Below are 57,671 nucleotides of genomic sequence, written 5' to 3'. Positions count from 1 at the left end.
CTCCTGCTGATCGAGCAGGGTTATGAGGTGGAAGGCCTGTTCATGAAGAACTGGGAAGAAGACGATGGAACGGAATACTGCACCGCCATGGACGACCTGGCGGACGCCCAGGCCGTGTGCGACAAGATTGGCATCAAGCTGCACACCGCCAACTTCGCTGCCGAGTACTGGGACAACGTGTTCGAGCATTTCCTGGCCGAATACAAGGCCGGACGCACGCCGAACCCGGACATCCTGTGCAACCGCGAGATCAAGTTCAAGGCGTTCCTCGACTACGCCATGATGCTCGGCGCCGACCTGATTGCCACCGGTCACTACGTGCGTCGCCGCGACATCGATGGCCGCACTGAACTGCTCAAGGGCCTGGACGCCAACAAGGACCAGAGCTATTTCCTGCACGCTGTCGGCGGCGAACAAATTGCCAAGACCCTGTTCCCGGTCGGCGAACTGGAAAAACCTGAAGTCCGCGCAATTGCCGAGAAATACCAGCTGGCGACTGCAAAGAAAAAGGACTCCACCGGTATTTGCTTCATCGGCGAACGCCGCTTCAGCGACTTCCTCAAGCAATACCTGCCAGCGCAACCAGGCGAGATCAAGACCACCGAAGGTGAAATCATCGGCCGCCACCACGGCTTGATGTACCACACCATCGGCCAGCGTCAGGGCCTGGGCATCGGTGGCTTGAAGGATGCCAACGACGAGCCGTGGTACGTGCTGATCAAGGACCTGGAGCACAACGAGCTGATCGTCGGCCAGGGTAACGACCATCCGTGGCTGTTCTCCCGCGCCCTGCTCGCTTCGGACATCTATTGGGTCAACCCGATCGACCTGACCGAGCCGCGCAAGCTGACCGCCAAGGTCCGTTATCGCCAGAGCGACCAGCCTTGCACGCTGGAAAAGACCGCTACCGGCTACCGCGCAACCTTCGATGACCCGCAACGCGCGGTCACCCCGGGTCAATCCGTGGTGTTCTACGACGGTGAAATCTGCCTCGGCGGCGGCGTGATTGAAGTTGCGGAGCCCTGGACCAGCAAAGGCGCTCTTAAAGGCGAGCAGCAATGACCCCCACCCAGGAGCAACTGACGGCGCTGGGCGGCGTATTTCTCGCCGCCGTGCTGGTCGACAAGATCGCCAAGACCGGCCAGACCAGCGAAGCCGGCCTGACCTGCATGCTCGGCAGCCTGTTGATCCGCGACCCCAAGGACACACTGGAAGTCTACGGCGGTGACGACCTCAATCTGCGCGAAGGCTATCGTGCATTGATCGGCGCCCTCGAACGCGACCCGAGCGCCCTTCAGCGCGAGCCGCTGCGCTATGCGCTGGCCATGCTCGGTCTTGAGCGTCAGCTGGCCAAGCGCAGCGACATGCTCGACGTGATCGGCAAGCGCCTGCCGCAGATTCAGTCCCAGGTCGAACACTTCGGCCCGGCCCACGAAAACGTGGTCGCCGCCTGCGGTGCGCTGTATCAGGACACACTGAGCACCCTGCGCCAACGCATCCAGGTGCATGGCGACATGCGCAACCTGCAGCAGCCAAGCAACGCCTCGAAAATCCGCGCCTTGTTGCTGGCCGGCATTCGTTCGGCGCGCCTGTGGCGGCAATTGGGTGGCCATCGCTGGCAGTTGGTGATCAGTCGCCGCAAATTGCTGAAAGAGCTTTACCCCTTGATGCGTAACGAATAACCCGCATCGACAGCACAGAACTTAGCAATACGCGTAATACGCCGGTCAGTTGGCGACGGACCGGCGGATTTTTTCATGTATGATACGCGCCCCATTTCGTTGCCCGACTGTCCGAGAACACCCCATGCAGCTTTCTTCGCTCACTGCGGTTTCCCCTGTTGACGGCCGCTACGCCGGCAAAACCCAGGCCCTGCGCCCAATTTTCAGCGAATACGGCCTGATCCGTGCCCGCGTTCTGGTTGAAGTGCGCTGGCTCCAGCGCCTGGCCGCTCACCCTGCCATCAGCGAAGTGCCGGCGTTCTCCGCCGAAGCCAACGCTGTGCTCAACACCCTGGCGGAAAACTTTTCTCTGGAGCACGCCGAGCGCGTCAAAGAGATCGAGCGCACCACCAACCACGACGTCAAAGCCATCGAATACCTGCTCAAAGAGCAAGCGGCCAAGTTGCCGGAACTGGCCCAGGTCAGCGAGTTCATCCACTTTGCCTGCACCAGCGAGGACATCAATAACCTGTCCCACGCCCTGATGCTGCGCGAAGGCCGTGATGACGTGATGCTGCCGCTGATGCGCCAGACCGCCAACGCCATCCGCGAACTGGCTATCCGTTTCGCCGACGTGCCAATGCTGTCGCGCACCCACGGTCAACCGGCTTCGCCGACCACCTTGGGCAAAGAACTGGCGAACGTGGTTTACCGTCTGGAGCGTCAAATCGCTCAAGTCGCTGCCGTACCGCTGCTGGGCAAGATCAACGGCGCTGTCGGCAACTACAACGCTCACCTGTCGGCCTACCCTGAGATCGACTGGGAAGCCAACGCCCGCGCCTTCATCGAAGACGAGCTGGGCCTGGGCTTCAACCCGTACACCACGCAGATTGAACCGCACGACTACATCGCCGAGCTGTTCGACGCGATCGCCCGCTTCAACACCATCCTGATCGACTTCGACCGTGACATCTGGGGCTACATCTCCCTGGGTTACTTCAAGCAGCGCACCATCGCTGGCGAAATCGGTTCGTCGACCATGCCGCACAAGGTCAACCCGATCGACTTCGAAAACTCCGAAGGCAACCTGGGTATCGCCAACGCATTGTTCCAGCACCTGGCGAGCAAATTGCCGATCTCCCGCTGGCAGCGCGACCTGACCGACTCCACCGTACTGCGCAACCTCGGCGTGGGCTTTGCCCACAGCGTGATCGCGTACGAAGCCAGCCTCAAAGGCATCAGCAAACTGGAGCTCAACGAGCAGAAGATTGCCGCTGACCTGGACGCTTGCTGGGAAGTGTTGGCTGAGCCGATCCAGACTGTGATGCGTCGCTACAACATCGAAAACCCGTACGAAAAGCTGAAAGAACTGACCCGCGGCAAGGGCATCAGCCCAGAAGCGCTGCAGACTTTCATCGACGGCCTGGACATGCCGGCTGCGGCCAAGGCAGAGCTGAAATTGCTCACCCCGGCCAACTACATCGGTAACGCTGTAGAGCAAGCCAAACGCATCTGATCGACCGCTGGACCCCTTTAAGACGCCCGGCCGCGCCGGGCGTTTTTATTCCCGTATGAAAAGTGCTTTTTTTCAATAGGTTACACATGAATCCTGACATCCCTCTTCAACTTCTGGGCGGCATCACGGCACGAGAATTCCTGCGCGACTACTGGCAGAAAAAACCACTGCTGATCCGTCAGGCCATTCCCGATTTCGAAAGCCCGATCGACGCAGATGAATTGGCCGGCCTGGCGCTGGAAGAAGAAGTCGAATCGCGCCTGATCATCGAGAACGGCGAGCGTCCGTGGGAACTGCGTCGCGGCCCCTTTGCCGAAGACGAATTCAGCAAACTGCCGGAGCGCGACTGGACCCTGCTGGTCCAGGCCGTCGACCAGTTCGTCCCGGAAGTCAGCGAACTACTGGAAAATTTCCGCTTCCTGCCGAGCTGGCGCATCGACGACGTGATGATCAGCTTCGCCGCCCCGGGTGGCAGCGTGGGTCCTCACTTCGACAACTACGACGTGTTCCTGCTGCAAGGCCACGGCAAGCGCAACTGGAAGATCGGCCAGATGTGCGACTCCGAGAGCCCGCTGCTGCAACACGCAGACCTGCGCATCCTCGCTGATTTCGAAGCGACCGATGAATGGGTCCTGGAACCGGGTGACATGCTGTACCTGCCGCCACGCCTGGCCCACTGCGGTGTTGCCGTTGATGACTGCCTGACTTACTCGGTTGGTTTCCGCGCCCCGAGCGCCGCTGAAGTGCTGACCCACTTCACCGACTTCCTCAGCCAGTTCCTGCCGGACGAAGAGCGCTACACCGACGCCGACGCCCAGCCTGCTGCCGATCCGCACCAGATCCAGCATGACGCCCTCGATCGCCTGAAAAGCCTGCTGGCCGAGCACATGAGCGACGAGCGCCTGCTGCTGACCTGGTTCGGCCAGTTCATGACCGAGCCGCGCTACCCGGAACTGGTCGTCGGGCCGGAAGACCTCGCAGAAGACGACGTCCTCGGTGCACTGGAGCAAGGGGCCGTGCTGATCCGCAACCCAAGCGCACGCCTGGCCTGGTCGGAAGTCGATGACGACCTGTTGCTGTTCGCCAGCGGTCAGAGCCGTTACTTGCCGGGCAAGTTGCGCGAGTTGCTGAAAATGATCTGCGCCGCCGATGCTCTGCACAGCGACAACCTGGGCGACTGGCTGAGCGACGAAGACGGCCGCGGCCTGCTGTGCGAGCTGGTCAAGCAAGGCAGCCTGGGGTTCGCCGATGAATAAGATTCACGTACGTGTCGCAGACTGGCAAAAGGACAACGCCGAGATCCGGCGCATTCGTGAAACGGTGTTCGTTGCCGAGCAATGCGTCCCGCCTGAACTGGAGTGGGACGCCGACGACGCAACCGCTGTGCATTTCCTTGCGCTCGAAGGCGACTTTCCGATTGGCACCGCCCGCCTGCTGCCCGACGGCCACGTCGGCCGGGTTTCGGTGCTCAAGGACTGGCGCGGCCTGAAAGTCGGTGACGCGCTGATGCAAGCCGTCATCGGTGAAGCCGAAGAACGCGGACTGAAACAGCAGATGCTCAGCGCCCAGGTACAAGCCACGGCGTTCTATGAGCGCCTGGGGTTCAGCATGGTCAGTGAGGAGTTCCTGGAAGCCGGGATTCCGCATGTGGACATGGTGCGGCACAGTTAAGATCAAAAGACCGCAATCCCTGTAGGAGCTGCCGCAGGCTGCGATCTTTTGCGGCACATCACAAAACGCCCCGACATCACGAGATGCCGGGGCGTTTTGCTGTCTACGATTCAACTTGCCCCATCCCGGGCCGACAAAGTGGCAATATCAAGCCTTTGATTGCGGAGATAACGGATATGTCCCTACGCACCCTGCTCACCACACTGTTGGTAACCTGCAGTTTTTCGGTCATGGCCGCCACCGAAATCGTGCCACTGAACTACCACACCAGCGCCGACATGCTGCCCGTCGCACAGGATTTCATTGGCAAGGATGGCCAAGTCAGCGCCTACGGCAATCAGCTCATCGTCAACGCGGATCAACGCAAGATCGACGAACTTAAAGCCCTCCTATCCCAACTCGATACCGCACCCAAACGCCTGCTGATCACCGTCGACACTAATGAAAACAACGTTCAGGGCGACCAGGGTTATTCGGTGAACGGCGCCAAGCCCAGTCAGACACGCATCATCAGCCGCAGCACCGCCAGTCGAGACGGCGGTATTCAACAAGTCCAGGCCACCGACGGCATGCCGGCGCTAATCCAGGTCGGTCAAAGCGTACCGTTGACCAGCACCCAGTCGGACTCCTACGGCGACCTGCGCAGCCAGACCGAATACCGCAATGTCACCCAAGGTTTTTACGTCACCGCCAATGTCACGGGAGAGATCGTTCACCTGTCGATCAGTACCAACCGTGACCGCATGAGCCAGGAACGTCCCGATGTAGTGAACGTGCAAAGCACCGACACAACTGTCACTGGGCGCCTGGGCGAATGGATCCTCCTGGCCGGCGTGAATCGCCAGACCCAGGCCGACAAACAGGGCGTGGCCCGCAGCTACTCGACTCAGGGGCGCGATGACATGACCCTGCGGGTGAAAGTCGATACTTTGGACTAAGGCATCGAAAACTGACTGACAAGTCGTATTAGACCAAAGATGTAGTGCTTGAAAAAAAGCACTACAAAACGTTTGACGAGTCAAAAAAGCAAAGGCATGATGGCCTCGCTCCCGCTAATCAGGGGCCCTGGCAAGGGCCTTCGAGGCGACGTTCGCACCTACCCCGCGAGCCGCTTCGTGTCTGTACCGCCCACAAGGTGTGTTTGACGAGGTTGCCGACTGGAACGAAGTTGTCCCGAGGGACGGAAGCGTAATTAGGTAACCCGGCACCACTCTGATGTTCGCACTAAGGCCCACGACGCCCGAATGCGCCCGCCAGTTCGCCTTTACCTGCTCACTTCCCCTCGAGCCCATCGTTCATCCCGTCGCCATCCCCGCCGAATCCGACTTGACCACCTAAGCTTCTGGTCAGCGAGCGCAGGAATTTTCCACCGCAGAACAACTTTTCATAAAGACGCGACGAGGTTTATCTCCCATGGCACTGACACGCGAACAGCAAATTGCAGCCCTCGAAAAAGACTGGGCTGAAAACCCGCGCTGGAAAGGCGTGACACGCACTTACTCCGCTGCTGACGTCGTCCGCCTGCGTGGCTCGGTTCAACCTGAGCACACCTTTGCAAAAATGGGCGCCGAGAAGCTGTGGAACCTGGTGACCCAGGGTGCCAAGCCAGCCTTCCGTCCTGAGAAAGATTTCGTCAACTGCATGGGCGCCCTGACCGGCGGCCAGGCTGTGCAACAAGTCAAAGCCGGCATCCAAGCAATCTACCTGTCGGGCTGGCAAGTGGCTGCGGACAACAACTCCGCCGAATCGATGTACCCGGACCAGTCGCTGTACCCGGTGGACTCGGTTCCAACCGTGGTCAAGCGCATCAACAACTCGTTCCGTCGTGCCGACCAGATCCAGTGGAAAGCCGGCAAGAACCCGGGCGACGACGGCTACATCGACTACTTCGCGCCGATCGTTGCTGACGCCGAAGCCGGTTTCGGCGGCGTACTGAACGCTTACGAGCTGATGAAGAGCATGATCGAAGCAGGCGCTGCCGGCGTTCACTTCGAAGACCAACTGGCTTCCGTGAAAAAATGCGGCCACATGGGCGGCAAGGTGCTGGTGCCTACCCAGGAAGCCGTACAAAAGCTGACCGCTGCCCGTCTGGCTGCTGACGTTGCCGGTACTCCGACTATCATCCTGGCCCGTACCGACGCCAACGCCGCTGACCTGCTGACTTCGGACTGCGACCCGTACGACCAGCCATTCGTGACTGGCGAACGTACCCAGGAAGGCTTCTACAAAGTGCGCGCCGGCCTGGACCAGGCCATCGCTCGCGGCCTGGCTTACGCTCCGTACGCCGACCTGATCTGGTGCGAAACCGCCAAGCCAGACCTGGACGAGGCTCGTCGCTTCGCTGAAGCGATCAAGAAGGAATACCCGGACCAACTGCTGTCGTACAACTGCTCGCCTTCCTTCAACTGGAAGAAAAACCTGGACGACGCGACCATCGCCAAGTTCCAGCGCGAACTGTCCGCCATGGGTTACAAGCACCAGTTCATCACCCTGGCCGGCATTCACAACATGTGGCACAGCATGTTCAACCTGGCGCACGACTACGCCCGCAACGACATGACTGCCTACGTGAAGCTGCAAGAGCAGGAATTCGCTGACGCTTCGAAAGGCTACACCTTCGTGGCTCACCAGCAGGAAGTGGGCACCGGCTACTTCGACGACATGACCACTGTGATCCAGGGTGGCTCGTCTTCGGTTACCGCACTGACCGGTTCGACTGAAGAAGAACAGTTCCACTGATCTGCTTCGCCTGAGCAAACGGCCGTTGCGGACTGATTAGAAACCGCAACGCCGCCCATCTGACGCCCCGACTGGTTCGGGGCGTTTTTTTTGCGTGCGATTTACCAAACACCACAGAACCCTGTAGGAGCTGACGAGTGAAACGAGGCTGCGATCTTTTGATCTTGCCTTTGAAAGATCGCAGCCTCGTTTCACTCGTCAGCTCCTACAGTAACGCGCATATAAGGCAACTTTCTGCGCACTTGCGGAATAAACAGTTTAAAAACCAACCCAAACAATATTGATTATCATTTAGCTGAAACTATGTTCGTTACATTCCCTACAAAACATAATTGACGAAATGCCGGCTAATGCCCACGGGCCAAGGGCCACAGGGCTTTTGAGGTTCGCTATGTCCTTATTCCTATAATAAATTTCGCTATAGGAATTTTACTTGCCGGGTGTTTAGCCATAAAATCAGTGGGATTGATTGCTGCGACATATCGTCACTGCTTTGTTCTTTTTCAAGCTCAGAGACCTTTGCTCTCTGTTAAGGATTTCCAGCATGCCCGAAGCGACAGGACTCATGGCCCACAACTGGGGCTTTGCCATTTTCCTTCTAGGCGTCGTCGGCCTCTGTGCCTTCATGCTGGGCGTCTCCAGCCTCCTCGGGTCAAAAGCCTGGGGCCGCAGCAAAAACGAACCGTTCGAGTCCGGCATGCTACCTACAGGTGGCGCCCGCTTGCGGCTCTCAGCCAAATTCTATCTGGTCGCGATGCTCTTCGTGATTTTCGATATCGAAGCCCTCTTTCTCTTTGCATGGTCTGTGTCCGTCCGCGAAAGCGGCTGGACCGGATTCGTCGAAGCTCTCGTTTTCATAGCAATTCTGTTGGCAGGTCTTGTCTACCTATTCCGAGTGGGCGCCCTTGACTGGGCTCCGGAAGCTCGGCGCAAGCGGCAAGCGAAGCTGAAACAATGAGGCTTTGGCAATGCAATACAATCTCACCAGGATCGACCCCGATGCTCCTAACGAGCAGTATCCGATTGGCGAACGGGAAACCGTTTCCGATCCGTTAGAAGATCAAGTCCACAAAAACATCTTCATGGGCAAGCTCGAAGACGTGCTTAACGGCACGATCAACTGGGGGCGCAAGAACTCCCTGTGGCCGTATAACTTCGGTCTTTCGTGCTGCTACGTGGAAATGACCACCGCCTTCACGGCGCCCCACGACATCGCGCGCTTTGGCGCCGAGGTTATCCGGGCATCGCCGCGTCAGGCGGATTTCATGGTTATCGCCGGTACCTGCTTCATCAAGATGGCGCCGATCATTCAGCGTCTCTACGAGCAAATGCTCGAACCTAAATGGGTCATCTCCATGGGTTCGTGCGCCAACTCCGGTGGCATGTACGACATCTACTCTGTCGTTCAAGGGGTGGACAAGTTCCTGCCCGTGGACGTCTACGTGCCTGGCTGCCCGCCCCGTCCTGAAGCTTTTCTGCAAGGCTTGATGCTGTTGCAGGAGTCGATTGGACAGGAGCGTCGTCCGCTTTCCTGGGTCGTCGGCGATCAAGGCGTGTATCGCGCCGAGATGCCTTCCGAAAAGGAAAAGCGCCGCGAACAGCGAATCGCAGTCACCAACCTGCGCAGCCCCGACGAAGTCTGATCCAGATCTGCTTCTTTAATAGAACGAGAAACTGGCTTCATTCTTTACGTTGACCGAAAGCGATAAATAACCATGACTACAGGCAGTGCTCTGTACATCCCGCCTTACAAGGCAGACGACCAGGATGTGGTCGTCGAACTGAACAACCGTTTTGGCCCGGAGGCGTTCACCGCCCAGCCTACCCGCACCGGCATGCCGGTGCTTTGGGTTGCCCGCGCCAAACTCGTCGAAGTCCTGAGTTTCCTGCGTAACCTGCCCAAGCCGTACGTCATGCTCTATGACCTGCACGGCGTGGACGAGCGTCTGCGCACCAAGCGTCAAGGGCTGCCGAGCGGCGCCGATTTCTCCGTGTTCTACCACTTGATGTCGATCGAGCGTAACAGCGACGTCATGATCAAAGTCGCCTTGTCCGAGAGCGACCTCAGCCTGCCGACCGTCACCAGCATCTGGCCGAACGCCAACTGGTACGAGCGTGAAGTCTGGGACATGTACGGCATCGACTTCAAAGGCCACCCGCACCTGACGCGCATCATGATGCCGCCAACCTGGGAAGGTCACCCGCTGCGCAAGGACTTTCCGGCGCGCGCCACCGAATTCGATCCGTTCAGCCTGACCCTGGCCAAGCAACAGCTTGAGGAAGAAGCCGCGCGCTTCAAGCCTGAAGACTGGGGCATGAAACGTTCCGGCCCGAACGAGGACTACATGTTCCTCAACCTCGGCCCTAACCACCCTTCGGCGCACGGTGCGTTCCGCATCATCCTGCAGCTGGACGGTGAAGAGATCGTCGATTGCGTTCCGGACATCGGCTACCACCACCGTGGTGCCGAGAAGATGGCCGAGCGTCAGTCTTGGCACAGCTTCATCCCGTACACCGACCGTATCGACTACCTCGGCGGCGTGATGAACAACCTGCCGTACGTGCTCTCGGTCGAGAAGCTGGCCGGCATCAAGGTGCCGGAGAAGGTCGACGTCATCCGTATCATGATGGCCGAGTTCTTCCGGATCACCAGCCACCTGCTGTTCCTGGGTACCTACATCCAGGACGTCGGCGCCATGACCCCGGTGTTCTTCACCTTCACCGACCGCCAGAAAGCGTACACGGTGATCGAAGCCATTACCGGTTTCCGTCTGCACCCGGCCTGGTACCGCATCGGTGGTGTTGCCCACGATTTGCCGCGCGGTTGGGAAAAACTGGTCAAGGATTTCGTCGAGTGGATGCCCAAGCGTCTGGACGAATACCAAAAAGCCGCACTGGACAACAGCATCCTGCGTGGCCGGACCATCGGCGTTGCCGCCTACAACACCAAAGAGGCCCTGGAATGGGGCGTCACCGGTGCCGGTCTGCGTTCGACCGGTTGCGATTTCGACCTGCGTAAAGCGCGTCCGTACTCGGGCTACGAGAACTTCGAGTTCGAAGTGCCGCTGGCCGCCAATGGTGATGCCTATGATCGTTGCATCGTGCGCGTCGAAGAAATGCGCCAGAGCATCAAGATCATCGAGCAGTGCATGCGCAACATGCCGGAAGGCCCGTACAAAGCGGATCACCCGCTGACCACGCCGCCGCCGAAAGAGCGCACGCTGCAGCACATCGAAACCTTGATCACGCACTTCCTGCAAGTTTCGTGGGGCCCGGTCATGCCGGCCAACGAATCCTTCCAGATGATCGAAGCGACCAAGGGCATCAACAGTTATTACCTGACGAGCGATGGCGGCACCATGAGCTACCGCACCCGGATTCGTACCCCAAGCTTCCCGCACTTGCAGCAGATCCCTTCGGTGATCAAAGGCAGCATGGTCGCGGACTTGATTGCGTACCTGGGTAGTATCGATTTCGTTATGGCCGACGTGGACCGCTAAGCATGAACAGCACGCTTATCCAGACAGACCGTTTCACCTTGAGTGAAACCGAGCGCTCGGCCATCGAGCACGAGCTGCATCACTACGAAGACCCGCGCGCGGCGTCGATCGAAGCCCTGAAGATCGTCCAGAAGGAACGTGGCTGGGTGCCGGACGGCGCTCTGTACGCCATCGGCGAGATCCTCGGCATTCCGGCCAGCGACGTTGAAGGCGTGGCGACGTTCTATAGTCAGATCTTCCGTCAGCCGGTTGGCCGTCACATCATTCGCGTCTGCGACAGCATGGTCTGCTACATCGGCGGCCACGAGTCCGTGGTCAGCGAAATCCAGAGCAAGCTCGGCATCGGCCTGGGTCAGACCACCACCGATGGTCGTTTCACCCTGCTGCCGGTCTGCTGCCTCGGCAACTGCGACAAGGCGCCGGCGTTGATGATCGACGACGACACTTTCGGTGATGTGCAGCCAGCAGGCGTTGCCAAATTGCTCGAGGGCTACGTATGACCCTGACTTCTTTTGGTCCAGCCAACCGCATCAAGCGTTCGGCCGAGACACACCCGCTCACCTGGCGTCTGCGTGATGACGGCGAAGCCGTCTGGCTCGACGAGTACCAGGCCAAGAACGGTTACGCGGCTGCGCGCAAAGCCTTCGCCGACATGGCTCAGGACGACATCGTTCAGACCGTGAAAGACGCCGGTCTTAAAGGTCGCGGCGGTGCAGGCTTCCCCACTGGCGTTAAGTGGGGCCTGATGCCCAAGGACGAATCCATCAACATCCGCTACCTGCTGTGCAACGCGGATGAAATGGAGCCGAACACCTGGAAAGACCGCATGCTGATGGAGCAACTGCCCCATCTGCTGATCGAAGGCATGCTGATCAGTGCCCGCGCGCTGAAAACCTACCGTGGCTACATCTTCCTGCGCGGCGAATACACCACCGCCGCCAAGCACCTCAACCGTGCCGTGGAAGAAGCCAAGGCAGCGGGCCTGCTGGGCAAGAACATCCTGGGCAGCGGCTTCGATTTCGAGCTGTTCGTCCACACCGGCGCCGGGCGTTACATCTGCGGTGAAGAAACCGCACTGATCAACTCCCTCGAAGGCCGCCGCGCCAACCCGCGCTCCAAGCCGCCCTTCCCTGCCGCCGTTGGCGTGTGGGGCAAGCCGACTTGCGTGAACAACGTCGAGACCCTGTGCAACGTACCGGCAATCATTGCCGACGGCGTTGACTGGTACAAATCGTTGGCCCGCGAAGGCAGCGAAGACATGGGCACCAAGCTCATGGGCTTCTCCGGCAAGGTCAAGAACCCTGGCCTGTGGGAACTGCCGTTCGGCGTCACCGGTCGCGAGCTGTTCGAAGACTACGCTGGCGGCATGCGCGACGGTTACAAGCTCAAGTGCTGGCAGCCTGGGGGCGCCGGTACCGGCTTCCTGTTGCCGGAACACCTGGACGCACAAATGTACGCCGGCGGCATCGCCAAAGTGGGCACCCGTATGGGTACCGGCCTGGCCATGGCGGTGGACGACAGCGTCAACATGGTGTCGCTGCTGCGCAACATGGAGCAGTTCTTCGCCCGTGAATCCTGCGGTTTCTGCACCCCATGCCGCGATGGTTTGCCATGGAGCGTCAAGCTCTTGATGGCCATCGAGAACGGTCAAGGCCAGCCAGGCGACATCGAGACCCTGCTGGGTCTGGTCGGTTTCCTCGGCCCAGGCAAGACTTTCTGTGCTCACGCACCGGGCGCCGTGGAACCGTTGGGCAGCGCAATCAAATACTTCCGTCCAGAGTTCGAAGCCGGTATCGCGCCTGTCAGCGCCGCCGTCCCGCCTCTGGCAAGGCCGATCGTAGTCGGCGCGTAAACGCTTAAAAAAGGCGAAGGGTCCGTGCCCTTCGCTTTTCGTGTGATGACGCCTTTAACGGCTGTGTTGATTCACGCGGATAACAAGATTCCATTAGCCACGCCCGCTGACACCGGGCCAACGAAGAACTTTGAACCATGGCCACTATCCACGTAGACGGCAAAGAGCTCGAAGTCGATGGGGCAGACAACCTGTTACAGGCATGTCTGTCGCTAGGCCTCGATATCCCTTATTTCTGCTGGCACCCTGCCCTGGGCAGCGTTGGCGCTTGCCGCCAGTGCGCGGTCAAGCAGTACACCGACGAAAACGACACCCGTGGTCGTATCGTGATGTCCTGCATGACGCCTGCCACCGACGGCACCTGGATCTCCATCGAAGATGAAGAATCCAAGGCCTTCCGCGCCAGCGTTGTTGAATGGTTGATGACCAACCACCCTCACGACTGCCCGGTCTGTGAAGAAGGCGGTCACTGCCACCTGCAAGACATGACGGTAATGACCGGCCACAACGAGCGCCGTTACCGCTTCACCAAGCGTACCCACCAGAACCAGCAACTGGGCCCGTTCATTTCCCACGAAATGAACCGCTGCATCGCTTGCTACCGCTGCGTGCGCTTCTATAAAGACTACGCTGGCGGCACCGACCTCGGTGTATTTGGCGCCCACGACAACGTGTATTTCGGTCGCGTTGAAGACGGCGTGCTCGAAAGCGAGTTCTCCGGCAACCTCACCGAGGTCTGCCCGACCGGTGTGTTCACCGACAAGACTCACTCCGAGCGCTACAACCGCAAGTGGGACATGCAATTCTCGCCGAGCATCTGCCATGGCTGCTCCAGCGGTTGCAACATCTCCCCGGGCGAACGTTACGGCGAACTGCGTCGCATCGAAAACCGTTACAACGGCTCGGTGAACCAGTATTTCCTGTGCGACCGTGGCCGTTTCGGCTATGGCTACGTCAACCGCGAAGACCGCCCGCGTCAGCCATTGCTGGCCAACGGCACCAAGCTGAGCCTCGACGAAGCGCTGGATAAAGCCGCCGACCTGCTGCGCGGTCGCAACATCGTCGGTATCGGTTCACCTCGTGCCAGCCTCGAAAGCAACTACGCGTTGCGCGAACTGGTCGGTGCCGAGCACTTCTACTCGGGCATCGAAGCCGATGAGCTGGAACGCATCCGTCTGGTTCTGCAAGTGCTCAAAGACAGCCCGCTGCCAGTGCCAAACATGCGCGACATCGAAGACCACGACGCCGTGTTCGTCCTCGGTGAAGACCTGACCCAGACCGCTGCCCGCATGGCCCTGGCCCTGCGCCAATCGGTCAAGGGCAAGGCTGAAGACATGGCCGACGCGATGCGCGTTCAGCCTTGGCTCGACGCCGCCGTGAAAAACATCGGTCAGCACGCGCTGAACCCGCTGTTCATCGCCAGCCTGGCTGAAACCAAGCTCGACGACGTTGCCGAAGAGTGCGTTCACGCCGCTCCCGACGACCTGGCCCGCATCGGTTTCGCCGTGGCTCACGCCCTCGACGCCAGCGCTCCAGCCGTTGAAGGCCTGGACGCAGAAGCCCTCGAACTGGCCAAGCGCATTGCCGACGCCCTGCTCGCGGCCAAGCGTCCACTGATCATCGCCGGTACTTCGCTGGGCTCCAAAGCCTTGATCGAAGCTGCCGCGAACATCGCCAAGGCTCTGAAGCTGCGCGAGAAGAACGGTTCCATCAGCCTGATCGTGCCTGAGGCCAACAGCCTCGGCCTGGCCATGCTCGGTGGCGAATCGGTCGACGCCGCGCTGCAAGCCGTCATCGACGGCAAAGCCGACGCCATCGTCGTGCTGGAAAACGATCTGTACACCCGTACCGACAAGGCCAAGGTCGATGCTGCCCTGAACGCCGCCAAGGTGCTGATCGTTGCCGACCACCAGAAGACCGCCACCAGCGATCGCGCACAGCTGGTTCTGCCAGCCGCCAGCTTCGCTGAAGGCGACGGTACGCTGGTCAGCCAGGAAGGCCGCGCCCAGCGCTTCTTCCAGGTCTTCGATCCGAAATACATGGACGCGAGCATCCTGGTTCACGAAGGCTGGCGCTGGCTGCATGCTCTGCGCGCCACTCTGCTGAACCAGCCGATTGACTGGACCCAACTGGACCACGTCACCGCCGCTGTCGCTTCCAGCACTTCGATCCTGAACCGCATCGTCGATGCCGCTCCGTCCGCCGCGTTCCGCATCAAGGGCATGAAACTGGCCCGTGAACCGCTGCGTTACTCCGGTCGTACCGCCATGCGCGCTGACATCAGCGTCCATGAACCGCGTACCCCGCAGGACAAGGACACCGCGTTCGCCTTCTCGATGGAAGGTTACTCCGGTTCGGCCGAACCGCGTCAGCAAGTGCCATTCGCCTGGTCTCCGGGCTGGAACTCGCCGCAAGCCTGGAACAAGTTCCAGGACGAAGTCGGTGGTCACATCCGTGCTGGCGACCCGGGCACCCGCCTGATCGAAAGCACCGGTGACTCGCTGAACTGGTTCGCCAGCGCTCCGCGTGCGTTCAACCCTGCTCCGGGTACCTGGCAGGCCGTGCCGTTCTTCCACCTGTTCGGCAGCGAAGAGAACTCTTCGAAAGCCGCTCCGGTTCAGGAACGCATTCCGGCGGCTTATGTGGCCCTGGCCAAGTCCGAAGCCGATCGCCTCGGTGTCAACGACGGCGCCATGCTCAGCCTGAACGTGGCTGGCCAGACCCTGCGTCTGCCGCTGCGCATCAACGAAGAGTTGGGCGCTGGTCTGGTTGCACTGCCTGCGGGTATCGCCGGCATTCCGCCAGCGATCTTTGGCAAATCCGTTGACGGTCTGCAGGAGGCAGCTCAATGACCTTGTTCACTCCTGAAGTGATCGACGTGATCATCGCGGTCCTCAAGGCCGTTGTGATTCTGCTCGCCGTGGTGGTTTGCGGCGCACTGCTGAGCTGGGTCGAGCGTCGTTTGCTCGCCCTCTGGCAGGACCGTTACGGTCCGAACCGCGTCGGCCCGTTCGGCGCGTTCCAGATCGCGGCCGACATGATCAAGATGTTCTTCAAGGAAGACTGGACGCCTCCATTCGCCGACAAGATGATCTTCACTCTGGCACCGGTAGTCGCCATGAGCGCCTTGCTGATTGCCTTCGCGATCATCCCGATCACCCCGACCTGGGGCGTGGCGGACATCAACATCGGCATCCTGTTCTTCTTCGCCATGGCGGGCCTGTCGGTCTACGCGGTGCTGTTCGCCGGTTGGTCGAGTAACAACAAGTTCGCCCTGCTGGGCAGCTTGCGGGCCTCGGCGCAGACCGTGTCGTACGAAGTGTTCATGGGCCTGTCGTTGATGGGCATCGTGATCCAGGTCGGCTCGTTCAACATGCGCGACATCGTTGAATACCAAGCGCAGAACCTGTGGTTCATCATTCCGCAGATCTTCGGTTTCCTGACCTTCTTCATTGCTGGCGTGGCCGTGACTCACCGTCACCCGTTCGACCAGCCGGAAGCGGAACAGGAACTGGCCGACGGTTACCACATTGAATACGCCGGCATGAAATGGGGCATGTTCTTCGTCGGCGAGTACATCGGCATCGTGCTGATCTCGGCGCTGCTGGTGACCTTGTTCTTCGGTGGCTGGCACGGTCCGTTCGGCATCCTGCCGCAGATCCCGTTCATCTGGTTCGCATTGAAAACCGCGTTCTTCATCATGCTGTTCATCCTGCTGCGCGCTTCGATTCCGCGCCCACGGTATGACCAGGTGATGGATTTCAGCTGGAAGTTCTGCTTGCCGCTGACCCTCGTCAACATGCTGGTGACCGCTGCGATCGTGTTGCTCAACACGCCCGCCGTCGCGGCTCAGTGAGGATAGAGAATCATGAAGTACATATTTGACATCGTGCATGGCCTCTACACCCAGCTTCGCAGCCTGGTGATGATTTTCGGCCACGCCTTCCGCAAGCGCGACACGCTGCAGTACCCGGAAGAACCGGTCTACCTGCCGCCGCGCTACCGTGGGCGTATCGTCCTGACCCGCGACCCCGACGGCGAAGAGCGTTGTGTAGCGTGCAACCTGTGCGCCGTGGCGTGCCCGGTTGGTTGCATCTCGCTGCAGAAAGCTGAAACCGAAGACGGTCGCTGGTACCCGGACTTCTTCCGCATCAACTTCTCGCGCTGCATTTTCTGCGGCCTCTGCGAGGAAGCCTGCCCGACCACCGCGATCCAGCTGACACCGGATTTCGAAATGGCCGAGTTCAAACGTCAGGACCTGGTGTACGAGAAAGAAGATCTGCTGATCTCCGGCCCCGGCAAAAACCCTGATTACAACTTCTATCGTGTTGCAGGTATGGCGATTGCCGGTAAGCCGAAAGGCTCCGCGCAGAACGAAGCCGAACCGATCAACGTGAAGAGCTTGCTGCCTTAAGGAAGAAAGATGGAATTCGCTTTCTATTTCGCATCGGGTATCGCTGTGGTGTCCACGCTTCGCGTGATCACCAACACCAACCCTGTGCACGCCCTGCTCTACCTGATCATTTCGCTGATCGCCGTGGCCATGACGTTCTTCGCCCTCGGCGCACCGTTTGCCGGTGTCCTGGAAGTGATCGCCTACGCTGGCGCCATCATGGTGCTGTTCGTGTTCGTGGTGATGATGCTGAACCTGGGCCCGGCCTCGGTTCAGCAAGAGCGCGTCTGGCTCAAGCCCGGTATCTGGCTCGGCCCGGTCATTCTCGGCGCCCTGCTGCTGGCTGAACTGCTGTACGTGCTGTTCGCCCACCAGAGCGGTGAAGCCATCGGCCACACCACCGTAGACGCCAAGGCCGTGGGCATCAGCCTGTTCGGTCCTTACCTGCTGGTGGTCGAACTCGCCTCGATGCTGCTGCTCGCCGCAGCCGTCACGGCGTTCCACTTGGGCCGCAACGAAGCCAAGGAGCAATGACGATGCCTGCTATCCCTATGGAGCATGGTCTGGCGGTCGCCGGCATCCTGTTCTGCCTCGGTCTGGTCGGCCTGATGGTCCGCCGCAACATCCTCTTCGTGTTGATGAGTCTTGAAGTGATGATGAACGCCTCTGCACTGGCCTTCATCGTTGCCGGTAGCCGTTGGGCGCAGCCGGATGGACAGATCATGTTCATCCTGGTGATCAGCCTGGCAGCCGCCGAGGCCAGTATTGGCCTGGCGATCCTGCTGCAACTGTATCGCCGCTTCCACACGCTCGATATCGACGCTGCCAGTGAGATGCGCGGATGAACCTACTCTTTCTGACTTTCGTATTCCCTCTCATTGGTTTCCTGCTGCTGTCGTTCTCCCGTGGACGCATCTCGGAAAACCTGGCCGCACTGATCGGCGTGGGTTCCATCGGTCTGTCGGCGATCGTTACCGCTTACGTGATCTGGCAATTCAACGTCGCCCCACCAGAAGGCGGTCACTACACTCAGGTGTTGTGGCAGTGGATGGCGGTGGAAGGCTTCACCCCGAACTTCGCGCTGTATCTGGACGGCCTGTCCGTGACCATGCTCGGCGTGGTCGTTGGCGTCGGCTTCCTGATCCACCTGTTCGCGTCCTGGTACATGCGCGGTGAGGCCGGTTACTCGCGCTTCTTCGCCTACACCAACCTGTTTATCGCCAGCATGCTGTTCCTGGTGCTGGGCGATAACCTGTTGTTCCTGTACTTCGGTTGGGAAGGCGTGGGCCTGTGCTCGTACCTGTTGATCGGTTTCTACTACAGCAACCGCAACAACGGTAACGCGGCACTCAAAGCGTTCATCGTGACCCGTATCGGTGACGTGTTCATGGCCATCGGCCTGTTCATTCTGTTTGCCCAACTGGGCACGCTGAACGTTCAGGAACTGCTGGTGCTGGCACCGCAGAAATTCCAGGCTGGCGACTTCTGGATGGTCATGGCCACCCTGATGCTGCTGGGCGGCGCTGTCGGTAAATCCGCGCAACTGCCGCTGCAAACCTGGCTGGCGGATGCGATGGCCGGTCCTACTCCGGTTTCGGCACTGATCCACGCTGCAACCATGGTGACCGCAGGCGTTTACCTGATCGCCCGTACCCACGGTCTGTTCACCCTGGCGCCGGAAATCCTGCACCTGGTGGGCATCGTTGGCGGTGTGACGCTGGTACTGGCTGGTTTCGCAGCCCTGGTTCAAACCGACATCAAGCGTATCCTCGCCTACTCGACCATGAGCCAGATCGGCTACATGTTCCTGGCCCTGGGCGTGGGTGCCTGGGACGGCGCGATCTTCCACCTGATGACCCACGCCTTCTTCAAGGCCCTGCTGTTCCTTGCTTCCGGTGCGGTGATCGTTGCCTGCCACCACGAGCAGAACATCTTCAAGATGGGCGGTCTGTGGAAAAAGCTGCCACTGGCCTACGCCAGCTTCATCGTCGGCGGCGCGGCCCTGGCGGCCCTGCCTCTGGTCACCGCGGGCTTCTACTCCAAGGACGAAATTCTCTGGGAAGCGTTCGCCAGCGGCAACAACGGTCTGCTTTACGCAGGTCTGGTCGGCGCGTTCATGACCTCGCTGTACACCTTCCGCCTGATCTTCATCGCGTTCCACGGTGAAGCGAAGACCGAAGCCCACGCCGGCCACGGCATTGCCCACTGGCTGCCACTGTCGGTGCTGATCGTACTGTCGACTTTCATCGGCGCGATGATCGTTCCACCGCTGCACGGCGTGCTGCCGCAGAGCGTCGGCCATGCCGGCGGCGAAGCCAAGCACAGCCTGGAAATCGCCTCGGGCGCCATCGCCCTGGCCGGTATCCTGCTGGCCGCGCTGTTGTTCCTCGGCAAGCGTCGCTTCGTCACCGCCATCGCCAACAGCGGCATCGGCCGTTTCCTCTCGGCCTGGTGGTTCGCTGCCTGGGGCTTCGACTGGATCTACGACAAACTGTTCGTCAAGCCGTACCTGGCGATCAGCCACATCCTGCGCAAAGACCCGCTCGACCAGACCATCGGTCTGATCCCGCGTATGGCCAAAGGCGGTCACACCGCCCTGAGCCGTACCGAGACCGGTCAACTGCGTTGGTATGCCGCCTCGATGGCTGCGGGTGCCGTGCTGGTAATTGGCGCCGTCGTGCTGGTAGCGGTCTGATATGAACCTTGCGAATTTGCGAAAGGAAACGAGCCCGTCATGATTCTGCCTTGGCTAATCCTGATTCCCTTCATCGGCGGCCTTCTGTGCTGGATGGGTGAGCGCTTCGGCTCTACCCTCCCGCGCTGGATTGCGCTGTTGACCATGTCCCTGGAACTCGCGCTCGGCCTCTGGCTGTGGGCCCACGGCGACTATTCATTTGCTCCGGCGCCTGGCGCCGATCCGACCTGGGTGATTGAGTTCAAGCACATCTGGATCCAGCGCTTCGGCATCAGCGTGCACCTGGCCCTCGACGGCCTGTCGCTGCTGATGATCCTGCTGACCGGTTTGCTGGGTGTCCTCTCGGTACTCTGCTCGTGGAAAGAGATTCAACGTCACGTTGGCTTCTTCCACCTGAACCTGATGTGGATCCTGGGCGGTGTCGTCGGCGTGTTCCTCGCCCTCGACCTGTTCATGTTCTTCTTCTTCTGGGAAATGATGCTGGTGCCGATGTACTTCCTCATCGCGCTCTGGGGTCACAGTTCTTCGGACGGCAAGAAAACCCGGATCTACGCGGCGACCAAGTTCTTCATCTTCACTCAGGCTTCCGGCCTGATCATGCTGGTGGCGATCCTGGGCCTGGTACTGGTCAACTTCAACGAAACCGGCGTGATTACCTTCAACTACGCCGACCTGTTGAAGACCAAGATGTCGATGACCACCGAGTACATCCTGATGCTCGGCTTCTTCATCGCCTTCGCGGTCAAGCTGCCGGTCGTACCGTTCCACTCCTGGCTGCCTGACGCTCACGCCCAGGCGCCGACCGCCGGTTCCGTCGACCTCGCCGGTATCTTGCTGAAGACTGCGGCCTACGGCCTGCTGCGTTTCGCCCTGCCGCTGTTCCCGAACGCTTCGGCCGAGTTCGCGCCGATCGCCATGACCCTGGGTCTGATCGGGATCTTCTACGGTGCGTTCCTGGCGTTCGCACAAACCGACATCAAGCGTCTGATTGCCTTCTCGTCCGTTTCCCACATGGGCTTCGTACTGATCGGCATCTACTCCGGCAGCCAACTGGCGCTGCAAGGCGCTGTGATGCAGATGCTGGCGCACGGTCTGTCGGCCGCGGCACTCTTTATCCTGAGTGGCCAACTGTACGAACGCACCCACACCCGCGACATGCGTGAAATGGGTGGCTTGTGGTCGAAGATCGCTTACCTGCCGGCCCTCAGCCTGTTCTTCGCAGCCGCGTCGCTGGGCTTGCCGGGTACCGGTAACTTCGTCGGTGAGTTCCTGATCCTGATCGGCACCTTCCCTGCTGCGCCGTTGGTCACCATCATCGCGACGTCCGGCCTGGTGTTCGGTTCGGTCTACTCGCTGATCATGATCCACCGCGCGTACTTCGGCCCGGCCAAATCGGACGCGGTACTGCATGGCATGGACGGTCGCGAACTGATCATGGTGGTCGGTCTGGCTGCACTGCTGATCTACATCGGCGTGTACCCACAACCGTTCCTCGATACCTCTGCCGCGACGATGCATGGCGTGCAGCAGTGGCTCGGCACCGCCTTCACTCAACTCGCTTCGGCCCGGTAAGAGCGCTATGGAATTCACGACTCAACACTTTATTGCGCTAGCGCCGCTGTTGATTACCAGCCTCACCATTATCGTGGTGATGCTGGCAATCGCCTGGCGCCGCAACCACTCGCAGACCTTCCTGATTTCGGTCGCGGGTCTGAACCTGGCTTTGCTGTCGATCCTGCCAGCCTTGAAAGTCGCGCCCCTGGCCGTGACGCCATTGCTGCAAATCGACACCTTTGCCTGCCTGTACATGGCGCTGATCCTGGTCGCCACCCTCGCCTGTGTCACCCTCGCCCACGCCTACCTCGGCGATGGCGGTTCGGGTTACCCGGGCAACCGTGAAGAACTGTACCTGCTGATCCTGATGGCCGCCGCCGGTGGCCTGGTTCTGGTCAGCGCGCAGCACCTGGCCGGATTGTTCATCGGTCTGGAACTGCTGTCGGTGCCGGTCTACGGTCTGGTCGCCTACGCCTTCTTCAACAAGCGTTCGCTGGAAGCCGGCATCAAGTACATGGTGCTGTCGGCAGCCGGCTCGGCGTTCCTGTTGTTCGGCATGGCGCTGCTGTACGCGGACTCGGGTTCCCTGAGCTTCGTCGGCATCGGTCAGGCGCTGGCGGCTACTGGCCTGCCAAGCTCCCTGGCTCAACTGGGCCTGGGCATGATGTTGATCGGTCTGGCATTCAAGCTGTCGCTGGTACCGTTCCACCTCTGGACGCCGGACGTTTACGAAGGTGCTCCGGCACCGGTGGCAGCGTTCCTCGCGACCGCTTCCAAGGTTGCCGTGTTCGCGGTGATGGTGCGTCTGTTCCAGATCTCGCCAGCGGCCAGCAGCGGCGTGCTGAGCGACGTGCTGACCATCATCGCCATCGCGTCGATTCTGTTCGGCAACCTGCTGGCACTGACCCAGAGCAACCTCAAGCGTCTGCTGGGTTACTCGTCCATCGCCCACTTCGGTTACCTGCTGATCGCCCTGGTGGCGAGCAAGGGTCTGGCCGTGGAAGCCATCGGCGTGTACTTGGTCACCTATGTGATCACCAGCCTCGGCGCTTTCGGCGTAATCACCCTGATGTCCTCGCCGTACAACGGCCGTGACGCGGATGCTTTGTACGAATACCGCGGCCTGTTCTGGCGCCGTCCGTACCTGACCGCCGTACTGACCGTGATGATGCTGTCCCTGGCCGGTATCCCGCTGACCGCAGGCTTCATCGGCAAGTTCTACATCATCGCCACCGGTGTCGAATCGCACCAATGGTGGCTGGTCGGCTCGCTGGTACTGGGCAGCGCCATCGGCGTGTTCTACTACCTGCGCGTCATGGTCACCCTGTACCTGATCGAACCGAACCTGCGTCGCCACGATGCGCAACTGCACTGGGAACAGAAAGCAGGCGGCGTGATGCTGCTGGCCATCGCCCTGGTCGCGTTCTTCCTCGGCGTCTACCCACAACCGCTGCTGAACCTGGTTCAGCAATCGGGCCTGGCGGGTTGATCGCTTAAGCGACATTCGGCAGTAAACAGAAACGGCACCTTCGGGTGCCGTTTTTGCGTTTGAGGGATTTGTGTTCGGTCACCAGCAATCAGTTGTCAGGGCTGGCCTCATCGCGAGCAGGCTCGCTCCCACAGGGGATCTTCTGTGGACACACACATCGTGAATACCGCCAATCACATGTGGGAGCTAGCCTGCTAGCGATTGCGGTAGAAAAGGCACAAAAGAAAACGGCACCTTTCGGTGCCGTTCGCCTTTCACACTCCAACCAGCTTACTTACGCGCCGCCTCCCACGATTTCAGCAGTTCGGCATAACTTACGGTTTCACCCTTAGGCTTTTCGTTTTCCAGTTTCGGCTTCGGTGCGCCCGGTTGATCGAACCAGTATTGCGCATCGCGCTCAGGGTTCATTTTCGGGGCGCAGGTGGCTTGGGCTTTCGAGCGTTCGAGGCGGGACATGATGGCGTCCTGATCCTTGGCCAGGCCGTCGAGTGCCTGTTGCGGGGTTTTCTCGCCGCTGGCAGCTTCAGCAATGTGGCTCCACCACAACTGCGCGAGGCGCGGGTAGTCCGGCACGTTGGTCCCGGTCGGGGTCCATTGCACGCGGGCCGGGCTGCGGTAGAACTCCACCAGGCCACCGAGTTTTGGTGCCAGGTCGGTCATCGCTTGCGAGTTGATGTCCGATTCGCGAATCGGCGTCAGGCCAACGATGGTCTTCTTCAGCGACACGGTTTTCGAGGTCACAAACTGCGCGTACAGCCACGCAGCCAGTTTCTGTTTCTCAGGCGTCGACTTCATGAACGTCCACGAACCCACGTCCTGATAACCCAGTTTCATCCCCTCTTCCCAATACGGTCCGCGCGGCGACGGCGCCATGCGCCATTTCGGCGTGCCATCGGCGTTCATCACTGCCAGGCCCGGTTTGGTCATGTCGGCGGTGAATGCGGTGTACCAGAAGATCTGCTGGGCGATGTTGCCCTGGGACGGCACTGGACCCGATTCGGAGAAGGTCATGCCCGCCGCTTCCGGTGGCGCGTATTTCTTCATCCAGTCCACGTACTTGGTCGTGGCGAACACGGCCGCCGGGCCGTTGGTGTCGCCGCCACGGGTCACGCTGGAACCTACCGGGTGGCAATCCTCGACGCGAATACCCCACTCGTCCACCGGCAAGCCGTTCGGCAAGCCTTTGTCGCCGCCACCGGCCATGGAGAACCAGGCATCGGTGAAACGCCAGCCCAGCGACGGGTCTTTCTTGCCGTAGTCCATGTGCCCGTAAACGCGCTTGCCGTCGATTTCCTTGACGTCTTCGGTGAAGAACTTGGCGATGTCCTCATAAGCCGACCAGTTCACCGGTACGCCCAACTCGTAGCCGTACTTTTCCTTGAACTTGGCTTTCAGGTCCGCGCGCTCGAACCAGTCGGCGCGGAACCAGTACAGGTTGGCGAACTGCTGGTCAGGCAATTGATAGATCTTGCCGTCCGGTGCGGTGGTGAAAGAAATGCCGATGAAGTCCTTGATGTCGAGGGTCGGCGAAGTGAAGTTTTTACCTTCGTTGGCCATCAGGTCGGTGATCGATTCGGTCTTGCCGTAGCGAAAGTGCGTACCGATCAGATCCGAGTCGTTGACCCAGCCGTCATAGATGTTTTTGTCCGACTGCATCTGGGTCTGCAGTTTTTCCACCACGTCGCCTTCCTGCAGCAGGTCGTGGGTCAGCTTGATCCCGGTGATCTCACTGAAGGCCTTGGCCAGCACCTTGGATTCATACTCGTGGGTGGCGATGGTTTCCGAGACAACCTTGATGCTCATCCCGCGAAACGGCTCGGCGGCCTTGATGAACCACTTCAGTTCTTCGAGTTGTTGATCGGCCGACAGGGTCGACGGTTTGAATTCAGCGCCGATCCATTTCTTTGCGGCGTCTTCGTAGGCATCGGCCCAGGCCGAAGCGCTCAAACCGCTGAGTGCCAGCATGGCTGCCAATGAAATGCTATGTCGCAGCTTATTGTTTTTGTCGAACATAGAGACCTCCTGTTTAAGTTTCGGAGCAACATTGCCGAGCGATTCGACTAGCCCCAACGCATCACAGCCAACAGCCACACCAGGGACAACGCGAACGCTACCCAGATGCTCCAGTCGGTCACGCCAATTACCAGCAAATGCAGGTAGGCGCTGCCGAGAAGACCGATAAACAACCGATCGCCACGGGTGGTGGCAATCGGCAAAAAACCACGCCTGAGAACACTCGGCGAGCGCAACTCCCAAGTCGTCATACCGACCAGGATCAAACCGATCACACCAAAGAATGCCGCCGTCGGGACGGTCCAGCTCATCCATTCCATCATCAGTTCCTCAGACCCGACCCAAGGCAAAGCCCTTGGCCACGTGGTTACGAACAAACCAGATCACCAGCATGCCCGGCAGGATGGTCAACACCCCCGCCGCCGCCAACACACCCCAGTCGATACCGGACGCCGAAACCGTGCGCGTCATGACCGCTGCAATGGGTTTGGCATTCACCGACGTCAACGTTCGCGCCAGGAGCAGTTCGACCCAGGAAAACATGAAACAGAAAAACGCCGTGACACCGATGCCGGAGCCAATCAGCGGGATAAAAATCTTCACGAAGAACTTGGGGAAACTGTAGCCGTCGATGTAGGCGGTCTCGTCGATTTCTTTCGGCACGCCGGACATGAAACCTTCCAGAATCCACACCGCCAACGGCACGTTGAACAAACAGTGAGCCAGCGCGACGGCGATGTGCGTGTCGAACAAGCCGATCGACGAATACAACTGGAAGAACGGCAGCAGGAACACGGCCGGTGGCGCCATGCGGTTGGTCAGCAACCAGAAGAACAGGTGCTTGTCACCGAGGAAGCGGTAGCGCGAAAACGCATACGCCGCCGGCAACGCCACACTGAGGGAAATAACCGTGTTCAGGCTCACGTAGTACAGCGAGTTGAGGTAACCGGTGTACCAGGCCGGATCGGTGAAGATCACCTTGTAGTTGTGGAAGGTGAAATCCTGGGGAAACAGCGTCAGGCCGCCGAGGATTTCGGTGTTGCTCTTGAAGGACATGTTCAGCAGCCAGTAGATCGGCACCAGCAGGAACAGGATGTAGATCAGCAGTGGAATCAGCTTTCTCTTGCTCATGGCGGGCCTCAGCGGTTGGCGTCAGAGTGAGTCATGGCGGTGTAGAACAGCCAGGACACCAACAGGATGATCAGGAAGTACACCAGCGAGAACGCTGCCGCCGGCCCCAGGTCGAATTGCCCGATCGCCATCTGCGTCAGGGTCTGGCTGAGGAAGGTCGTGGCGTTGCCCGGCCCGCCACCGGTGAGCACGAACGGCTCGGTGTAGATCATGAAACTGTCCATGAAGCGCAGCATCACCGCGATCAACAGCACGCTCTTGAGCTTGGGCAACTGGATGTGCCGGAACACCGCCCAGGCCGAGGCCCGGTCAATCCGCGCGGCCTGGTAATACACGTCCGGAATCGCCCGCAACCCGGAGAAGCACAGCAGCGCTACCAGTGAAGTCCAGTGCCAGACGTCCATCACCAGCACGGTGACCCAGGCGTCCATGGTGTTCGCTGCATAGTTGTAGCTGATGCCCATGGCGTTGAGGGTCGAACCGAGCAGGCCGATGTCGGCCCGGCCGAAGATCTGCCAGATGGTGCCGACCACGTTCCACGGGATCAGCAGCGGAATCGCCAGGATGATCAACACCACCGACGACCATCGGCCCTTGGTCGGCATGGTCAGCGCAATCGCAATCCCCAGGGGAATTTCGATCAACAGCACGCAGGCTGAATAAATGAACTGACGCAACAGCGAGTCGTGCAGGCGCGGATCCAGCAGCACTTGCTTGTACCAGTCGGCACCGACGAAATAGCGGCTGGACTGGTCGAAGATGTCCTGCACCGAATAGTTGACCACAGTCATCATCGGGATCACCGCACTGAACGCCACCAGCAGGAACACCGGCAACACCAGCCACCACGCCTTGTTGTTCTGCACCTTGTTCATGGCTGCACCTCATGGTTGGCTTGGGCTTCCAGCAGGAATTCGTCGGCGTAGACCATCAGCCACTGCGCCGGAAAACTGATGTAGGCCGTGCCTTCGGGCACCGGTTTGTCTTCCGCCAGGCGTACTTTGAGCGGAGCGCCATCGAGGTTCAGGGTCATGATCTTGTAGGTGCCGAGGTCTTCGACGTGTACGACCTGCGCCCGCATCGCGTCATCAAACGGCTCGTCCCAGACATGCACGAACTCGGGGCGAATGCCGACTTTCAGGGTTTTCCATTCGGACTCGGCGATGCGTTTCTGCATGGCCTCGGACAGCGGCAAATGCGTCGAAGCGAAACCCACGCCGCCTGGTTGCGGCTGCACCTCGATCAGGTTCATGCCGGGGCTGCCAATGAAATAGCCGACAAAGGTGTGGCTCGGCCGCTCGAACAACTCCCGGGGTGTGCCGAACTGTACGATCTGACCGCCGTACATCACCGCAATCTTGTCGGCGAAGGTCGACGCCTCCAGCTGATCGTGGGTGACGTAGACCATGGTGATGTTGAACTGCTCGTGAATCTGCTTGAGCTTGCGCCGCAGCTTCCACTTCAGGTGCGGGTCGATCACCGTCAACGGTTCATCGAAGAGGATCGCCGACACGTCATCGCGTACCAGCCCACGGCCCATGGAGACTTTCTGTTTTTCGTCGGCGGTGAGGTTGCGGGCTTTTTTGCTGAGCAGGTTTTGCAGGTCGAGGACCTCGGCGATTTCCTGCACCTTGGTGTGAATTTTCGCCTCGGCCATGCCCTGGTTGCGCAAGGGGAACGCCAGGTTGTCGAACACCGTCATGGTGTCGTAGACCACCGGAAACTGGAACACCTGGGCAATGTTGCGCTTTTCCGGGGTCAGGTCATTGACCGCTTTGCCGTCGAACAACACGTGCCCCTGTGAAGGGCTGAGCAACCCGGAGATGATGTTGAGCAACGTCGACTTGCCGCAGCCCGACGGGCCGAGCAAGGCAAACGCACCGCCCTGCTCCCAGATATGGTCCATCTCGCGGATCGCGTAATCTTCCGGTCCGGTCGGGGTTTTGGTGTAGCTGTGGGCGAGGTTCTGCAAACGGATTTCGGCCATCAGGCAACCCTCGCGACACGCCGGCCCGGCGCCTGGACCAGCCGCCCCTGCGCATCGAACACAAACAGTTTATGGGTCGGGATGTAGATGCGGATCGGCGCATCGACGTCGTATTCGTGAACACCGGGCAAGTGCAGCACCAGCAGAAAATGCTCGTTGCGCACATGCAGGAAGGTTTCCGAGCCGCTGATTTCGGCGACTTCGACGGTCACCGCCAGTTCGAGATCATCGTCGTTGCTCGGCACCAGCGAGATGTGGCTGGGACGCACGCCGAAGCGGAACTCGCCCTCGCCCACCGGACGCAAATCGACGTTCAGCGGAAAGTGCACGAAGTTTGCGAAACTCACTTCGTTGCCGGCAATGCGTCCGGGCATCAGGTTGATCGGCGGCTCGGAAAACAATTCCGCCGCCAGCACGGTCTGCGGCTGGTGATAGACCTCGGACGACTTGCCGCTCTGGATCACCCGGCCTTCGTGAAGAATGGTCGTGGTGCCGCCCAAGGCCAGGGCTTCGTTGGGCTCGGTGGTGGCGTAGATCGCGATGGTGTGACGCGCCTTGAACAGCTCGCGCATTTCCTGACGCAGCTCCTCGCGCAATTTGTAGTCGAGGTTGACCAGTGGCTCATCGAACAGGATCAGTTCGGCGTCCTTGACCAGCGCCCGGGCCATGGCCGTACGCTGCTGCTGGCCACCGGAGAGTTCGAGGGGATAGCGCTTTAGAAACTTCTCGATGCGCAGCATCTTCGCGGTTTCCAGCACTTTGCTCTGGATCAGCTCATTGGACTCACCGGCCTGGCGCAGCGGCGAGGCGATGTTCTCGAAGACGGTCATGGTCGGGTAATTGATGAACTGCTGATAGACCATCGACACATTGCGCAGGCGCACCGGCCGTTGCGTGACATCGACGCCATTCATCAGGATGCGGCCGCTGTCCGGCTTGTCCAGCCCGGCCATCAGACGCATGAGACTGGTTTTGCCGGACAGCGTACGCCCGAGCAAAACGTTGAAGGATCCGGGTTCGAAACTGAGACACGCATCATCGATCCAGGTCTGGCCCTCGACGGTGCGGCTGACATGCTCCAGGGTTAATGACATGGCTCGGCCTTTTTTATTTTTGGAGTCAAGCGACCGGAGCACTAGAGCGACTTTCGTGCCAGAAATTTCAACTGGTTGATTTACGTAGAAAACCCCGGAAAAAGCGTTAATCCGAGGTTCGTTGCTGAACACAAATGAACAATCGCAAATGAACAATTGAACAGTTCACCCATTGACAGTGAACAATAGTGAACAACACTCTATGGACTGTTCACGGCCCCTGTAGGAGCTGCCGCAGGCTGCGATCTTTTGATCTTGCTTTTAAAATCAAAGTCAAAAGATCGCAGCCTGCGGCAGCTCCTACAGGGGCGGCGCTGTTCCATAAAAACAATAAAAGCTTGTTCAGAGACTGACTGCCATGGCCGTACCCGCCTCGCCGCTGTCCCACGACACCATCATCCAGGACTCCTGGTCGCGCTGCCGCGCGTTTGGCCTTGACCACCAGAGCACCCCAGCCTTCGATCAACTTCCGGCGCAGGGCATCAAGCAATTGCTTGAGAGCCAGCACTCACTGGTGCAAACCACCCATCAGGAAGTGCTGCCGTACTACGAGAACATTCTCAGCAACTCCAACTGCCTGATCATGCTTGCCGATAACCAGGGCCAGGTGCTGACGTCCTGGGGCACTCAGCGGTTTATCGAACCGAGCCTGACCCGTGGCTTCAGCGCCGGCGCTAGCTGGATGGAGCGTTGCAGCGGCACCAACGCCATCGGCACGGCGCTGGTCTGCGAGCAGGCAGTGCACATCGAACACGACGAACACTTCCTCAAGGCCAACCGTTTCATGACCGGTTCCGCCGCGCCGATCTTCGATGCCGAACGCAAAGTGATCGCGGTGCTGGATGTGTCCAGCGACAGCTATCTGCCGCCGTCGCACACCCTGGGCATGGTCAAGATGATGAGCCAGACCGTGGAAAACCGGCTGATCCTCAACCTGTTCCACGGCCAGCATTTCCAGCTGACGTTCAACACCGGCCTGAACAACCTCGACAGCCAATGGGCCGGGCTGCTGATTTTCGATGAGAGCGGGCAAGTGCTGTCCGCCAACCGCCGCGCCGATAATTTGCTGGGCATCCGCCTGTCGCGGGTCAGTGTCGAAAGCCTGTTCAAGGTGTCGCTGCTGGAACTGCTCAATCAACCCGAAGGGCTGCCCTTCTCGCTTCAAGCCTCCGGACGCAACCGCTTCCAGTGTCTGTTGAAACGACCCAAACAGGTGCCGATTCAACCAAGAGTCTTCACCGAACCCGCGGTGGCAAACCCTGCACCGGCCGCCATCAGCCTCAATACCCTGCACTTCGGCGACAGCCGCGTGGAAAAAGCCGTGCGCCAGGCCGAGCGATTGCTGGAAAAAGACATTCCTTTGCTGATCCACGGCGAGACCGGTGTCGGCAAGGAAGTTTTCGTCAAAGCCCTGCATCAGGCCAGTTCTCGCAACAAACAGGCGTTTATTGCGGTGAACTGTGCGGCGATCCCCGCCGAACTGGTCGAATCGGAGTTATTCGGCTACGAGAAAGGTGCGTTTACTGGGGCTAATCAGAAAGGCAGCATCGGCCTGATCCGCAAGGCTGACAAAGGCACGCTGTTCCTCGACGAAATAGGCGACATGCCGCTGCCGACCCAGGCGCGATTGCTGCGGGTGTTGCAGGAGCGTTGCGTGCAACCGGTGGGCAGCAGTGAGTTGTTCCCGGTGGACATCCGGATCATTTCTGCGACCAACCGTTCGTTACGCGAACAGGTGCAGTTAGGGCGCTTCCGCGAGGATTTGTATTACCGCATCGGCGGCTTGACCCTGGAACTGCCGCCCTTGAGGGAACGCAGTGATAAAGAGGCGCTGTTCAAGCGCTTGTGGGAACAGCACCGTGAACCGAGCCAATGGGCCGGGCTGAGCCGCGAGGTGCTGGAACTGTTCAGCCGCCACCCGTGGCCGGGGAATTTGCGTCAGGTCAGCAGCGTGATGCAGGTGGCGCTGGCCATGGCCGAAGAGCAGCCTGTCCGGCCGGAGCATTTGCCGGATGATTTCTTTGTTGATCTGGAGATGGAGCCGGTGGACACGCAGGAGCCGTTGGCCGTGGATCTGAATGATGTCGAGGATTTGAATCGGCAGTTGCAGGCGGCGGGGGGGAATATTTCGTATCTGGCGCGGCGGTTGGGGGTTAGTCGCAATACCCTGTACAAGCGATTGCGTCAGTCGGAGGGTTAAGGCCAGATCAAAAGATCGCAGCCTTCGGCAGCTCCTACAGGAACGCATTCCAATGTAGGAGCTGCCGAAGGCTGCGATCTTTTGATCAAAAAAAACAAAAACCCGCACAAGGCAGGTTTTGTTTTGTAACGGATCAAGCAATCAGTCAGCCAGACGCCAGGTCGTGCCGCCCTTGCCGTCTTCCAGCACCACGCCCATGGCGGTGAGCTGGTCGCGGATGCGGTCGGATTCGGCCCAGTTCTTGCCGGCACGTGCCGCCAGGCGCGCAGCGATCAGCGCTTCGACTTCGGCTGCATCCACGCGCCCTTCGGCACCGGCTTGCAGGAAATCATCGGCTTCAAGCTGCAACACACCCAGCACACTGGCCAGTTCTTTCAAACGGGCTGCCAGACCGGCCGCTGCGTTGAGATCGCTCTCACGCAGTCGGTTGATCTCACGGACCATCTCGAACAACACCGCACAGGCTTCCGGTGTGCCGAAGTCGTCGTTCATCACGGTAGTGAAACGCTCGACGAACGCTTCGCCACCTGCAGGCGCCACGTTCGGCAGGCCTTTCAACGCGTGGTAGAAACGCTCCAGGGCGCCCTTGGCGTCCTTGAGGTTGTCTTCCGAGTAGTTGATCGCGCTGCGGTAGTGGCTCGATACCAGCAGATAACGCACGACTTCCGGGTGGTACTTGTCGAGCACGTCGCGAATGGTGAAGAAGTTGTTCAAAGACTTGGACATCTTCTCGCCATTGATGCGAATCATGCCGCAATGCATCCACGCGTTGGCGTAGGTCTTGCCGGTGGCCGCTTCGCTCTGGGCGATTTCGTTTTCGTGGTGCGGGAACTCAAGGTCGCTGCCGCCGCCATGAATGTCGAACGTCTCGCCCAGGCAGCAGGTGGACATTACCGAGCACTCAATGTGCCAGCCCGGACGCCCGGCGCCCCACGGCGATTCCCAACTCGGCTCACCCGGCTTGGCGGCTTTCCACAGCACGAAGTCCAGCGGGTCCTGTTTGGACTCGTCGACTTCGATGCGCGCGCCGATGCGCAGGTCTTCGATCTTCTTGCGCGACAGCTTGCCGTAGCCCATGAACTTGGCGACGCGGTAGTACACGTCGCCGTTGCCCGGTGCGTAGGCGTAACCCTTGTCGATCAGGGTCTGGATCATCGCGTGCATGCCGGGAATATGGCCGGTGGCACGCGGCTCCATGTCCGGCTTCTTGATGTTCAGGCGCGCTTCATCTTCGTGCATCGCCGCAATCATGCGCTCGGTCAACGCTTCGAACGACTCGCCGTTCTCGTTGGCCCGGTTGATGATCTTGTCGTCGATGTCGGTGATGTTGCGCACGTAGGTCAGGTCGTAACCGCTGAAGCGCAACCAGCGCGTCACCAGGTCGAACGCGACCATGCTGCGGCCGTGGCCCAGGTGGCAGTAGTCGTACACGGTCATCCCGCACACGTACATGCGCACCTTGTTGCCATCGAGCGGCTTGAAGACTTCTTTGCTCTTGGTGAGCGTGTTGTAGATCGTAAGCACGTTAAATCCTTGAATCACTGGCCCCACGAATCACGCAGGGTCACGGTACGGTTGAATACCGGTGCGCCCGGTTTCGAGTCCTTGATATCCGCGACGAAGTAACCTTCGCGCTCGAACTGGAAACGGTCTTCCGGCTGTGCATTGCCCAGCGAGGGTTCAGCACGACAACCGGTGAGTACCTGCAGCGAGTCAGGGTTGATGTTGTCCAGGAAACTGGCGCTGTCTTCGGCCTTCTCAGGGTTGGCCGAACGGAACAGACGGTCGTACAGACGCACTTCGCACTCGACGCTGGCGGCGGCCGGCACCCAGTGCACCACGCCTTTGACCTTGCGGCCTTCAGGGTTTTTGCCCAGGGTGTCTGGATCGTACGAGCAGCGCAGTTCGACGATGTTGCTGTCGGCGTCCTTGATCGCTTCATCGGCGCGGATCACGTAGCTGCCACGCAGACGCACTTCACCGGCCGGTTCCAGGCGCTTGTAGCCTTTTGGCGGCTCTTCCATGAAGTCTTCACGGTCGATGTAGATTTCCCGGGCGAACGGCAGGACGCGCACGCCCATGTCTTCTTTCGGGTGGCACGGCAGTTCGAGGTTCTCGACCTGGCCTTCCGGGTAGTTGGTGATCACGACTTTCAGCGGACGCAGCACGCACATGGCGCGCGGAGCGCTGTGGTCGAGGTCGTCGCGGATGCTGAATTCGAGCATGCCGAAGTCCACCACGCCGTCGGAACGGTTAGTGCCGATCATTTCGCAGAAGTTGCGGATCGATTTCGGCGTGTAGCCACGACGGCGGAAACCCGACAGCGTCGACATGCGCGGGTCGTCCCAGCCGTTGACGTGCTTTTCATCAACCAGTTGCTTGAGCTTGCGCTTGCTGGTGATGGTGTAGTTCAGGTTCAGGCGGCTGAATTCGTACTGGCGCGGGTTGGCCGGCACCGGCAGGTTTTCCAGGAACCACTCGTACAGCGGACGATGGCTTTCGAACTCCAGGGTGCAGATCGAGTGAGTGATGCCTTCGATGGCGTCCGACTGACCGTGGGTGAAGTCGTAGTTCGGGTAGATGCACCACTTGTCACCGGTCTGGTGGTGATGCGCGTGACGGATGCGATACATGATCGGGTCACGCAGGTTCATGTTCGGCGAGGCCATGTCGATCTTGGCCCGCAGGACACGTGCGCCGTCCGGGAACTCGCCGGCCTTCATGCGAGCGAACAGGTCCAGGTTCTCTTCAACGCTGCGGTCGCGGAACGGGCTGTTCTTGCCTGGCTCGGTGAGGGTGCCGCGGTATTCCTTGGCCTGTTCAGGGCTCAGGTCGTCGACGTAGGCATTGCCGGATTTGATCAGCTCCACCGCCCAGTCGTGCAACTGGTCGAAATACTGCGAGGCATAGCGCACTTCGCCGGACCATTCGAAGCCCAGCCATTTGACGTCGCTTTCGATCGCGTCGATGTATTCCTGGTCTTCCTTGGCCGGGTTGGTGTCGTCGAAACGCAGGTGCGTGACGCCGCCGAACTCCTGGGCCAGGCCGAAGTTCACGCAGATCGACTTGGCGTGGCCGATGTGCAGGTAGCCGTTGGGCTCAGGCGGGAAACGGGTGACGATCTGCGTGTGCTTGCCCGAGTCCAGGTCTGCCTGGATGATCGGCCGCAGGAAGTTGACCGGCACGGCTGGGCCGGTCTTGGCATTCGAGGTAGGGTCGACAGTGGGCTTGCTCATAGGATCCTTGAACGTACAAGTGCGTGGCCGTAATGCAGGCCGGACAAAACAAAGCCGCTATCATAGCCGATGCCGTCAAGTGCCTGACAGAGCGCACCTGCAAACGGTCGCATTTAATAGACCGTAAATGAAAAACAGCCTCGAAATTCGCGCCTGTCACGCTAAACTGCGCACCTTGGCCGAGCCAGGCTGAACCGGTTGCGGGACGGAATGTCCCAACACCACGAATTCCTCTTGATGAGTAACGATCATGACCCAAGTCAAACTGACTACCAACTTCGGCGACATCGTCCTCGAACTGAACGCCGACAAAGCCCCGATCACCGTGGCCAACTTCGTCGAGTACGTTAAAGCCGGTCACTACGAAAACACCGTTTTCCACCGTGTGATCGGTAACTTCATGATCCAGGGCGGCGGTTTCGAGCCAGGCATGAAAGAAAAGAAAGACAAGCGCCCAAGCATCCAGAACGAAGCTGACAACGGTCTTTCCAACGAAAAATACACCGTCGCCATGGCTCGCACCATGGAGCCGCATTCGGCTTCCGCACAGTTCTTCATCAACGTGGCCGACAACAGCTTCCTGAACCACAGCGGCAAGAACGTTCAAGGCTGGGGCTATGCGGTATTCGGTAAAGTGACCGCCGGCCAGGACGTTGTCGACAAGATCAAAGGCGTGGCCACCACGTCCAAGTCCGGCCACCAGGACGTACCAGCAGACGACGTGATCATCGAGAAAGCCGAGATCATTGAGTGATATTGCTGATTTCAGACTTGCATCTGGAAGAGGAGCGCCCGGACATTACCCGGGCGTTTCTGGATTTGCTCGCCGGACGCGCCCGCTCGGCGAGTGCGTTGTACATTCTGGGCGACTTTTTCGAGGCGTGGATTGGCGACGACGCCATGAGCCCATTCCAGCGTTCCATCTGCCAGGCCCTGCGCGAATTGAGCGACAGCGGCACGGCCATTTTCCTGATGCACGGCAATCGTGACTTCATGCTCGGCAAGGCCTTTTGCAAACAGGCCGGCTGCACATTGTTGAAAGATCCGAGTGTCGTGCAGTTCAACGGCGAGCCGGTACTGCTGATGCACGGCGACAGCCTCTGCACCCGCGACGAAGCCTATATGAAGCTGCGTCGCTACCTGCGCAACCCGATCACCCTGTTCATCCTGCGGCATCTGCCGTTAAGCACCCGGCATAAACTGGCGCGCAAGCTGCGCAGTGAAAGCCGTACGCAAACGCGGATGAAGGCCAATGACATCGTCGACGTCACGCCCTTGGAGATTCCGCGGATCATGCAGCAGTACGGCGTGAAGACGCTGATCCATGGCCATACCCATCGCCCGGCGATTCACAAATTGCAGCTGGGCGAACAAGCAGCACGGCGCATTGTGCTGGGGGATTGGGACAAGCAGGGTTGGGCGTTGCAGGTGGATGAAAACGGGTTTGCATTGGCACCGTTCGATTTCGCGACACAGTAGAGACCAAAAGATCGCAGCCTTCGGCAGCTCCTACAGGTTGAACACATCTCCTGTGTAGGAGCTGCCGAAGGCTGCGATCTTTAGCAGGCACTGCTATATCAATGTCCCGCTGAAGCCGCAGGCCCTGCCTTCGCCGTAAACGGTGGCTTGGCCAGCCAGACGATCAGAATCAGCCCCATGAACATCCAGCCCAACAGGGTGAAGTAATCCACCGTGGACATGATGTATGCCTGGCTGATCACCATCTGATCCAGCTGCGTATAAGCCTTGGCCCCTGCCCCGCCCAGTTGCGTCAGCGTCTCGCGGGTCGCCGGGTCGAACTGGGTGATACTTTCGGTCAGATACGCGTGGTGCTGGTCGGCGCGGCGTATCCAGATCCAGGTGGTCAGCGATGCTGCAAAACTACCGCCCAGGGTTCGCAAAAACGTCGCCAGCCCCGAACCGTCGGCAATCTGGCTGGGTGGCAAATCCGACAGCAGGATGGTCAGGGTCGGCATGAAGAACAGTGCCACGCCGATCCCCATGAACAGCTGCACCATGGCGATGTGCTGGAAATCCACTTCATTGGTAAACCCGGCGCGCATGAAACAGCTCAGGCCGATGGCGAGGAACGCCAGCCCCGCCAGCAAGCGCATATCGAACCTTGGTGCGTACTTGCCGACAAAAGGTGACAGCAGCACCGGCAGGATCCCCAGCGGCGCCACGGCAAAACCGGCCCAGGTCGCGGTGTAGCCCAGTCGCGTTTGCAACCATTGCGGCAGGATCAGGTTGATCCCGAAGAACCCGGCGTAGCCCAGGATCAACACGATGGTGCCGTAGCGGAAGTTGCGATGGGCAAACAGGCGCAGGTTCACTACCGGGTGCTCGTCAGTCATTTCCCAGATCACGAAGAACGCCAGGGCGACCACCGAAATCACCGAGCCGATCACGATGAAGCTCGATTCGAACCAGTCGGCATCGTTGCCCTTGTCGAGCACGATCTGCAAGGCGCCGACGCCAATGATCAGCGCGATCAGCCCGACGTAATCCATCGGCTGGCGGCTGGTGAACACCGGACGTTTTTTCATCTGTTGGGTCACCACCCACGCAGCGAACAGGCCAATCGGCACGTTGATGAAGAAAATCCACGGCCAGCTGTAGCTGTCAGTGATCCAGCCGCCGAGGATCGGCCCGGCAATCGGTGCGACCACCGTGACCATCGCCAACAGCGCCAAAGCCATCCCCCGTTTCGCCGGGGGGTAGACCGCAATCAGCAGCGTTTGGGTCATCGGGTACAACGGCCCCGCCACCACGCCTTGCAGAACCCGAAAACCCACCAGTTCCGGCATCGATGTCGCAATCCCGCAGAGGAAAGAAGCCAGCACGAACAGCAACGTTGCCCAGACAAACAGCTTCACCTCGCCGAAGCGGCGGCTGAGCCAGCCGGTCAGCGGCAGTGCAATCGCGTTACTCACCGCGAACGACGTGATAACCCAGGTGCCCTGCTCCGCGCTCACACCGAGGTTGCCGGAAATAGTCGGCAAGGCAACGTTGGCGATGGTGGTGTCGAGCACCTGCATGAAGGTCGCCAGCGACAGGCCAATGGTGCTCAGCAGCAGGCTGGGCGGCGTGAAAGACGCGTTATTGCTCATCGCGAATCCTTTGAAACTCAGGTTGCGTTGCGCCCATTACAGGCGCAGCTGACCCGGTGGGAGCGAGCCTGCTCGCGAAGGCGCAATGACATTCAACACCAACGTTGACTGATCGGACGCTATCGCGAGCTGGCTCGCTCCCACAGGGGTCGGTGTGAATCAGCGACGCGCGGTCTTGCTGACCGCGGCGCTGTTGTCGTGGATCAGTTGCGTGATCATGGCGTCGGCTTCGGCCAATTGGCGGTCATAGATGCCGGTGCTGAACGATGCTTTTTGCGGCGGCTGTTGCGCCAGTACCGGGCCGCTCTGGTCGCGCAGGTTCACATCCACCACGGTCGACAGGCCTACACGCAGCGGGTGTTTGGCCAGTTCTTCGGGGTTGACGTGAATCCGCACCGGCACCCGCTGCACGATCTTGATCCAGTTACCGGTGGCGTTCTGCGCGGGCAACAAGGCAAATGCACTGCCGGTACCGGCGCCGAGACTGTCGATGGTGCCGCTGAATTTGACGTCGCTGCCGTAGAGGTCAGTTTCAATGTCCACGGGCTGGCCAATACGCATATCGCGCAGTTGGGTTTCCTTGAAGTTGGCGTCGATCCACAGTTGATTCAGCGGGATCACCGCCATCAGCGCTTCACCCGGTTGTACCCGCTGGCCGAGCTGAACGGTGCGCTTGGCGACATAGCCGGTAACCGGCGCGATCAGGGTGCTTCGGGCATTGTTCAGGTAGGCCTGACGCAACTGCGCGGCGGCGGCCATCACGTCCGGGTGCGAGGACACCACGGTGTCATCGACCAGAGCGCTGGTGGTCTTGAGCTTCTGTTGTGCGTTGGCCAGGGCGTTTTGCGCCGAGGTCAGGTCGTCGCGAGCATGGGACAGTTCTTCTTGGGAAATCGCCCCGCCGACCGCGAGGTTTTTGCGGCGATTAAAGTTGTCCTGGGCTTTTTGCACCTCGGCCTGCTGGGCGTTGACCTGGGCTTTCATGCCGTCGACATCGCTGTACAAGCCACGAACCTGACGCACCGTGCGCGCCAGATTGGCCTGGGCACTTTGCAGCCCGACTTCAGCGTCGTTCGGGTCGAAGTTCACCAACACCTGGCCTTCCTGCACCAGATCGCCGTCATCAGCGCCGATGCTTACAACGGTGCCGGTGACCAGCGGCGTGATTTCCACCACGTTGCCATTCACATAGGCGTCGTCGGTGCTTTCGTTCCAGCGTCCGTAGAACTCGTGATAAGCCCAGACGCCCGCGCCGCCCAGGACGACGACCACGGCAAGCACCAGCAGCATGAACTTGCGCTTGCCCGCGTTGGGGTTGGCCGGGGTGTTTTGCTGGGTTTGAGTTGTATCGGCAGTGGCCATGACAAGTACCTTGAATTAGTGAGTCAGCGTGGCGGGAGCGGCTTTAGCAGAAGAACCACTGGCCGAGGCAACGGCCTCAGGCTGGAAGCCGCCACCCAGCGCCTGTATCAGTTGGATCGACAGGTCGATCTGCTCGGCATTCAGGTTGGCCAGCTGACGCTGGGCCTGGAGCAATTGCTGTTCGATGCTGAGCACGTCCAGGTAGTTGCCGATGCCGGAACCGTAGCGCTGGACCACGGTGTTGTAAGAATCCTGAGCGATATCCGTTGCGTGCTGCTGGGCAGCAATCTGCCGACCGACATCGCGTAACTGGTTGATGCTGTCGCTGACATCCCCCAGCGCTTTGACCAGGCTCTTGTTGTACTGCGCCACCGCCAGGTCGTAGTCGGCGTCGCGCGAATCGAGGTCGGCGCGCAGCCGGCCGCCGTCGAAAATCGGTACGGAAATAGTCGGCGCGACATTGAAAAAACGGCTCGCCGAGCCAAACATGGCATCACCCAACAACGATTCGGCACCGGCCGCTGCGCTGAGATTCAAGTTCGGATAGAACTGCGTTTTGCCGGCGTCGATGTTCTTGCTCGCCGCCTCGACCCGCCAGCGCGCGGCCACCAGGTCCGGACGACGCCCGAGCAACTCTGCCGGCAGCACCGACGGCAACGCCACGGCGCCGGGTTTGAGCACGGTCGGCCGAGTGATTTCATTGCCACGGTCCGGCCCTTTGCCGAGCAGCACCGCCAGCGCGATTTTGGCGCTTTGCAGGCGTTTTTCGGCGTCGATCAGATTGGCTTCCGAGGTCGCTTCCAGGCTTTCGGTTTGCTGGAATTGATACTGGCTGTCGATCCCGGAACTCAGGCGGCGCTGGCTCAAGTCGAGCATTTGCCGGGTGCGCTTGAGGTCTTCGGCGGACAGGTCATAAACGATGTGCGCCTGCCCCAGGTCGCTGTAAGCGCGGGCGACGTCGGCGGACAAGGTCAACTGCGCGGCCTGTTGGTCGACTTCAGCAGCGCGGGCCTGACCGAGCGCGGCTTCCCAGGCGTCACGCTGACCGCCCCAGAGATCGAAGTTGTAATTGAAGCTGGCACCGATGTTACGCACGGTGGCGTAGTTGCCGCCCTGCCCCAGCGGGTCCTGGTCCCGGGCCAGACGCGAGCGACTGACACCGGCGCTGGCATCGAGGGTCGGCATCCGCGCGGCATCAGCGGCGTAGGCAGCGGCGCTGGCCTGATGGGCACGCGCGTCGGCAATCTGCATGTCCGGGCTGTCGCGCAGGGCTTCACGGATCAAGCCGTCGAGTTGCGGATCGCCAAGGCTTTTCCACCAGTCGCTTTTCGGCCAGGCGGCGGGCGACAGCGTCACGCCGCTGAGGGATTGCCCGGCCTTGAGGTTTTTCGCGTCGAGGCTGACGCCTTCGGTGTTCAAGCCGCTGTAGCTGGCGCAACCGGCCAGGCTCACGGCCAACAGCACCAGGCTCAAACCGGTGCGCAGGGTTTTACTGTTCATTATTGCCACCTAAGCGCAGCAGGGTGATCGAGTCACCCGCTGCCAACAGAATTTTCTTCAGGATCAACTCCAGGGTTTTCAACTCATCCGGAGTGATGGCGCCGGCCAGCTCATTCATGGCTTCGGTACCGATGTGCGGCAGGCGATCAGCCAGCCTCTGCCCTTCCTCCGTGAGCACCAGCTGTACCTGCCGGCGATCAGCCTCGGAGCGTTGGCGAGCGAGGAAACCTTTCTGTTCCAGACGATCGAGCATGCGGGTCATCGAGCCGCTGTCGAGCGACAAGTGCCGACACAGCTCGCCCGGCGAATCGACGCCGTACTGGGCCATGATGATCAACACCTTGAACTGCGCGGCGGTGATGCCGTGGGGTTCCATGTGCGTGTCGATGATCCGGTCTTTTAGCAGCGCAGCGCGCCCGAGCAGGAGACCGAGATGGCAATTGTGGAAATCGTCTGGCGCGAAATGTTTCATCAGGACACCAATTAGCTGCCTAGGCAGTGAATGTATGTCGAGATATTACTGCCTAGGCAGCCAATGTCAACGCAATAGTTAGGAAGCTTGGTAAATAGTTGACCGATGGTGGTGGGTTTTGGATTTTTGTGCATATTCGTGGCTGCGGTCGGCGACTTAAGGTTCCGGCCTCACGAAGAGACGAATACCACCACAGCACCGCGAGGCGGCCTACCGGCCGGCCTGGTCGTTAGTTCGATGCTTTACCCTGTAGGAGCTGTCGAGTGCAACGAGGCTGCGATCTTTTGATTTGTGTTTTAAGGGCAAGGTCAAAAGATCGCAGCCTTCGGCAGCTCCTACAGGGGGAATGCGTTTGGTCGAAAGAGATTGGTCGGCTGGCAGGCCGTCATCGCTGGCAGGCCAGCTCCCACAGAAGAGCAAAAGCAGAACAGCCCACACCGCGCCGCTCCTCACCACTCAACAGGCCGAGCGTTAGCTCGCCTGCCGCTCTTGATCCACCCGCCCCCTCGGCAGGCTGAGTGGAGGCGTTTATCCGGGGGTGGGCGCGCAGCGCCGTGCGGCGAAGCCGCACACATCGAGAGGAGGTCGTCGCGAAGCAGACCGGAGGCGATGCCCCCGGATGAATGCCGGAGCGAAGGAACACCGAGCTCTAGCGAGGTGCCGTACGTAAGGGGCGAGCGTTTTTTTGCTTACTTTTTTGAGGCGTTTGTCAAAAAAGTGAGTCGCCGTAAGGGCGAAACCCTAAGTCGCTGTTACCGAAGAAACGGATATGTACTCGATGAGAAATCAAAAATCCCGCTTATAAAAAATATCCAGCGAACTCGCCACGCCTCCCGCCGCCTCGAGATAAACCTTCTTGCTCAGCTTGTAACGCAACGCAATGGTATTGGCCGGCTCAAACACCCCAACGCCATAGCGCAAACTGAGCTTCTCCGAAAGATTACCGCTGGCCACCACACTGGTCGCGTTACCACTGCCCTGAGTATCAAGCTGAAAATCCTCAATCCCCAGATTCTTCGCCAGACTCCCCGTAACCCCCGAACTGCCCATCAACCCCAAACCAAGCGCCGCCTGGGCAAGCATATTGTTGTCCTCGCCGTTGGTACTCAGCGGACGCCCCAACACCAGATAAGAAAGCGCCTGCTCCTGACTCATGGCCGGCTCGGAGAAAATCTGCGTAGTCGGCTGCTCCGCGCTGCCGCTCAAGCGAATACCGGCGATCACGTCGTCAGTCTGACGAATCGCCTCAATATCCAGATACGGCTGATCGATAGGACCGGCGAACAGCAACCGTGCCCGGCGCACCGACAGGCGCTGGCCATAGGCACGGTAACGCCCATCGTTGAGCCACAATTCACCTCGGGTGTCCATGTTGTCGCCGATGTGCACATGCCCCTGCACATTCGCGGTCAGGCCAAACCCGGCAAAACTGAGTTTCTCCTCGCCGACCACCACATCGATGTCCATTTTCATCGCCAGTGGCGGCTTGCCCTCCTCGGTTTGCTGACCAACGATCACCGTGTCATCCGACACTTTGACCGTCGATGGCGGCAACTCGCGGATGGTGATGTCGCCCTTGGGCACCTGCACTTTGCCGGAGATGGCCAGCTCATCGCCCTTCATCGAAATTTTCAGGTCCGGCGCCACTTCGACCTTGGCGTACGGTTCGACACTGACCGGCAACTGCGAGCCCTTGAGTGCCAGGTCCACCACCAGCGCCTGTCCCCAGGCAATGTCGCCGTTCAAACTGCCCTGCCCGGTCTTGCCGCTTTTCCAGCCGCCGTCGAGTTGAACGGTTTCGCCGGCGATCACAGCCTGCAAGCGCAAACCCTGAATTTCCATCGGCAACTCTGGGCCGGAAACCTCGCCATCGCTGAGCAACAAGCTGCCGTTGACCAGCGGCGCCAGCAGACCACCGGAAATCGTGCCGCTGCCATTCAAGCGCCCGGTGATTTTCTCGACCATGGGCACGAAGGGACGCGCCACCGACAAGTCCAAACCACTCAAGCGGAATGATCCGCTTAGCGGCTTGTTCTTCAGCAGCGGGTTGATCTGCGCCTGCACCATCAGTTCGCCGAGCTTGCCGCCGACAAAATTAAGGTCGGTGTCGATGCGCTTGGGCGTGAGTTTGCTGGTGAGTTTGAGAGTCTGGTACGGGAAGTCCAGCCACTGATCTTTTTCCTTCACACGTAACGTACCGCCGCTGGCATCGACGCTGATCACGCCGTTCGGACCGCTGGCCGGCAGATCCAGTTGCACGTCGGCGTTGAGCCGCCCCTGCCAGGCAAAGTCTTTCGGTAGCCACTGCGCCAGGCTTTCAATCGGGAATTGCTTGAGGTGATAACGCAACTTCGGCTCAGGCATCAGACGCTGGTCTTCGCCGCACAAACTCGCCGGCCCGGACGCCCAGCAATGGGCGCCAAAGTTGATTTTGCCGTCCGCCAGTCGCTCCAGCTTCGCCGGGCCTTGCAGCTTCCAGTCCTGGCCACCGGCCTGGATATCGCCACTGGCGAGCCGTCCACGCCAGTTGCCTTTGTCCAGCGCACCGTCCAGGCCGAGGGCCAGTTTCAGCTTCGGCCCTTGCAGGTCGAGGCTCAGTTTCTGGTTCTTGATGTCGCCCTGACCGCTGGCGGTCAGGGTACCCAACGAAGTATCGCCCGCCTGGATGCCGCTGCCCTTGAGGTCGATTTTCGCCCGTTGCGCGCTGTCGAGCGTGGCGTCCAGGTTCAGACTTTGCAGGCGATTGTCCTGGAAAGCCAACTGCGTGCTTTGCAACCCGAGCTTGCCCTGCGGCGCCTTCAGCGTGCCGGCGACGTCGACCCGGCCATTGATCTGCCCGCGCAATTGCGGCCAGAGCTGGGCCAGGCGCTGCAACTTGATATCGATCTGGCCGGTGAGTTTCTGCTGCAGGCTGCCCTTACCGTTGATGCTGTTGTCACCCAGGCGAATCTGCAGGGCGTTGAGGTTCCATTGCTCACCGGCGCCGTCAGCCTTGGCTTGCAGGATCGCCGGTTGGCCGCGCAGTTTGCCTTTCAGGTCGAGGTCGGCACTGAGGCTGAGCTGGTCATTTTTCATTTCGCCTTTACTGCGTAACGGTCCGGCGAGGGTGCCCGGCAATTCCGCGACCCAATACGCCGGGTTGATCGCCGACAGGTCCAGCGCAGTGTCCCAGGCAATGCCATCGGCAAATTGCAGGTTCAAGTGTCCTTCGGCCTTGCCCTGCCCGGCGATGAGCTGGAGTTGCTGCAGATAGATTTTCGTCAGGTCGCCCGCGAACGGGCTGGTCAGGCTGAACGCACCGGCCGGGCCATCGAGTGCAGCCTTGAAGTTGCCGAGGTATTTACCGTCGGTGTAGGAGACTTCACCGTTGAAGCTGCGCAGGGCTACTTGCGGTTCGTCGATCAGCGGATAGAGGCTGTGCCACGGGAAGTCCAGCCAATCGATTTTCGCTTCGGCGCTCAGGCCTTGGCTCCAGTTCACCTGCCCGTTGAGCTTGAGGCTCTGTTTGTCGTTGGCGGTCAGGTCCAGCGCGGCGATTTGCGCGCCCTTGGCGTCGACCTTGCCTTGCAGCGCCAACGCGACCGGGCCTTTTTCCCCAGGCAGCGTGGCTTTGCCGAGTAACTGATAACCGTTTTTCAGGTCACCGGCGCCGCTGAGTTCCAGTTGATTGAGTTGCAGGGTGTCCGGCAGATCGGCGCTCGGTTTGAAACCATCGGCGGTGATGCGCACCTTGGCCGGCAGATTTTCCACCAACGGTTGCAGCTCGCCAGTCAATTGGCCGTTGAGGTAACCGCTGCTGTCGGCTTTCAGGTTCAGGGTTTTCAGCAGGTCGCCATCGATTTTCAACGCCAGCGTCCAAGGCGCAGGGGTCGACAGGGTCAACTGGCCTTCAGCGCTGAGCGGCCAGTTTCCACCGGGTTGCAGTCTCCCTGACAGGTTCAGGCTCAGGTCGTCACGCTGCAGTTTCACCGAGTCGATCTGCATGCCCTTTTCGGTCCAGTGCGCTGCCAGTTGCAGCCCCTTGAGTTGCTCGCTGCCGTTGAACAGCAGGCTGCCGACCCGAATGTCACCCAGTTCCAGTGCCACCGGCAGCTTCAAATCCGGAAGGCTGATCGGCCCGCCGCTTTGCGCGTCCTCACCCGGCGGCAATTGCAGGCTGACCTGTTCCGCCTGCAATTGATCAATGCACAAAGTCATGCGCGTCAGGCACAGCGGCGACCAGGCGAAGATGACTTTGCTTAGCTCAACGCGGCTGGTGTCTTGCTGCCACAGCACACGGTCGGCACTCCACTGTCCACCGAGGCGCCCATGAAAGTTGTCCAGAGTCAGCCCCGGCACAAAGCCCAACGCCCATCGGCTGCCGGCCGCCGTTCCCAGCACCGTGGCGAGCGTCAACAGCAGCAACATCAACAGTGCCGCAATCGCCAGCAGCGTTACCTTCAAACCACGTTTCACAGCTCAGGCCCCATGGAAAAGTGCAATCGAATGCCACCATCGTCGTCCAGCGCATGGGCCAGGTCGAGGCGGATCGGCCCCACCGGAGACACCCAGCGCACGCCGATACCGACCCCGGTCTTGAGGTTCGGCAGTTCGAGTGTATTAAAGGAGTTGCCCTGATCGACGAAGGTCGCGACCCGCCACTTTTCAGCGACGGAGTATTGGTACTCGGCGCTGGCCGAGACCATGTACCGGCCGCCGATGCGGTCACCCTCGTTGTTTTCCGGGGACAGGCTCTGATAGTCGTAGCCACGCACGCTCTGGTCGCCACCGGCGAAGAAGCGCAGTGACGGCGGTATGGACTTGTACCCGTTGGTGGCGCTGCCGCCGACCTGCACCCGACCGAGCAAACGGTGCTTGTCGAACACCGTGGTCAGGCCTTTGACCAGCGCGGTGCCGTACAGCAAATTGTTGTCCGAGCCCAAGCCTTCCTTCGCCACCTTGCTTTCGAATTGCAGGCGATAGCCGTTGTGCGGGTCGATGCGGTTGTCGCTCTTGAGGTACGAATAGCTCACGCCGGGCATCAACAAGGTACTCAGTCCGGAGTCGTCGCCGAGCCGGTATTCCTCACGTTGCCACTTGAGCGAAACCACCCGCTGCCAACCGCTGGGCAACTTGCTGTGCCACTCGGGACCGACGGTCAGCAGCTTGCTGAGGCTGTCTTTGTCAGCGATTTCTTCATTCTGGTAACCGCCGGCAAAACGCAGCTTGTCGGTCAGTGGCGGGTCCAGCGGAATATCGTAGAACAGGCCGACGTTTTGCCGTGGCGCCGACACTTCGGTTTCCCACCCGTAACTGTGGCCCTGCGGGTTGACCCAGTGCCGGGTCCAGTTGGCCTTCACCCGCGGACCGACGTCCGTGGAGTACCCCAGGCCCAAGCCCATGGTTCGCGGTTTACGGGTGTCGAGTTTGACGTCTACCGGGATCACGTCGTCCTTTGACGCAGTGGGCGCCGCATCGACTCGCACGGCTTCGAAGTAACCGCTCGATTGCAGCGCCTGGTTGAGCTCGGCGATCAGTTCGGAGTCGTACGGCGTGCCCGCTTTGAACGGCACCATGCGTTGCAGCAGGTCTTCATCGAACGGCGTGTCGCCTTCAAATTTGACCTTGCCCAGCGAGTAGCGCGGGCCGCTGTCATAGATCAATTCGATGTCAGCCACGCCGGCGCGCGGGTCGACCGAGAGTTTTGAGCGGGTGAAATGACCGCTGAAGTAGCCGTAACGCGAAGCCTGATTCTGGATCAGCCGCTTGGCGTCTTCGTACTGCCCATGATTGAGCACTGCGCCGGTTTGCAGCGAATGGTTCTTGGGCACACGAAAGGATTTCAGCGAGGCCGCCGGGCCGTCGATGCGAATGGTGACGTTGCGCAGATGCACCGGTTCACCGGGGTCGATGTTGAGTATCAGGCGCGGCTTTTCGCCACCCTTCACGTCGCTTTCGATTTGCGGCTGGTAATAACCCAAGGCCTGGGCGGCCTTGCGCGCCTGCTCCTCGGCGCCACGGCTGAAGCGCAACAAGGCTTCTTCGTCCCGATCGCCGAGGCTGCCGATATAGCCCTCTATATTGGCCTTGAGTTCATCGTTGGACGGTTTGATCCGCACATCCAATTCACTTTGCGCCAGTGCCGCGCAGCTGGTAATCAGCAGGAGCACGCCACTGGTAATTCTTCCTGGAAACTTCATAGGCGCGGATGCTATCACGAGCTTGGGAGCGTGATAGAGCCTGGAGGGTGCGGAAAGTTCGACCTTACGCGGTCGCGCTCTGCACCACCTGCGGGTTGGCGTGAAAAAACACGTGCTCGCGAATCGGTCCTACTGCCACCTCGCCGATTTCTTCGTAACCCTGGCGTTTGTAGAACTCCAGATAGCGCGGATTGCCGGTATCGAGGATCACACCCTGGGAGTTTTCATCCACCGCGCACCAGTTATGCACCGCTTGCAGCAGTTGCTCGCCAAAGTGTTTGCCCTGGAACTGCGGGTGAATCCCCAGCAACGGCAACACATGCACCGCATCACTTGGCGCGCAGGCGGCCACGGCATCGTGATATTCGAGGTAGCGTCGCGTGCAGCGAAACCCGGTGCTGAGCACCATGCGCAAGCGCCACGCCCAGCTTTCGGTGATCCCCAGTCGACGCTGCGGCGGCGCGATCAGGGCGATGCCGATCAAACGGTCATTGACCAACAGGCCAATGGCCGGTAAATCCTGCAAAAAGTGTTGCTTGACCAGTTCGCGCACGGTGGCGCGCACCCGCTGTTCGTAGCCTGCGCGTTCGGCCTCGAACAGGTAGCCGAAGGTCGGCTCGTGCCGATAAGCCTGATACAACAACGAACGTGCTTCGCGGGAATAGCCGCTGTCGAGCATGTGGATATCGGCGATGGCGGTGGAAGTTTCGGGCATGTCGGTTGATCTCCCCGGCACAGCTCGGGTGGCTGCGCTCTTATTGGTACGAACTCATGTGGGCTGCCACAGTTCCTGTTGATCGGGAATCAGTGTAGGCAATGAAATGGTAATCGTCCCACCCGGCACTGGCCCGATTCCTACAGGTCAGCTAGCATCGCCCTTTTGCCAGGACTGCCGACCATGAAGATTGTCTCCTTCAACATCAACGGGCTGCGCGCCCGTCCCCATCAGCTGGCGGCGCTGATCGAAAAGCATCAGCCTGATGTAATCGGGTTGCAGGAAACCAAGGTCCACGACGACCAATTCCCGCTTGAGGAAGTCAAAGCCCTGGGCTACCACGTGTATTTCCACGGGCAAAAGGGACATTACGGGGTCGCCCTGCTCTCGCGCCAGGAACCGCTGGCCCTGAACAAAGGGTTCGCCACCGATGAAGAAGACGCGCAGCGACGCTTCATCTGGGGCACCTTCGCCGACGCCAACGGCGTGCCGGTGACAATCATGAACGGTTATTTCCCACAAGGTGAAAGCCGCGACCACCCGACCAAATTCCCGGCCAAGCAGCGTTTCTACAGCGATTTGCAGCAACTGCTGGAAAGCCAGTTCAAGAATGACCAGCCCGTGGTGGTCATGGGCGACGTGAACATTTCCCCCGAAGACTGCGACATCGGCATCGGCCCGGACAACATGAAACGCTGGCTGAAAACCGGTAAATGCAGCTTCCTGCCGGAAGAGCGCGAGTGGATGGCCCGCCTGAAAAACTGGGGCCTGACTGACAGCTTCCGTCACTTGAACCCGGAAGTGGCGGACGTCTTCAGTTGGTTCGATTACCGCAGCCGTGGTTTTGAGGACCAGCCCAAGCGTGGCCTGCGCATTGACGTGATCCTGGCGTCCCACGGCCTGTTGCCACGGGTCAAGGCGGCCGGCGTCGACTACGAACTGCGCGGCATGGAAAAACCTTCGGACCATGCGCCGATCTGGCTTGAACTGAGCTAAAAAGCAAAAGATCGCAGCCTGCGGCAGCTCCTACAGAATCAGCAGACATCTTCTGTTGGAGCTGCCGCAGGCTGCGATCTTTTGACTGTCATCTTTTAGAAACCTTACTGACTTAATCTCCCGACACCTCCTTTGCTATGTAAGGTGCCGGCATGACGCTGCGCGTATTGTTCCTGTTGATGCTGTGCCTGCCGCAAATGGCAACGGCCGCCACGTTGCCGATCCCCGAACACGGCCCGGCGCTGCGCATCCAGGGTTCCAACACCATCGGCGCGGCGTTGGGACCGGCGCTGGTCGAAGGGCTGCTGCGCGAGCAGGGTTTGCTCAAGGTGCACAGCGAAGCCCCGGACAAGGCCAATGAACTGCGGATCGTCGGCGAAACCGCCCAAGGCCGCCGCGTAGAAGTGGAACTGGCGGCCCATGGTTCCAGCACCGGGTTCGCCGCACTTAAAAACGGCAGTGCTGACCTCGCCGCCTCTTCGCGCCCGATCAAGGACAGCGAACTGCTGAGCCTCGAATCTTTCGGCGACCTGAAAAGCCCGGGTGCCGAGCAAGTCATTGCCATCGACGGCCTGGCGATCATCCTTCACCCGCAAAATCCGCTGAATCAACTGGACACTGTGCAACTGGCGCGCATTTTCAGTGGCGAGGTCAAAACCTGGGAGGAACTCGGCGGCAGCGGCGGGATGATTCATTTATATGCGCGCGATGATCAGTCCGGCACGTTCGACACCTTCAAGGAATTGCTCCTCAGCAGTCGTGGGAAAAGTCTCAGCAGTAGCGCAAAACGCTTCGAATCCAGCGAGCAGCTGTCCGACGCGGTCAGTGCGGACCCGCACGGCATCGGTTTTATTGGCTTGCCCTACGTGCGCCAGGCCAAGGCCGTGGCGATTGTCGATGGCCCGTCCCGGGCCATGTTGCCGCTCAGCAGTCTGATCGCCACGGAAGATTATCCGCTGTCGCGCCGCTTGTTCTTTTACTTGCAGCCCACCGGGGAAAATCCCTGGGCGCAGGCGTTGGTGGCGTTCGCCCAAAGTCGCAAAGGCCAGGCGATTGTCGCCGCCAATGGTTTTATCGCCCAGACCGTACAGGCCATGGCCGTGACACCGAATGCCTTGATGCCCGAGGGTTATCAGGCACTCAGTCGCCACGCCCAGCGGCTGTCGGTGAATTTTCGCTTCGACGAGGGCAGCGCCAACCTTGACAGCAAGGCGCGCCAGGACCTGTCCCGGGTACTCGACTATATAGAGCAGCACGACAAGACTGATCGGCAGGTAACACTCGTAGGATTTGGCGATGCCAAGGACGACCCGGCGCGCGCCGATCTGTTGTCGAAACTGCGGGCCATGGCGGTAAGGCGGGAGCTGGTGAAAAGCGGCGTGGTGTTGCGCGAGATTCGCGGCTTTGGCGCCGAGATGCCGGTGGCGGCCAATAGCGCGGATGAGGGGCGGATCAAGAATCGGCGGGTTGAGGTTTGGGTGTATTGAAAAAGATCGCAGCCTTCGGCAGCTCCTACAGGTGCGTGCATAACCTGTAGGAGCTGCCGAAGGCTGCGATCTTTTTTGCTGGGTCAGTGCCCGCTACGCATCATCTCTTTCGGCACATACTTGCCGATCTCGAACTTGCCGATCGCCGCGCGGTGCACTTCGTCCGGGCCGTCGGCCAGGCGCAGGGTGCGCTGCATCGCATACATGTAGGCCAACGGGAAATCATTGGAAACCCCTGCCCCGCCATGCATCTGGATCGCCCGGTCGATCACCCGCAGCGCAACGTTCGGCGCGACGACCTTGATTTGCGCGATTTCGCTTTTCGCCACTTTGTTACCGACGGTGTCCATCATGTACGCCGCTTTCAATGTCAGCAGGCGCGCCATGTCGATTTCCATCCGCGAGTCGGCGATCTTGTCGATGTTGCCGCCCAGGCGTGCCAATGGCTTGCCGAACGCGGTGCGGTTCACCGAGCGTTTGCACATCAGTTCCAGCGCGCGCTCGGCCATGCCGATCGAACGCATGCAGTGGTGAATTCGGCCAGGGCCAAGGCGACCTTGAGCGATTTCAAAGCCGCGTCCTTCACCCAACAGGACATTTTCATACGGCACCCGCACGTTTTCGAAATGCACTTCGGCGTGCCCGTGAGGCGCATCGTCGTAACCGAACACCGGCAGCGGGCGCACGATCTTCACGCCGGGGGCATCCACCGGCACCAGGATCATCGAGTGCTGGGCATGGCGCGGCGCATCGGGATTGCTCAGGCCCATGAAGATCAGGATTTTGCAGCGCGGGTCGCACGCACCTGACGTCCACCATTTTTTACCGTTGATCACCCACTGGTCGCCATCACGCACGGCACGGGCGGCCATGTTGGTGGCGTCGGAGGACGCAACGTCCGGTTCGGTCATGGCGAATGCCGAGCGGATTTCGCCGCGTAGCAGCGGTTCGAGCCAGCGCTGTTTTTGCTCTTCGTTGGCATAGCGCACCAACACTTCCATGTTGCCGGTGTCCGGCGCCGAGCAGTTGAACGGCTCCGGCCCCAGCAGCGAACGACCCATGATTTCCGCCAATGGCGCGTATTCGAGGTTGGTCAGGCCAGCGCCGAGCTCCGACTCAGGCAGAAACAAATTCCACAGCCCTTCAGCCTTGGCCTTGAGTTTGAGTTCTTCCATGATCGCCGTCGGCTGCCAGCGATCACCTTCGGCGACCTGGCGCTCAAACACGGCTTCGGCGGGATAGACGTAGGTGTCCATGAACGCTGTTACGCGCTCACGCAGTTCCTGAACCTTGGGCGAATAAGCGAAATCCATGAGCGAGATACCTTCTTGGGGGAGGTTGTTTAGGTCATGTATCGATGCTAGAACAGCGTTGATAATTTACCTAGCCTATTCTCGGCGTGTATAAACATTCATCACCGATATATGATCGGCTGATCTTCAAGGTCAGTCCGTCCACACAATAAGAGAGCCGCGTAATGAATCTGAGCAAGGTCGATCTCAACCTTTTCATCGTCTTCGACGCGATCTATACCGAGGCCAACCTGACCCGTGCCGGGCAGATTGTGGGCATTACCCAGCCGGCGGTGTCGAACGCTCTGGCCCGGTTGCGCGAGACCTTCAACGACCCGCTGTTCGTGCGCACTGCCCAAGGCATGGTGCCCACGCCGATGGCGCAGAACATCATCGGCCCGGTGCGCAATGCGCTCTCGCTGCTGCGCATTTCCGTGCAGGAAAGCCGCATTTTCAACCCGCAACAGGCGAACAAAACCTACCGCATCAGCATGACCGACCTCACCGAAGCGGTGATCCTGCCGCCGCTGTTCCAGCGCCTGCGCCGCCTCGCGCCGACGGTGATCATCGAGAGTTTCCTGTCCAAACGCCGCGAAACCACCAAGGAACTGGCGGCCGGTCGCCTCGATTTTGCCGTGGATGCACCGCTCAACACCGACCCGCAGGTGCGTCACGTCAAACTGATGGAAGACCGCTACGTCTGCGCCATGCGCAAGGGTCATCCACTGGCGGGCAAGGAAAAGCTCAGCCTCGACGAATACCTGGGCCTGACCCACATCCATATCTCCAGCCGTCGCAGTGGTTTGGGCTATGTCGACCTGGCGCTGGGCAAAATGGGCATCCAGCGCAAGATCGCCCTGCGTTCCCAGCACTACCTGATGGCTTCACAGGTGATGCAACAGACCGACATGGTCATGACGGTGCCGGAACGTTTTGCCCGTCGTAACGATTTGCACGCGTTCAATCTGCCGGTCAACGATGTGCCGCCCGTGGAAACCCACCTCTACTGGCACGAAAGCACTGACCAGGACCCGGCCAACCGCTGGATGCGCGAGCAGATGATCGAGTTGTGCCAGCAGGTGACGGCGCATGAGAAAAAGCTCGACGCTAAAATGGTGTGAAGGCATTCAAAAGATCGCAGCCTGCGGCAGCTCCGACACGGATGTGTATTTTCCTGTAGGAGCTGCCGCAGGCTGTGATCCTTTTTCGCCGCTTGACGTAAACGTCAACCTACCTTTAGCTTAGCGCCATGACCTTTCGTGAGCGCTTCCATGAGCAGCCAGACTTACAGCATCTCCGACCTCGCCCGCGAGCTCGACATCACCACCCGCGCCATTCGCTTTTATGAAGAGCAAGGCTTGCTCAGCCCCGAGCGCCGCGGTCAGGAACGCATCTATTCCCCCCGTGACAAGGTCAGCCTGAAGCTGATCCTGCGGGGCAAGCGCATCGGTTTTTCCCTCGCCGAATGCCGCGAGCTGATCGAGCTCTATGACCCCTCCAGCGGTAACACCAAGCAACTGCACAGCATGCTGGCGAAAATCAGCGAACGCCGGGAACAGTTGGAGCAGCAGTTGCTGGACATCGAACAGATGAAACTGGAGCTGGATACGGCCGAAGAGCGATGTGTGCAGGCGCTGGAGCAGACGCTTAAGAGCCAGGAATCGGTTCAATAGATCTACACAACTCCCCCTGTGGGAGCGAGCCTGCTCGCGATAGCGCCGGGTCTGTCGACCTCAGTATTGAATGTGCTACGGCCATCGCGAGCAGGCTCGCTCCCACAATTGATCACCGCTCACCCATTACTTCAGGTGAATCCCATGTCCCTCCCCACCCACGTACGCATTGTCGAAGTCGGCCCCCGCGACGGCCTGCAAAACGAAGCCCAACCCATCAGTGTTACCGACAAGGTGCAACTGGTCGACGCACTCACCGCTGCAGGCCTGGGCTATATAGAAGTCGGCAGTTTCGTTTCGCCCAAGTGGGTGCCGCAAATGGCCGGTTCCGCCGAGGTGTTCGCGCAGATCCAGCGCAAACCGGGCGTCACCTACGGCGCCCTCGCCCCCAACCTGCGCGGTTTTGAAGACGCCCTGGCCAGCGGCGTAAAAGAAGTCGCGGTATTTGCAGCAGCCTCCGAAGCCTTTTCCCAGCGCAACATCAATTGCTCGATCAGCGAAAGCCTGGAGCGTTTCGTACCGATCATGGACGCAGCCAAGCAACACGGCGTGAGCGTGCGCGGTTACGTGTCCTGCGTGCTGGGCTGCCCTTATGAAGGCCACGTCGCGCCGGAGCAGGTCGCACGGGTCGCCCGCGAGCTCTATGCCATGGGCTGCTATGAAGTTTCGCTGGGCGACACCATCGGCACCGGCACCGCTGGCGCAACGCGCAAGATGTTCGAAGTGGTCTCGGCTGACGTGCCGCGAGAAAAACTGGCCGGGCATTTCCACGACACCTACGGCCAGGCCATGGCCAACATCTATGCCAGCCTGCTGGAGGGCATTTCGGTGTTCGACAGCTCTATTGCCGGTCTCGGCGGTTGCCCTTACGCCAAGGGCGCCAGCGGTAACGTCGCCACGGAAGACGTGGTTTACCTGCTCAACGGCCTGGGTATCGAAACCGGAATCGACCTGGACGCACTGATTTTGGCGGGCCAGCAGATTTGCGACGTATTGGGCCGCCCGACAGGTTCCCGCGTGGCCAAAGCTCGCCGTGCGCAATAAGTGAGGGGGGATGTGTCCGGGTGTTACCGCTAACACTGAAACGTGGGCGGATTCGAGTAACACGGAAACAAATTGTAGGGTTTAGCCTGAGACGAAAAACCTTACAAAATCTTAAAGCCTTGATTTTAAAGGACTTTAAAAAGTTGGCACGCCTCCTGCTATCTCTATCGCATAACAAGAATAAAAAAATTGCGGCAACCCTAATAAAAACAAGACGTAACGACTCTGACATAACAAAAACAACACGGCAGAGACGCAGCTAACAGATTTTTTTGGAGAAGATGTGCTTTTCAGGGTGCTTTTCGGAGTTACCCGCAACCGGACAGAGAATAATAAAACTACCTTCAGGTAGCTCCCGAATCGGTTGGATCGCTTAGCGAGAAAGTAGATCAGCGCTCAAAAAAATACGTTTGCTCTTGATCCCGGATGGGGATCGCCAAAAACAGCGGTAAAGGGCAACGGTTGCCAAAAACAAAAACAGACCGACCCTCAATAATAAAAAAAGAGCACGCGCAACGAAATTAAAGGGGAGCTTCGCTCCCCTTTGTGCTGTCTGGCGTTTGAGTTTTCCAGGAGAACCACAACCTTGTAGGAGCTGGCGCAGCCTGCGATCTTTTGATCTTGACCTTCGCCAACCCTAAAAGATCGCAGCCTTCGGCAGCTCCTACGGTATTGCTTTGAGCTCCTCGATAACGAAATAAAAAGGGGAGCTTCGCTCCCCTTTGTGCTGTCTGGCGTTTGAGTTTTCCGGGAGAACCACAACCTTGTAGGAGCTGGCGCAGCCTGCGATCTTTTGATCTTGACCTTCGCCAACCCTAAAAGATCGCAGCCTTCGGCAGCTCCTACGGTATCGCTTTGAGCTCCTCGATAACGAAATAAAAAGGGGAGCTTCGCTCCCCTTTGTGCTGTCTGGCGTTTGAGCTTTCCAGGAGAACCACAACCTTGTAGGAGCTGGCGCAGCCTGCGATCTTTTGATCTTGACCTTCGCCAACCCTAAAAGATCGCAGCCTTCGGCAGCTCCTACGGTATCGCTTTGAGCTCCTCGATACTGATCTCGCGCATGCGGAATTTCTGGATCTTGCCGGTCACCGTCATCGGAAACTCTTCGACAAACTTGAAGTAGCGCGGCGTCTTGAAGTGCGCAATGCGCTCCTTGCACCAGGTTTGCAGCTCTTGCTCGGTGGCACTGTGGCCGGGGTGGAACTTGATCCAGGCAACGATCTCTTCACCGTAGCGCGAGCAAGGAATGCCGATCACCTGCACGTCGGCAACGGCCGGGTGAGTGAAGAAAAACTCTTCCAGCTCCCGCGGATAAATGTTTTCGCCGCCGCGGATGATCATGTCCTTGTTACGCCCGGCAATGCACACGTAACCCTCGTCATTCATGCTCGCCAGGTCGCCGGTGTGCATCCAGCCTGCCTGATCGATCGCTTCTGCGGTGCCTTCGGGATTGTTCCAATAACCGAGCATCACGCTGTAACCGCGAGTGCACAGCTCACCGATGGTGCCGCGCGGGACCAGGTTGCCCGCTTCGTCGATGATCTTGCTTTCCAGTTGCGGCTGAGTGCGGCCGACCGTGGTCACGCGCAATTCCAATTCGTCCGATGGACCGGTCTGCAGCGACACCGGGCTGGTTTCCGTCATGCCGTAGGCAATCTGCACTTCGCTCATGTGCATTTCGCTGATGACCCGGCGCATCACTTCGATAGGGCACGTCGCCCCCGCCATGATCCCGGTGCGCAGGCTCGACAGATCGAATTCGGCACGCTGCGGCTGATCGAGCATGGCGATGAACATGGTCGGCACGCCGTACAACGCGGTGGCTTTCTCGTCGGCGACGGTGCTGAGGGTCAGCAACGGATCAAATGCATCATTGGGGTAAATCATCGTGCTGCCGTGAGTGATGCAGCCGAGGTTGCCCATGACCATGCCGAAGCAGTGATACAGCGGCACCGGGATCACCAGGCGATCAGCGGCGGTCAGGCCGAGGCTTTCGCCGACCATGTAACCGTTGTTGAGTATGTTGTAGTGACTGAGGGTCGCGCCCTTGGGAAAACCGGTGGTGCCCGAGGTGTATTGAATGTTTACCGCCTGATCGAAATGCAGGCTGTCCTGACGTTCGCGCAGTTTTTCACCCGATACGCTGCCAGCCAGATCGGTCAATTGCGACCATGGCAGGAAGCCGCTGGGCGGCTGTGCGTCCAGGCTGATGACGCCGCGCAGTTCCGGCAGGCGTTCACTCTGGAGTTTGCCAATCGATTGCTCGGCCAGTTCCGGCACCAGGCCTTGCAACATGGCGTGGTAGTTGGAGCTCTTGAATGCCCCCGCGCACACCAGCCATTGGCAGCCGGACTGCTTCAGCACGTATTCGAGTTCGGAACTGCGATAGGCGGGGTTGATGTTGACCAGGATCACACCGATTTTCGCCGTGGCGATCTGTGTGATGCACCATTGCGCGCAGTTCGGCGCCCAGATGCCGAGGCGGTCACCGGCTTGCAGCCCCAATGCCAGCAGCGCCCTGGCGTGCAGGTTCGCGGCGTCCGCCAGTTGTTGCCAGGTGTAGCGCAGCTGTTGATGGCGCACGACCAGCGCCTCCCCGGCCGAATACTGCGCCACCGTGTTATCGAACGCCTGGCCGATGGTCATCGCCAGCAAGGCTTTGTCCTGGGAACCACGGGTGTAACTGCGTTGCGGGCTTGCACTGGGTTGATCCATGACGACCCCTATTGTCTTTATTAATGGGCTACCGGCGGCCCCACCATGCAGGTCCGCGTTCTATCTTGAACTGGCACTACTCTCGCTCAAGTTGACGTTAACGTAAAGGGTGATTGACAGCCTTTCGTCACAGGCTTACGTTAACGTAAAGGTGAGAACCAAAGCACGGCCTCCCCGCCCTACAAAAAAGCCAAAAAGGTGACCCATGAGCTACCCATCCCTGAACTTCGCCCTCGGTGAAACCATCGACATGCTGCGCGATCAGGTTCAGTCCTTCGTCGCCAAAGAGATCGCCCCGCGCGCCGCTCAGATCGACATCGACAACCTGTTCCCCGCTGACCTGTGGCGCAAATTCGGCGACATGGGCCTGCTAGGCATTACCGTGCCGGAAGAGT

Annotated in this window: 46 protein-coding genes (2 of these 46 only partly in view); 29 read left to right on the top strand and 17 right to left on the bottom strand. The window is 59.8% G+C overall.

The annotated features are described in order from the left end of the window. From mnmA to nuoN, 20 genes are all read left to right on the top strand, one after another. Positions 1-1,062, top strand: the 3' portion of a protein-coding gene (gene mnmA / locus KVG88_RS24990; RefSeq protein WP_217873043.1) for a tRNA 2-thiouridine(34) synthase MnmA. It extends 84 nt beyond the left edge of the window; 1,062 of the gene's 1,146 nt are visible here — the last part of the coding sequence; its start codon lies beyond the left edge, outside the window; it ends in the stop codon at positions 1,060-1,062. After that, on the top strand, positions 1,059-1,682 hold the full coding sequence (gene hflD / locus KVG88_RS24985) for a high frequency lysogenization protein HflD (protein WP_150701305.1): 624 nt from the start codon (positions 1,059-1,061) through the stop codon (positions 1,680-1,682). The genes mnmA and hflD overlap by 4 nt, the downstream gene beginning before the upstream one ends. 124 nt (positions 1,683-1,806) lie before the next feature. Continuing rightward, a complete protein-coding gene (gene purB / locus KVG88_RS24980; RefSeq protein ID WP_010209589.1) occupies positions 1,807-3,177 on the top strand; it encodes an adenylosuccinate lyase in 1,371 nt (456 codons plus the stop codon). 86 nt (positions 3,178-3,263) lie between these two features. Beyond that, the gene (locus KVG88_RS24975; protein ID WP_217873042.1) at positions 3,264-4,433 is read left to right on the top strand and encodes a ribosomal protein uL16 3-hydroxylase; all 1,170 of its coding nucleotides are present in this window, start codon (positions 3,264-3,266) and stop codon (positions 4,431-4,433) included. Beyond that, on the top strand, positions 4,426-4,848 hold the full coding sequence (locus tag KVG88_RS24970; RefSeq protein ID WP_150701303.1) for a GNAT family N-acetyltransferase: 423 nt from the start codon (positions 4,426-4,428) through the stop codon (positions 4,846-4,848). The genes KVG88_RS24975 and KVG88_RS24970 overlap by 8 nt, the downstream gene beginning before the upstream one ends. Before the next feature lie 176 nt (positions 4,849-5,024). Continuing rightward, entirely contained in the window at positions 5,025-5,786 is a 762-nt protein-coding gene (locus KVG88_RS24965; RefSeq protein WP_150701302.1) for a secretin N-terminal domain-containing protein, read from the top strand. A gap of 475 nt (positions 5,787-6,261) precedes the next feature. Then, positions 6,262-7,587, top strand: coding sequence for an isocitrate lyase (gene aceA / locus KVG88_RS24960; protein ID WP_034146910.1), 1,326 nt, complete (start codon positions 6,262-6,264; stop codon positions 7,585-7,587). 544 nt (positions 7,588-8,131) lie between these two features. Next, on the top strand, positions 8,132-8,545 hold the full coding sequence (locus KVG88_RS24955) for an NADH-quinone oxidoreductase subunit A (RefSeq protein WP_003223812.1): 414 nt from the start codon (positions 8,132-8,134) through the stop codon (positions 8,543-8,545). A 10-nt stretch (positions 8,546-8,555) separates the two neighbouring features. Next, entirely contained in the window at positions 8,556-9,230 is a 675-nt protein-coding gene (locus tag KVG88_RS24950; protein WP_007946424.1) for a NuoB/complex I 20 kDa subunit family protein, read from the top strand. Positions 9,231-9,302: 72 nt separating this feature from the next. Continuing rightward, positions 9,303-11,087 carry an NADH-quinone oxidoreductase subunit C/D gene (gene nuoC / locus KVG88_RS24945; RefSeq protein ID WP_150701301.1) on the top strand — a complete coding sequence of 595 codons (1,785 nt, stop codon included), beginning with the start codon at positions 9,303-9,305 and terminating at the stop codon, positions 11,085-11,087. 2 nt (positions 11,088-11,089) lie between these two features. Continuing rightward, positions 11,090-11,587, top strand: coding sequence for an NADH-quinone oxidoreductase subunit NuoE (gene nuoE / locus KVG88_RS24940; protein WP_008053447.1), 498 nt, complete (start codon positions 11,090-11,092; stop codon positions 11,585-11,587). After that, entirely contained in the window at positions 11,584-12,939 is a 1,356-nt protein-coding gene (nuoF, locus tag KVG88_RS24935) for an NADH-quinone oxidoreductase subunit NuoF (protein WP_150701300.1), read from the top strand. The genes nuoE and nuoF overlap by 4 nt, the downstream gene beginning before the upstream one ends. A 137-nt stretch (positions 12,940-13,076) precedes the next feature. Then, on the top strand, positions 13,077-15,791 hold the full coding sequence (nuoG, locus tag KVG88_RS24930; RefSeq protein ID WP_217873041.1) for an NADH-quinone oxidoreductase subunit NuoG: 2,715 nt from the start codon (positions 13,077-13,079) through the stop codon (positions 15,789-15,791). Next, positions 15,788-16,795, top strand: a complete 1,008-nt coding sequence (nuoH, locus tag KVG88_RS24925; RefSeq protein WP_150701298.1) for an NADH-quinone oxidoreductase subunit NuoH — start codon at positions 15,788-15,790, stop codon at positions 16,793-16,795. The genes nuoG and nuoH overlap by 4 nt, the downstream gene beginning before the upstream one ends. A gap of 12 nt (positions 16,796-16,807) precedes the next feature. Further along, entirely contained in the window at positions 16,808-17,353 is a 546-nt protein-coding gene (gene nuoI / locus KVG88_RS24920; protein WP_178132024.1) for an NADH-quinone oxidoreductase subunit NuoI, read from the top strand. Between the two features lie 9 nt (positions 17,354-17,362). Continuing rightward, the gene (nuoJ, locus tag KVG88_RS24915; protein ID WP_150701297.1) at positions 17,363-17,866 is read left to right on the top strand and encodes an NADH-quinone oxidoreductase subunit J; all 504 of its coding nucleotides are present in this window, start codon (positions 17,363-17,365) and stop codon (positions 17,864-17,866) included. Positions 17,867-17,868: 2 nt separating this feature from the next. Next, on the top strand, positions 17,869-18,177 hold the full coding sequence (nuoK, locus tag KVG88_RS24910; RefSeq protein WP_007946416.1) for an NADH-quinone oxidoreductase subunit NuoK: 309 nt from the start codon (positions 17,869-17,871) through the stop codon (positions 18,175-18,177). Then, a complete protein-coding gene (gene nuoL / locus KVG88_RS24905; protein ID WP_060543550.1) occupies positions 18,174-20,027 on the top strand; it encodes an NADH-quinone oxidoreductase subunit L in 1,854 nt (617 codons plus the stop codon). Before nuoK ends, nuoL begins: the two co-directional genes overlap by 4 nt. Before the next feature lie 39 nt (positions 20,028-20,066). Then, positions 20,067-21,599, top strand: a complete 1,533-nt coding sequence (nuoM, locus tag KVG88_RS24900) for an NADH-quinone oxidoreductase subunit M (RefSeq protein ID WP_150701296.1) — start codon at positions 20,067-20,069, stop codon at positions 21,597-21,599. A gap of 7 nt (positions 21,600-21,606) precedes the next feature. After that, positions 21,607-23,070 carry an NADH-quinone oxidoreductase subunit NuoN gene (nuoN, locus tag KVG88_RS24895; protein ID WP_150701295.1) on the top strand — a complete coding sequence of 488 codons (1,464 nt, stop codon included), beginning with the start codon at positions 21,607-21,609 and terminating at the stop codon, positions 23,068-23,070. Between the two features lie 270 nt (positions 23,071-23,340). Here nuoN and KVG88_RS24890 read toward each other — a convergent pair whose 3' ends face one another. Genes KVG88_RS24890 through KVG88_RS24865 form a run of 6 tightly spaced genes read right to left on the bottom strand, consistent with a single transcriptional unit; the run spans position 23,341 to position 29,295 of the window. After that, positions 23,341-25,083, bottom strand: coding sequence for an ABC transporter substrate-binding protein (locus KVG88_RS24890; protein WP_150701294.1), 1,743 nt, complete (start codon positions 25,081-25,083; stop codon positions 23,341-23,343). 47 nt (positions 25,084-25,130) lie between these two features. Next, the gene (locus KVG88_RS24885) at positions 25,131-25,403 is read right to left on the bottom strand and encodes a DUF2160 domain-containing protein (protein WP_056854889.1); all 273 of its coding nucleotides are present in this window, start codon (positions 25,401-25,403) and stop codon (positions 25,131-25,133) included. 10 nt (positions 25,404-25,413) lie between these two features. After that, positions 25,414-26,214, bottom strand: coding sequence for a carbohydrate ABC transporter permease (locus tag KVG88_RS24880; protein ID WP_046032508.1), 801 nt, complete (start codon positions 26,212-26,214; stop codon positions 25,414-25,416). An 8-nt stretch (positions 26,215-26,222) separates the two neighbouring features. Beyond that, the gene (locus KVG88_RS24875; RefSeq protein WP_150701293.1) at positions 26,223-27,089 is read right to left on the bottom strand and encodes a carbohydrate ABC transporter permease; all 867 of its coding nucleotides are present in this window, start codon (positions 27,087-27,089) and stop codon (positions 26,223-26,225) included. Beyond that, complete coding sequence (locus tag KVG88_RS24870) at positions 27,086-28,201, bottom strand: ABC transporter ATP-binding protein (RefSeq protein ID WP_217873040.1); 1,116 nt, start codon at positions 28,199-28,201, stop codon at positions 27,086-27,088. The genes KVG88_RS24875 and KVG88_RS24870 overlap by 4 nt, the downstream gene beginning before the upstream one ends. Next, positions 28,201-29,295, bottom strand: a complete 1,095-nt coding sequence (locus tag KVG88_RS24865; RefSeq protein ID WP_217873039.1) for an ABC transporter ATP-binding protein — start codon at positions 29,293-29,295, stop codon at positions 28,201-28,203. The genes KVG88_RS24870 and KVG88_RS24865 overlap by 1 nt, the downstream gene beginning before the upstream one ends. Positions 29,296-29,653: 358 nt before the next feature. On the opposite strand from KVG88_RS24865, the gene KVG88_RS24860 reads away from it, so the two are divergent. After that, positions 29,654-31,495, top strand: a complete 1,842-nt coding sequence (locus KVG88_RS24860; RefSeq protein WP_217873038.1) for a sigma-54-dependent Fis family transcriptional regulator — start codon at positions 29,654-29,656, stop codon at positions 31,493-31,495. A 141-nt stretch (positions 31,496-31,636) separates the two neighbouring features. Here the strand turns inward: KVG88_RS24860 and cysS are convergent, their stop codons facing one another. Together cysS and KVG88_RS24850 are read right to left on the bottom strand one after the other, a co-directional pair. Continuing rightward, complete coding sequence (gene cysS, locus KVG88_RS24855; protein ID WP_217873037.1) at positions 31,637-33,019, bottom strand: cysteine--tRNA ligase; 1,383 nt, start codon at positions 33,017-33,019, stop codon at positions 31,637-31,639. Positions 33,020-33,033: 14 nt separating this feature from the next. Then, complete coding sequence (locus tag KVG88_RS24850; RefSeq protein ID WP_217873036.1) at positions 33,034-34,731, bottom strand: glutamine--tRNA ligase/YqeY domain fusion protein; 1,698 nt, start codon at positions 34,729-34,731, stop codon at positions 33,034-33,036. Positions 34,732-34,981: 250 nt separating this feature from the next. On the opposite strand from KVG88_RS24850, the gene KVG88_RS24845 reads away from it, so the two are divergent. Next, positions 34,982-35,485, top strand: a complete 504-nt coding sequence (locus KVG88_RS24845; RefSeq protein WP_150701287.1) for a peptidylprolyl isomerase — start codon at positions 34,982-34,984, stop codon at positions 35,483-35,485. Next, the gene (gene lpxH / locus KVG88_RS24840) at positions 35,482-36,210 is read left to right on the top strand and encodes a UDP-2,3-diacylglucosamine diphosphatase (RefSeq protein WP_150701286.1); all 729 of its coding nucleotides are present in this window, start codon (positions 35,482-35,484) and stop codon (positions 36,208-36,210) included. Before KVG88_RS24845 ends, lpxH begins: the two co-directional genes overlap by 4 nt. Before the next feature lie 98 nt (positions 36,211-36,308). Here lpxH and KVG88_RS24835 read toward each other — a convergent pair whose 3' ends face one another. From KVG88_RS24835 to KVG88_RS24805, 7 genes are all read right to left on the bottom strand, one after another. Further along, positions 36,309-37,841: a DHA2 family efflux MFS transporter permease subunit gene (locus KVG88_RS24835; RefSeq protein WP_217873035.1), complete on the bottom strand. Its 1,533-nt coding sequence runs from the start codon at positions 37,839-37,841 to the stop codon at positions 36,309-36,311. 159 nt (positions 37,842-38,000) lie between these two features. Next, positions 38,001-39,203, bottom strand: a complete 1,203-nt coding sequence (locus KVG88_RS24830; RefSeq protein ID WP_217873034.1) for an HlyD family secretion protein — start codon at positions 39,201-39,203, stop codon at positions 38,001-38,003. Positions 39,204-39,218: 15 nt separating this feature from the next. Next, complete coding sequence (locus KVG88_RS24825; protein ID WP_150701283.1) at positions 39,219-40,703, bottom strand: efflux transporter outer membrane subunit; 1,485 nt, start codon at positions 40,701-40,703, stop codon at positions 39,219-39,221. Next, positions 40,693-41,175: a MarR family winged helix-turn-helix transcriptional regulator gene (locus KVG88_RS24820; protein ID WP_150701282.1), complete on the bottom strand. Its 483-nt coding sequence runs from the start codon at positions 41,173-41,175 to the stop codon at positions 40,693-40,695. The genes KVG88_RS24825 and KVG88_RS24820 overlap by 11 nt, the downstream gene beginning before the upstream one ends. Positions 41,176-41,961: 786 nt before the next feature. Further along, on the bottom strand, positions 41,962-45,630 hold the full coding sequence (locus KVG88_RS24815) for a translocation/assembly module TamB domain-containing protein (RefSeq protein WP_217873033.1): 3,669 nt from the start codon (positions 45,628-45,630) through the stop codon (positions 41,962-41,964). After that, positions 45,627-47,354, bottom strand: a complete 1,728-nt coding sequence (locus KVG88_RS24810) for an autotransporter assembly complex protein TamA (RefSeq protein ID WP_150701280.1) — start codon at positions 47,352-47,354, stop codon at positions 45,627-45,629. Before KVG88_RS24810 ends, KVG88_RS24815 begins: the two co-directional genes overlap by 4 nt. 64 nt (positions 47,355-47,418) lie before the next feature. Beyond that, a complete protein-coding gene (locus tag KVG88_RS24805; RefSeq protein ID WP_150701279.1) occupies positions 47,419-48,069 on the bottom strand; it encodes a GNAT family N-acetyltransferase in 651 nt (216 codons plus the stop codon). Between the two features lie 183 nt (positions 48,070-48,252). On the opposite strand from KVG88_RS24805, the gene xthA reads away from it, so the two are divergent. Together xthA and KVG88_RS24795 are read left to right on the top strand one after the other, a co-directional pair. Then, positions 48,253-49,065, top strand: coding sequence for an exodeoxyribonuclease III (gene xthA, locus KVG88_RS24800; protein ID WP_217873032.1), 813 nt, complete (start codon positions 48,253-48,255; stop codon positions 49,063-49,065). Positions 49,066-49,217: 152 nt separating this feature from the next. Next, the gene (locus tag KVG88_RS24795) at positions 49,218-50,552 is read left to right on the top strand and encodes a substrate-binding domain-containing protein (protein WP_217873031.1); all 1,335 of its coding nucleotides are present in this window, start codon (positions 49,218-49,220) and stop codon (positions 50,550-50,552) included. A gap of 83 nt (positions 50,553-50,635) precedes the next feature. On the opposite strand, the gene KVG88_RS24790 is transcribed toward KVG88_RS24795, so the two are convergent. Further along, positions 50,636-51,865, bottom strand: coding sequence for an acyl-CoA dehydrogenase (locus KVG88_RS24790; RefSeq protein ID WP_217873030.1), 1,230 nt, complete (start codon positions 51,863-51,865; stop codon positions 50,636-50,638). A 164-nt stretch (positions 51,866-52,029) separates the two neighbouring features. Between KVG88_RS24790 and KVG88_RS24785 the strand changes: the two genes are divergently transcribed. The 3 genes from KVG88_RS24785 to KVG88_RS24775 all read left to right on the top strand — a co-directional run bounded on the left by KVG88_RS24785 (position 52,030) and on the right by KVG88_RS24775 (position 54,561). Then, entirely contained in the window at positions 52,030-52,965 is a 936-nt protein-coding gene (locus tag KVG88_RS24785) for a LysR family transcriptional regulator (protein WP_217873029.1), read from the top strand. Between the two features lie 150 nt (positions 52,966-53,115). Further along, positions 53,116-53,517, top strand: a complete 402-nt coding sequence (locus KVG88_RS24780; protein WP_007992801.1) for a MerR family transcriptional regulator — start codon at positions 53,116-53,118, stop codon at positions 53,515-53,517. 144 nt (positions 53,518-53,661) lie between these two features. Further along, a complete protein-coding gene (locus KVG88_RS24775; protein WP_217873028.1) occupies positions 53,662-54,561 on the top strand; it encodes a hydroxymethylglutaryl-CoA lyase in 900 nt (299 codons plus the stop codon). A gap of 1,020 nt (positions 54,562-55,581) precedes the next feature. Here KVG88_RS24775 and KVG88_RS24770 read toward each other — a convergent pair. Next, on the bottom strand, positions 55,582-57,276 hold the full coding sequence (locus KVG88_RS24770; protein WP_217873027.1) for an AMP-binding protein: 1,695 nt from the start codon (positions 57,274-57,276) through the stop codon (positions 55,582-55,584). Between the two features lie 205 nt (positions 57,277-57,481). On the opposite strand from KVG88_RS24770, the gene KVG88_RS24765 reads away from it, so the two are divergent. Continuing rightward, positions 57,482-57,671 carry the 5' end (the start) of an isovaleryl-CoA dehydrogenase gene (locus tag KVG88_RS24765; protein ID WP_056724068.1) on the top strand. Its footprint extends 974 nt past the window's final position, so 190 of the gene's 1,164 nt are visible here — the first part of the coding sequence; its start codon is at positions 57,482-57,484; the stop codon falls past the right edge of the window.

Origin of the sequence: Pseudomonas azerbaijanoccidentalis (assembly GCF_019145495.1) — a bacterium.
Lineage (GTDB): Bacteria > Pseudomonadota > Gammaproteobacteria > Pseudomonadales > Pseudomonadaceae > Aquipseudomonas > Aquipseudomonas azerbaijanoccidentalis.
This window is presented reverse-complemented; position numbering and strand designations above follow the sequence as displayed.

Bases quoted from the DNA above. Each gene is read 5' to 3' on its own strand.
- hflD (WP_150701305.1), top strand. From the start codon at position 1,059: ATGACCCCCACCCAGGAGCAACTGACGGCGCTGGGCGGCGTATTTCTC.
- purB (WP_010209589.1), top strand. From the start codon at position 1,807: ATGCAGCTTTCTTCGCTCACTGCGGTTTCCCCTGTTGACGGCCGCTAC.
- KVG88_RS24975 (WP_217873042.1), top strand. From the start codon at position 3,264: ATGAATCCTGACATCCCTCTTCAACTTCTGGGCGGCATCACGGCACGA.
- KVG88_RS24970 (WP_150701303.1), top strand. From the start codon at position 4,426: ATGAATAAGATTCACGTACGTGTCGCAGACTGGCAAAAGGACAACGCC.
- KVG88_RS24965 (WP_150701302.1), top strand. From the start codon at position 5,025: ATGTCCCTACGCACCCTGCTCACCACACTGTTGGTAACCTGCAGTTTT.
- aceA (WP_034146910.1), top strand. From the start codon at position 6,262: ATGGCACTGACACGCGAACAGCAAATTGCAGCCCTCGAAAAAGACTGG.
- KVG88_RS24955 (WP_003223812.1), top strand. From the start codon at position 8,132: ATGCCCGAAGCGACAGGACTCATGGCCCACAACTGGGGCTTTGCCATT.
- KVG88_RS24950 (WP_007946424.1), top strand. From the start codon at position 8,556: ATGCAATACAATCTCACCAGGATCGACCCCGATGCTCCTAACGAGCAG.
- nuoC (WP_150701301.1), top strand. From the start codon at position 9,303: ATGACTACAGGCAGTGCTCTGTACATCCCGCCTTACAAGGCAGACGAC.
- nuoE (WP_008053447.1), top strand. From the start codon at position 11,090: ATGAACAGCACGCTTATCCAGACAGACCGTTTCACCTTGAGTGAAACC.
- nuoF (WP_150701300.1), top strand. From the start codon at position 11,584: ATGACCCTGACTTCTTTTGGTCCAGCCAACCGCATCAAGCGTTCGGCC.
- nuoG (WP_217873041.1), top strand. From the start codon at position 13,077: ATGGCCACTATCCACGTAGACGGCAAAGAGCTCGAAGTCGATGGGGCA.
- nuoH (WP_150701298.1), top strand. From the start codon at position 15,788: ATGACCTTGTTCACTCCTGAAGTGATCGACGTGATCATCGCGGTCCTC.
- nuoI (WP_178132024.1), top strand. From the start codon at position 16,808: ATGAAGTACATATTTGACATCGTGCATGGCCTCTACACCCAGCTTCGC.
- nuoJ (WP_150701297.1), top strand. From the start codon at position 17,363: ATGGAATTCGCTTTCTATTTCGCATCGGGTATCGCTGTGGTGTCCACG.
- nuoK (WP_007946416.1), top strand. From the start codon at position 17,869: ATGCCTGCTATCCCTATGGAGCATGGTCTGGCGGTCGCCGGCATCCTG.
- nuoL (WP_060543550.1), top strand. From the start codon at position 18,174: ATGAACCTACTCTTTCTGACTTTCGTATTCCCTCTCATTGGTTTCCTG.
- nuoM (WP_150701296.1), top strand. From the start codon at position 20,067: ATGATTCTGCCTTGGCTAATCCTGATTCCCTTCATCGGCGGCCTTCTG.
- nuoN (WP_150701295.1), top strand. From the start codon at position 21,607: ATGGAATTCACGACTCAACACTTTATTGCGCTAGCGCCGCTGTTGATT.
- KVG88_RS24890 (WP_150701294.1), bottom strand. From the start codon at position 25,083: ATGTTCGACAAAAACAATAAGCTGCGACATAGCATTTCATTGGCAGCC.
- KVG88_RS24885 (WP_056854889.1), bottom strand. From the start codon at position 25,403: ATGGAATGGATGAGCTGGACCGTCCCGACGGCGGCATTCTTTGGTGTG.
- KVG88_RS24880 (WP_046032508.1), bottom strand. From the start codon at position 26,214: ATGAGCAAGAGAAAGCTGATTCCACTGCTGATCTACATCCTGTTCCTG.
- KVG88_RS24875 (WP_150701293.1), bottom strand. From the start codon at position 27,089: ATGAACAAGGTGCAGAACAACAAGGCGTGGTGGCTGGTGTTGCCGGTG.
- KVG88_RS24870 (WP_217873040.1), bottom strand. From the start codon at position 28,201: ATGGCCGAAATCCGTTTGCAGAACCTCGCCCACAGCTACACCAAAACC.
- KVG88_RS24865 (WP_217873039.1), bottom strand. From the start codon at position 29,295: ATGTCATTAACCCTGGAGCATGTCAGCCGCACCGTCGAGGGCCAGACC.
- KVG88_RS24860 (WP_217873038.1), top strand. From the start codon at position 29,654: ATGGCCGTACCCGCCTCGCCGCTGTCCCACGACACCATCATCCAGGAC.
- KVG88_RS24850 (WP_217873036.1), bottom strand. From the start codon at position 34,731: ATGAGCAAGCCCACTGTCGACCCTACCTCGAATGCCAAGACCGGCCCA.
- KVG88_RS24845 (WP_150701287.1), top strand. From the start codon at position 34,982: ATGACCCAAGTCAAACTGACTACCAACTTCGGCGACATCGTCCTCGAA.
- KVG88_RS24835 (WP_217873035.1), bottom strand. From the start codon at position 37,841: ATGAGCAATAACGCGTCTTTCACGCCGCCCAGCCTGCTGCTGAGCACC.
- KVG88_RS24830 (WP_217873034.1), bottom strand. From the start codon at position 39,203: ATGGCCACTGCCGATACAACTCAAACCCAGCAAAACACCCCGGCCAAC.
- KVG88_RS24825 (WP_150701283.1), bottom strand. From the start codon at position 40,703: ATGAACAGTAAAACCCTGCGCACCGGTTTGAGCCTGGTGCTGTTGGCC.
- KVG88_RS24820 (WP_150701282.1), bottom strand. From the start codon at position 41,175: ATGAAACATTTCGCGCCAGACGATTTCCACAATTGCCATCTCGGTCTC.
- KVG88_RS24810 (WP_150701280.1), bottom strand. From the start codon at position 47,354: ATGAAGTTTCCAGGAAGAATTACCAGTGGCGTGCTCCTGCTGATTACC.
- KVG88_RS24805 (WP_150701279.1), bottom strand. From the start codon at position 48,069: ATGCCCGAAACTTCCACCGCCATCGCCGATATCCACATGCTCGACAGC.
- xthA (WP_217873032.1), top strand. From the start codon at position 48,253: ATGAAGATTGTCTCCTTCAACATCAACGGGCTGCGCGCCCGTCCCCAT.
- KVG88_RS24795 (WP_217873031.1), top strand. From the start codon at position 49,218: ATGACGCTGCGCGTATTGTTCCTGTTGATGCTGTGCCTGCCGCAAATG.
- KVG88_RS24790 (WP_217873030.1), bottom strand. From the start codon at position 51,865: ATGGATTTCGCTTATTCGCCCAAGGTTCAGGAACTGCGTGAGCGCGTA.
- KVG88_RS24785 (WP_217873029.1), top strand. From the start codon at position 52,030: ATGAATCTGAGCAAGGTCGATCTCAACCTTTTCATCGTCTTCGACGCG.
- KVG88_RS24780 (WP_007992801.1), top strand. From the start codon at position 53,116: ATGAGCAGCCAGACTTACAGCATCTCCGACCTCGCCCGCGAGCTCGAC.
- KVG88_RS24775 (WP_217873028.1), top strand. From the start codon at position 53,662: ATGTCCCTCCCCACCCACGTACGCATTGTCGAAGTCGGCCCCCGCGAC.
- KVG88_RS24770 (WP_217873027.1), bottom strand. From the start codon at position 57,276: ATGGATCAACCCAGTGCAAGCCCGCAACGCAGTTACACCCGTGGTTCC.